The sequence below is a fragment of the Thermodesulfobacteriota bacterium genome (genome assembly GCA_035325995.1).
GTDB lineage: Bacteria > Desulfobacterota_D > UBA1144 > Nemesobacterales > UBA2774 > JADLGH01.
In genome coordinates, this window is record DAOKYU010000003.1 from 230686 (window position 1) to 286758 (window position 56073).

59 protein-coding genes and 1 tRNA gene (2 of these 60 cut by a window edge) are annotated in these 56073 nt (G+C 57.0%); 26 read left to right on the forward strand and 34 right to left on the reverse strand.

All coding sequences use genetic code 11. From position 1 onward, the window contains the following. The 4 genes in view from PKC29_05875 to PKC29_05890 are tightly spaced (at most 17 nt apart) and all read right to left on the reverse strand, a layout consistent with a single transcriptional unit that may run on beyond the window. Window positions 1-283, reverse strand: partial view of an ATP-binding cassette domain-containing protein gene (locus PKC29_05875; protein HML94939.1) — the 5' portion only. 575 nt of this gene lie to the left of the window's left edge; only the first 283 of its 858 coding nucleotides appear in the window; its start codon is at window positions 281-283; its stop codon lies off the left edge, out of view. Beyond that, window positions 268-1095: an energy-coupling factor transporter transmembrane component T gene (locus PKC29_05880; GenBank protein HML94940.1), complete on the reverse strand. Its 828-nt coding sequence runs from the start codon at window positions 1093-1095 to the stop codon at window positions 268-270. Before PKC29_05880 ends, PKC29_05875 begins: the two co-directional genes overlap by 16 nt. A 9-nt stretch (window positions 1096-1104) precedes the next feature. Beyond that, the gene (locus PKC29_05885; protein HML94941.1) at window positions 1105-1812 is read right to left on the reverse strand and encodes an energy-coupling factor ABC transporter permease; all 708 of its coding nucleotides are present in this window, start codon (window positions 1810-1812) and stop codon (window positions 1105-1107) included. A 17-nt stretch (window positions 1813-1829) separates the two neighbouring features. Then, window positions 1830-2258: a transcriptional repressor gene (locus PKC29_05890; protein HML94942.1), complete on the reverse strand. Its 429-nt coding sequence runs from the start codon at window positions 2256-2258 to the stop codon at window positions 1830-1832. 332 nt (window positions 2259-2590) lie between these two features. Here PKC29_05890 and PKC29_05895 point away from each other — a divergent pair, with 332 nt between their 5' ends. After that, the gene (locus tag PKC29_05895; GenBank protein HML94943.1) at window positions 2591-4165 is read left to right on the forward strand and encodes a DEAD/DEAH box helicase; all 1575 of its coding nucleotides are present in this window, start codon (window positions 2591-2593) and stop codon (window positions 4163-4165) included. A gap of 32 nt (window positions 4166-4197) precedes the next feature. Here PKC29_05895 and PKC29_05900 read toward each other — a convergent pair whose 3' ends face one another. Further along, entirely contained in the window at window positions 4198-4785 is a 588-nt protein-coding gene (locus PKC29_05900) for a DNA-3-methyladenine glycosylase I (protein HML94944.1), read from the reverse strand. 18 nt (window positions 4786-4803) lie between these two features. After that, window positions 4804-5163 carry an AraC family ligand binding domain-containing protein gene (locus tag PKC29_05905; GenBank protein ID HML94945.1) on the reverse strand — a complete coding sequence of 120 codons (360 nt, stop codon included), beginning with the start codon at window positions 5161-5163 and terminating at the stop codon, window positions 4804-4806. Between the two features lie 194 nt (window positions 5164-5357). Between PKC29_05905 and PKC29_05910 the strand changes: the two genes are divergently transcribed. Continuing rightward, window positions 5358-5867 carry a hypothetical protein gene (locus PKC29_05910; GenBank protein ID HML94946.1) on the forward strand — a complete coding sequence of 170 codons (510 nt, stop codon included), beginning with the start codon at window positions 5358-5360 and terminating at the stop codon, window positions 5865-5867. A 101-nt stretch (window positions 5868-5968) separates the two neighbouring features. After that, window positions 5969-6901 (forward strand): sulfotransferase, encoded by a 933-nt coding sequence (locus tag PKC29_05915; protein ID HML94947.1) that lies wholly within the window; start codon window positions 5969-5971, stop codon window positions 6899-6901. 163 nt (window positions 6902-7064) lie between these two features. On the opposite strand, the gene PKC29_05920 is transcribed toward PKC29_05915, so the two are convergent. The 4 genes from PKC29_05920 to PKC29_05935 form a co-directional block, all read right to left on the reverse strand. Beyond that, window positions 7065-8216 carry an acyl-CoA dehydrogenase gene (locus PKC29_05920; protein ID HML94948.1) on the reverse strand — a complete coding sequence of 384 codons (1152 nt, stop codon included), beginning with the start codon at window positions 8214-8216 and terminating at the stop codon, window positions 7065-7067. Between the two features lie 87 nt (window positions 8217-8303). Next, on the reverse strand, window positions 8304-8927 hold the full coding sequence (locus PKC29_05925; protein ID HML94949.1) for a TetR/AcrR family transcriptional regulator: 624 nt from the start codon (window positions 8925-8927) through the stop codon (window positions 8304-8306). A 172-nt stretch (window positions 8928-9099) separates the two neighbouring features. Continuing rightward, complete coding sequence (locus PKC29_05930; GenBank protein HML94950.1) at window positions 9100-10050, reverse strand: lipase family protein; 951 nt, start codon at window positions 10048-10050, stop codon at window positions 9100-9102. Between the two features lie 142 nt (window positions 10051-10192). Further along, entirely contained in the window at window positions 10193-10561 is a 369-nt protein-coding gene (locus tag PKC29_05935) for a helix-turn-helix domain-containing protein (protein ID HML94951.1), read from the reverse strand. Between the two features lie 63 nt (window positions 10562-10624). Here PKC29_05935 and PKC29_05940 point away from each other — a divergent pair, with 63 nt between their 5' ends. Then, window positions 10625-10954, forward strand: a complete 330-nt coding sequence (locus tag PKC29_05940) for a nuclear transport factor 2 family protein (protein ID HML94952.1) — start codon at window positions 10625-10627, stop codon at window positions 10952-10954. A gap of 13 nt (window positions 10955-10967) precedes the next feature. Here the strand turns inward: PKC29_05940 and PKC29_05945 are convergent, their stop codons facing one another. The 6 genes from PKC29_05945 to PKC29_05970 form a co-directional block, all read right to left on the reverse strand. After that, window positions 10968-11516 carry a zf-TFIIB domain-containing protein gene (locus PKC29_05945; GenBank protein ID HML94953.1) on the reverse strand — a complete coding sequence of 183 codons (549 nt, stop codon included), beginning with the start codon at window positions 11514-11516 and terminating at the stop codon, window positions 10968-10970. A 19-nt stretch (window positions 11517-11535) separates the two neighbouring features. After that, on the reverse strand, window positions 11536-11715 hold the full coding sequence (locus PKC29_05950) for a hypothetical protein (GenBank protein ID HML94954.1): 180 nt from the start codon (window positions 11713-11715) through the stop codon (window positions 11536-11538). A gap of 4 nt (window positions 11716-11719) precedes the next feature. Then, window positions 11720-11896 carry a hypothetical protein gene (locus PKC29_05955; GenBank protein HML94955.1) on the reverse strand — a complete coding sequence of 59 codons (177 nt, stop codon included), beginning with the start codon at window positions 11894-11896 and terminating at the stop codon, window positions 11720-11722. Between the two features lie 92 nt (window positions 11897-11988). Then, the gene (gene clpA, locus PKC29_05960; protein ID HML94956.1) at window positions 11989-14226 is read right to left on the reverse strand and encodes an ATP-dependent Clp protease ATP-binding subunit ClpA; all 2238 of its coding nucleotides are present in this window, start codon (window positions 14224-14226) and stop codon (window positions 11989-11991) included. Next, complete coding sequence (gene clpS / locus PKC29_05965) at window positions 14223-14564, reverse strand: ATP-dependent Clp protease adapter ClpS (GenBank protein HML94957.1); 342 nt, start codon at window positions 14562-14564, stop codon at window positions 14223-14225. Before clpS ends, clpA begins: the two co-directional genes overlap by 4 nt. Before the next feature lie 77 nt (window positions 14565-14641). Continuing rightward, window positions 14642-15796, reverse strand: coding sequence for a GNAT family N-acetyltransferase (locus tag PKC29_05970; GenBank protein HML94958.1), 1155 nt, complete (start codon window positions 15794-15796; stop codon window positions 14642-14644). Between the two features lie 184 nt (window positions 15797-15980). On the opposite strand from PKC29_05970, the gene PKC29_05975 reads away from it, so the two are divergent. The 6 genes from PKC29_05975 to PKC29_06000 all read left to right on the forward strand — a co-directional run bounded on the left by PKC29_05975 (window position 15981) and on the right by PKC29_06000 (window position 21871). Continuing rightward, window positions 15981-17195, forward strand: coding sequence for an OmpA family protein (locus PKC29_05975; protein ID HML94959.1), 1215 nt, complete (start codon window positions 15981-15983; stop codon window positions 17193-17195). Between the two features lie 19 nt (window positions 17196-17214). Then, on the forward strand, window positions 17215-17637 hold the full coding sequence (locus PKC29_05980; protein HML94960.1) for a VOC family protein: 423 nt from the start codon (window positions 17215-17217) through the stop codon (window positions 17635-17637). Window positions 17638-17727: 90 nt separating this feature from the next. Continuing rightward, complete coding sequence (locus PKC29_05985; protein ID HML94961.1) at window positions 17728-18951, forward strand: NAD(P)/FAD-dependent oxidoreductase; 1224 nt, start codon at window positions 17728-17730, stop codon at window positions 18949-18951. Window positions 18952-19174: 223 nt separating this feature from the next. Next, complete coding sequence (locus tag PKC29_05990) at window positions 19175-20608, forward strand: DegQ family serine endoprotease (GenBank protein ID HML94962.1); 1434 nt, start codon at window positions 19175-19177, stop codon at window positions 20606-20608. After that, complete coding sequence (locus PKC29_05995) at window positions 20595-21053, forward strand: RidA family protein (protein HML94963.1); 459 nt, start codon at window positions 20595-20597, stop codon at window positions 21051-21053. The genes PKC29_05990 and PKC29_05995 overlap by 14 nt, the downstream gene beginning before the upstream one ends. A 41-nt stretch (window positions 21054-21094) precedes the next feature. Continuing rightward, on the forward strand, window positions 21095-21871 hold the full coding sequence (locus PKC29_06000; protein ID HML94964.1) for a hypothetical protein: 777 nt from the start codon (window positions 21095-21097) through the stop codon (window positions 21869-21871). Between the two features lie 90 nt (window positions 21872-21961). Here PKC29_06000 and PKC29_06005 read toward each other — a convergent pair whose 3' ends face one another. Beyond that, window positions 21962-22777, reverse strand: a complete 816-nt coding sequence (locus PKC29_06005) for a sulfide-dependent adenosine diphosphate thiazole synthase (GenBank protein HML94965.1) — start codon at window positions 22775-22777, stop codon at window positions 21962-21964. A 221-nt stretch (window positions 22778-22998) separates the two neighbouring features. Here PKC29_06005 and PKC29_06010 point away from each other — a divergent pair, with 221 nt between their 5' ends. After that, window positions 22999-23751: a DUF4412 domain-containing protein gene (locus PKC29_06010; protein ID HML94966.1), complete on the forward strand. Its 753-nt coding sequence runs from the start codon at window positions 22999-23001 to the stop codon at window positions 23749-23751. A gap of 84 nt (window positions 23752-23835) precedes the next feature. Here PKC29_06010 and rplI read toward each other — a convergent pair whose 3' ends face one another. The 7 genes from rplI to PKC29_06045 form a co-directional block, all read right to left on the reverse strand. After that, window positions 23836-24282 (reverse strand): 50S ribosomal protein L9, encoded by a 447-nt coding sequence (rplI, locus tag PKC29_06015; GenBank protein ID HML94967.1) that lies wholly within the window; start codon window positions 24280-24282, stop codon window positions 23836-23838. Between the two features lie 64 nt (window positions 24283-24346). Next, complete coding sequence (gene rpsR / locus PKC29_06020) at window positions 24347-24583, reverse strand: 30S ribosomal protein S18 (GenBank protein ID HML94968.1); 237 nt, start codon at window positions 24581-24583, stop codon at window positions 24347-24349. Continuing rightward, window positions 24583-25116: a 30S ribosomal protein S6 gene (gene rpsF, locus PKC29_06025; protein HML94969.1), complete on the reverse strand. Its 534-nt coding sequence runs from the start codon at window positions 25114-25116 to the stop codon at window positions 24583-24585. The genes rpsR and rpsF overlap by 1 nt, the downstream gene beginning before the upstream one ends. 187 nt (window positions 25117-25303) lie before the next feature. After that, window positions 25304-27346, reverse strand: a complete 2043-nt coding sequence (locus PKC29_06030; GenBank protein HML94970.1) for a sodium-translocating pyrophosphatase — start codon at window positions 27344-27346, stop codon at window positions 25304-25306. A 45-nt stretch (window positions 27347-27391) separates the two neighbouring features. Beyond that, complete coding sequence (gene pth / locus PKC29_06035; GenBank protein ID HML94971.1) at window positions 27392-27967, reverse strand: aminoacyl-tRNA hydrolase; 576 nt, start codon at window positions 27965-27967, stop codon at window positions 27392-27394. After that, window positions 27968-28633 (reverse strand): 50S ribosomal protein L25, encoded by a 666-nt coding sequence (locus PKC29_06040; GenBank protein ID HML94972.1) that lies wholly within the window; start codon window positions 28631-28633, stop codon window positions 27968-27970. Window positions 28634-28655: 22 nt separating this feature from the next. Then, window positions 28656-29597 (reverse strand): ribose-phosphate pyrophosphokinase, encoded by a 942-nt coding sequence (locus PKC29_06045; protein ID HML94973.1) that lies wholly within the window; start codon window positions 29595-29597, stop codon window positions 28656-28658. Window positions 29598-29685: 88 nt separating this feature from the next. Here PKC29_06045 and PKC29_06050 point away from each other — a divergent pair, with 88 nt between their 5' ends. From PKC29_06050 to PKC29_06070, 5 genes are all read left to right on the forward strand, one after another. Next, window positions 29686-30120: a TIGR03668 family PPOX class F420-dependent oxidoreductase gene (locus PKC29_06050; GenBank protein ID HML94974.1), complete on the forward strand. Its 435-nt coding sequence runs from the start codon at window positions 29686-29688 to the stop codon at window positions 30118-30120. 150 nt (window positions 30121-30270) lie between these two features. Further along, window positions 30271-30355, forward strand: a tRNA-Leu gene (locus PKC29_06055). A gap of 97 nt (window positions 30356-30452) precedes the next feature. After that, window positions 30453-31181 carry an SPOR domain-containing protein gene (locus PKC29_06060; GenBank protein ID HML94975.1) on the forward strand — a complete coding sequence of 243 codons (729 nt, stop codon included), beginning with the start codon at window positions 30453-30455 and terminating at the stop codon, window positions 31179-31181. A gap of 203 nt (window positions 31182-31384) precedes the next feature. Then, window positions 31385-32578: a sigma-70 family RNA polymerase sigma factor gene (locus tag PKC29_06065; GenBank protein ID HML94976.1), complete on the forward strand. Its 1194-nt coding sequence runs from the start codon at window positions 31385-31387 to the stop codon at window positions 32576-32578. A 126-nt stretch (window positions 32579-32704) separates the two neighbouring features. Next, entirely contained in the window at window positions 32705-33574 is an 870-nt protein-coding gene (locus PKC29_06070) for a sulfotransferase (GenBank protein ID HML94977.1), read from the forward strand. A gap of 19 nt (window positions 33575-33593) precedes the next feature. Here PKC29_06070 and PKC29_06075 read toward each other — a convergent pair whose 3' ends face one another. Beyond that, window positions 33594-33923, reverse strand: coding sequence for an SCP2 sterol-binding domain-containing protein (locus PKC29_06075; protein ID HML94978.1), 330 nt, complete (start codon window positions 33921-33923; stop codon window positions 33594-33596). A gap of 677 nt (window positions 33924-34600) precedes the next feature. On the opposite strand from PKC29_06075, the gene mnmG reads away from it, so the two are divergent. After that, the gene (gene mnmG, locus PKC29_06080) at window positions 34601-36508 is read left to right on the forward strand and encodes a tRNA uridine-5-carboxymethylaminomethyl(34) synthesis enzyme MnmG (GenBank protein ID HML94979.1); all 1908 of its coding nucleotides are present in this window, start codon (window positions 34601-34603) and stop codon (window positions 36506-36508) included. Here the strand turns inward: mnmG and PKC29_06085 are convergent. Both PKC29_06085 and PKC29_06090 read right to left on the reverse strand, forming a co-directional pair. After that, the gene (locus tag PKC29_06085; protein HML94980.1) at window positions 36490-36651 is read right to left on the reverse strand and encodes a hypothetical protein; all 162 of its coding nucleotides are present in this window, start codon (window positions 36649-36651) and stop codon (window positions 36490-36492) included. The two genes, mnmG and PKC29_06085, sit on opposite strands and share 19 nt — an antisense overlap. A gap of 219 nt (window positions 36652-36870) precedes the next feature. Beyond that, entirely contained in the window at window positions 36871-38955 is a 2085-nt protein-coding gene (locus PKC29_06090) for a thioredoxin domain-containing protein (GenBank protein HML94981.1), read from the reverse strand. 244 nt (window positions 38956-39199) lie between these two features. Here PKC29_06090 and PKC29_06095 point away from each other — a divergent pair, with 244 nt between their 5' ends. Continuing rightward, the gene (locus PKC29_06095) at window positions 39200-40906 is read left to right on the forward strand and encodes a dynamin family protein (protein HML94982.1); all 1707 of its coding nucleotides are present in this window, start codon (window positions 39200-39202) and stop codon (window positions 40904-40906) included. A gap of 52 nt (window positions 40907-40958) precedes the next feature. Here the strand turns inward: PKC29_06095 and PKC29_06100 are convergent, their stop codons facing one another. Further along, a complete protein-coding gene (locus tag PKC29_06100; protein HML94983.1) occupies window positions 40959-41378 on the reverse strand; it encodes a PilZ domain-containing protein in 420 nt (139 codons plus the stop codon). Between the two features lie 239 nt (window positions 41379-41617). Here PKC29_06100 and typA point away from each other — a divergent pair, with 239 nt between their 5' ends. The 5 genes from typA (at window position 41618) to PKC29_06125 (ending at window position 46180) form a co-directional block, all read left to right on the forward strand. Further along, on the forward strand, window positions 41618-43447 hold the full coding sequence (gene typA / locus PKC29_06105) for a translational GTPase TypA (GenBank protein ID HML94984.1): 1830 nt from the start codon (window positions 41618-41620) through the stop codon (window positions 43445-43447). A gap of 9 nt (window positions 43448-43456) precedes the next feature. Continuing rightward, on the forward strand, window positions 43457-44056 hold the full coding sequence (locus tag PKC29_06110) for a DUF938 domain-containing protein (protein ID HML94985.1): 600 nt from the start codon (window positions 43457-43459) through the stop codon (window positions 44054-44056). A gap of 67 nt (window positions 44057-44123) precedes the next feature. Continuing rightward, window positions 44124-44636, forward strand: a complete 513-nt coding sequence (locus tag PKC29_06115) for a hypothetical protein (GenBank protein ID HML94986.1) — start codon at window positions 44124-44126, stop codon at window positions 44634-44636. A gap of 48 nt (window positions 44637-44684) precedes the next feature. After that, window positions 44685-45137: a copper chaperone PCu(A)C gene (locus PKC29_06120; protein ID HML94987.1), complete on the forward strand. Its 453-nt coding sequence runs from the start codon at window positions 44685-44687 to the stop codon at window positions 45135-45137. 107 nt (window positions 45138-45244) lie between these two features. Next, window positions 45245-46180, forward strand: a complete 936-nt coding sequence (locus tag PKC29_06125) for a DUF5996 family protein (GenBank protein ID HML94988.1) — start codon at window positions 45245-45247, stop codon at window positions 46178-46180. Here the strand turns inward: PKC29_06125 and PKC29_06130 are convergent. After that, window positions 46177-47415, reverse strand: coding sequence for an NnrS family protein (locus PKC29_06130; protein HML94989.1), 1239 nt, complete (start codon window positions 47413-47415; stop codon window positions 46177-46179). The genes PKC29_06125 and PKC29_06130 overlap by 4 nt on opposite strands. A gap of 228 nt (window positions 47416-47643) precedes the next feature. Here PKC29_06130 and PKC29_06135 point away from each other — a divergent pair, with 228 nt between their 5' ends. The 3 genes from PKC29_06135 to ligD all read left to right on the forward strand — a co-directional run bounded on the left by PKC29_06135 (window position 47644) and on the right by ligD (window position 51761). Then, on the forward strand, window positions 47644-48069 hold the full coding sequence (locus PKC29_06135; GenBank protein HML94990.1) for an OsmC family protein: 426 nt from the start codon (window positions 47644-47646) through the stop codon (window positions 48067-48069). A 239-nt stretch (window positions 48070-48308) separates the two neighbouring features. Continuing rightward, window positions 48309-49178, forward strand: coding sequence for a Ku protein (locus tag PKC29_06140; GenBank protein ID HML94991.1), 870 nt, complete (start codon window positions 48309-48311; stop codon window positions 49176-49178). A 6-nt stretch (window positions 49179-49184) separates the two neighbouring features. Then, the gene (gene ligD / locus PKC29_06145; GenBank protein HML94992.1) at window positions 49185-51761 is read left to right on the forward strand and encodes a DNA ligase D; all 2577 of its coding nucleotides are present in this window, start codon (window positions 49185-49187) and stop codon (window positions 51759-51761) included. 58 nt (window positions 51762-51819) lie between these two features. Here the strand turns inward: ligD and PKC29_06150 are convergent, their stop codons facing one another. From PKC29_06150 to PKC29_06170, 5 genes are all read right to left on the reverse strand, one after another. Further along, complete coding sequence (locus tag PKC29_06150; protein ID HML94993.1) at window positions 51820-52863, reverse strand: transporter; 1044 nt, start codon at window positions 52861-52863, stop codon at window positions 51820-51822. 848 nt (window positions 52864-53711) lie between these two features. Further along, window positions 53712-54086, reverse strand: a complete 375-nt coding sequence (locus PKC29_06155; protein ID HML94994.1) for a hypothetical protein — start codon at window positions 54084-54086, stop codon at window positions 53712-53714. Between the two features lie 156 nt (window positions 54087-54242). After that, window positions 54243-54683: a hypothetical protein gene (locus PKC29_06160; GenBank protein ID HML94995.1), complete on the reverse strand. Its 441-nt coding sequence runs from the start codon at window positions 54681-54683 to the stop codon at window positions 54243-54245. Window positions 54684-54732: 49 nt separating this feature from the next. Beyond that, a complete protein-coding gene (locus PKC29_06165; protein ID HML94996.1) occupies window positions 54733-55698 on the reverse strand; it encodes a polyphosphate kinase 2 family protein in 966 nt (321 codons plus the stop codon). Window positions 55699-55926: 228 nt separating this feature from the next. Continuing rightward, a protein-coding gene (locus PKC29_06170; protein HML94997.1) for a hypothetical protein crosses the window boundary here: on the reverse strand, window positions 55927-56073 show its 3' end. The gene runs 171 nt beyond the window's last position; only the last 147 of its 318 coding nucleotides appear in the window; its start codon lies beyond the right edge, outside the window; it ends in the stop codon at window positions 55927-55929.

The following is a 56073-nucleotide window of genomic DNA, read 5'->3' on the forward strand; positions in this document are numbered from 1 at the left end:
GCGCTATTATCTGAAGGTCCGGGTTCTGTAGCAGCGCCCCTATCCTCTCCCGCACCTTCTCGTAATCCTTCCCGGGGTCAACGCCCATGACGTCCATCTCGCCGCCTGAAGCCCTGAGGATTCCGAGCAAGAGCGAGAGCAGTGTGGACTTCCCGCTCCCGTTCGGGCCGAGCATGACGACGCGCTCACCCTTGCGGACCGAAAAGTCCTCCCCTTCGAACCTGAGCGAGGTGCCGTCCGGGTATCTGAAGCCGAGGTCTTTCACCCTTACGATTTCTTCCATGCTTCGGCCTCCCGTTTAGGATAAAGGCCCCACGCGGCCGACAGGGCCAGCGCGAGCACGGCGGCGTAGACGAAATATATCCCGAGCGCGTCGAGCCCCTGCCCGAAGCGTACGAGGAGCGCGAGCGCGAGTATCGCCGCGCCGGTCAAAACCGCCCCAGCGTCGCACGCCGGGCTTCCGGCTCTATCGTATCCGCCGGATAATTTGCCGTTGTATCCCCTCACCCTCATAATGCCGTAGAACTTCTCCGAAATGTCGAGCCCCCGCACCAGCAGGAGCCCTATTCCGGACGAAAAATTCACGACGTTGCGTACGATCTTCCCCCGCGAGATTCCGCCCCTTACCCTGAGCGCCTTCAAGAGGTTGTCCATGAGGTCCAAAAGGAGAAAGAGCGACCTGTAAGTAAGGAAAAGCCCCTCGGCTATGATCTTCGGCAAAAACGGCCTTAGCGACGCGAACACGTCCGGGTACGGCGTCGTGACTATGACGATCACCGACGCGAGGGCTGCGGTAAGCGCCTTCAGCATTATTACGCCGGCGCCGATCCAGTCCCCGTTCCATCCGGCAACCGCGAATATGAGCGCGAATATGGCGGGATAAGCCGCAATCGTTATGACCTTAAGCGCCGGAAGGCCGGTCCTGAAAACGAGGGCGGCGAGCAGGATATAAGCCCCGAGGAGGAAATAAAAATTCCCCGTCACGACGACCGAAGCTATGACGAGCCCGGCGAATACGAGCTTGGGCGGCGCGGACGCCCTGTGGAGGAAGCTCCCGCCGTGATTTGCGTAATAATCTATTGCCGAAACGTCCATGCGATTTCCCTACGTATCCCCCGAGGCCACGAGGTCTGGCCTCACCCTGTAAAGATACGACACGACGAGCCCCGCGACGGCGGCTTCGAGCGCCCATCCCAGCGGCGCCAGCAGAAAAATAGTCTTTACGAACCTTCCGAAGTCGAGGCTGCGGTGCGCCTCCGTATTCACGGCGGCGCCGCCCCCGTCGAGAACAGTTTCTTCGGTGTGAAACGCCGCCGCCGGATTTATGTGCGAAACGTAGACTATCCCCAGCATTATGGAGGTGCTCAGAAAGAGGCTCAAAACCGCCGCGACCGCCGACGACCATCCAGGGCCCCGCCCCGCCATGACCGTCCTTAAAAGCTGGAACAGGTAATAGCCGAGCACGGCCTCCGCGCCGATTACTATAGTATTAAGCCCGACGACCGTGATCCCCCCGTGCCCGAACATCGATATTATGAGGTCCACGATAAAAACGGATATGAAAGCGAGAGCCGGGCCGAGGAGTATGCCGGCGATTATGCTCAGGTTTATGTGATACGCGATGGGCACTATTTCGAGCGTCATGCCCGCTATCATCAGCGCCGATACTATGCCTATAAGGGGAAGCTTCCTCTTCACGTCCCCGGAATTCACCCTCCGGAGGCAAAGCGCGAGAAGGAGGGCCGTGACCACCCACCCCGCGGCCACTATCCACAAAGGGAGAACGCCGTCAGGTATGTGTATGTGAGACATGTGTCAAAATCCCCTTTTCATGCGCTGCATTCCCTGCACTTGCCGAATAATTGAAGGAAGTGGTTCTGTATCTGTATTCCCGTGTCCTTCGAGAGCTTCTCGGATATCTTGTCGAGCGGGCATTCGGCGAACTCTATGACCTTGTTGCACTCGGTGCAGACGATAGGGTGCCTGTGCCCCTCGGGCGCGACGGCGTAGCTGTGGCACCCGTCTTCCAGGTGCACCTTCACGACGAGGCCGAGGTCTATAAGCGTCTCGAGCGATCTGTACACGGTCGCGAGCCCCGTCCCCGGCAGTAGCACTTTCACCTTCGCGTGTATGCCGTTTATGGAAAGATAAGTCTCGCTCTCTTTCAGAACCTTGAATACCGAAAGCCTCTGCGGCGTACACTTCAGCTTCCGGGCGTGAAAAATATCCCTTATGCCGTCCTGACCCCTGGCAGTCATTTTGTTCTTCATGATATGTTTAGCGGCCCGCGCCCTTATTAATAAGTAGCCCGCCCCATGTCAAATGAGAAAGATTCTCAATTGTATTCGCCAAATCCACGGCTGTCAAATCTGCCCCGGAGCATGCGGCTTGCCCGGCAGTTTCTTCGAATCTCCATTATTAGAAAATTGCCTATTGGCGAAAAGCCCTTAATTCAAGTATAATTAAAGTAACTTTTGTAACTTGAGAGAGAAACACTTAGTCACATCCACACGATTCCGCATAAATTGTTGGTACCTGATTGAGTTTTACTGCTTGAGGGGAGAATTGTAAAATCACAGAGGAAGGTTATATGAAATCGTTCGATAATTTAGGTCTATCCGAGGGTATGTTAAGCGCCCTCAAGAAAAAGGGGTTCGAAGCCCCGACTCCAATCCAGGAACTGACAATACCCGAAATGCTGGGAAGCACGAAAGACCTCGTGGCGCAGGCGCAGACCGGCACGGGCAAGACGGCGGCGTTCGGCGTACCGCTCATCGAGCTTATCAAGGAAAACACGGGCCACGTTCAGGTGCTCATCCTTACACCCACGAGGGAGCTCGCGATACAGGTCGCCGAGGAGATAAACTCGCTCAAGGGAGACAGGGAGCTCTCGATCGTGCCCATATACGGCGGGCAGTCGATGAGCCTTCAATTGCGAAGCCTCCGGAACGGCATCGACATCGTAGTCGGAACCCCGGGCAGGGTGCTCGACCACATCTGGAGCGGCGAGCTCTCGCTCGGAAAGCTCTCCTATTTCGTCCTCGACGAGGCCGACGAGATGCTCAACATGGGGTTCATAGACGACGTTAAGGAAATACTCAGCCATACGCCCGAAGACAAGAGGACCATGCTTTTCTCGGCGACGATGCCCCGCGAGATCGTTGACATAGCCAAAAACCACATGCACGAATACAACGAGCTCAAGGTCGAGTCCGAGCAGCTCACGGTGAGCCTGACGGATCAGATCTACTTCGAGGTGAAGCATGCCGATAAATTCGAGGCCCTCTGCCGCCTTATAGACATGGAAGACGATTTTTACGGCCTGGTATTCTGCCGGACGAAGCACGACGCCGATAAAATCGCCAACAAGCTCAGCCGGCGCGGGTACGACGCGGGCGCCCTTCACGGCAACATGTCCCAGCTCCAGAGGGAGCGCATGCTCACGCTCTTCAGGAAAAAGCGCGTGAACATCCTCGTTGCGACGGACGTCGCGGCCAGGGGGCTCGACGTGCACGACCTCACGCACGTCATAAACTATGCGCTGCCCCAGGACCCCAAGGCCTACATCCACAGGATAGGGAGGACGGGAAGGGCCGGCAAGGAGGGGAACGCCGTCACGTTCGTAACGCCCGAAGAATACAGGAAGCTCAAATTCATAACCAAAGAGGCCAAGACGGACATCCGGAAGGCCAAGCTCCCTCTTAAATCCGACGCCGCTCTTCAGGAGCGTAAGCGCACGAAGAAAGAGGTAGACAAAATTGTAAACGCGCCGGCGCGTAACGGTGACTACCTCGAGCTATCGAAAGAGCTCCTCAAAAAGAAGAACGCCGAGGAAGTCGTGGCGTCCTTACTCCAGCACACTTTCGGCAGGGACGACAGGAAAAACGGCAGCGACACGGCCGAGATAGACGACAAGGGGACGACCCGCCTCTACGTCGCCCACGGAAAGCGCGACGGCCTTACAAAGAAGAAGCTCCTCGGCTACATAAAAGAGAAGAGCGGAATATCGCCGGACAACATAACGGACATCCAGATACTCCAGAAATTCTCGTTCCTGACGATGCCGTTCCACGAGGCCGAGGTTCTTCTGGCGCTCTTTAAGGACAAGAAAGAGGGCTCGGGGCCGTTTATCACGATGGCGAAAAAGGAAAAGGCGCGCGGCTGAGCGAGGCTGCGTCCTCTTACGGGGGCGGATGCCTATTTCTCCCGCCCCTCCGAAATGCGCCTTACCTCTTCATACCTGAAGCAATCGACGATGTGGTCGTTTACCATCCCCGCGGCCTGCATGAAGGCGTAGCATATAGTCGAGCCGACGAAGCTGAATCCCCTTTTTTTCATGTCTTTGCTCATCGCGTCTGACTCCTTCGACCTGGCGGGAATCTCGGCAAGGCTCTTCCTCGAATTGTCTATGGGCCTCCCCCCGACGAACCGCCATATGTACTTGTCGAACGTGCCGAATTCCCCGCTCACCTCTAAAAACGCCCTCGCGTTCTGAACGGTGGAATTCACCTTGAGCCTGTTCCTTATAATGCCGGGATTTTCGAGAAGCTCCGCTATCTTCCTTTCGTCGTATGCGGCCACCTTCTGCGCGTCGAAGTTGTCGAACGCCTCCCTGTAGGAGTCCCGCCTCTTGAGTATGGTTATCCAGCTCAATCCCGCCTGCGCCCCGTCGAGGACCACCATCTCGAATAGCGTCCTGTCGTCGTGAACCGGGACGCCCCATTCAGTGTCGTGGTAATCGACGTAAAGCGGGTCTTCCCCGTGCCATCCGCATCTTTTCTTCAAGCCTTCTCTCCCTCCAGGTTATTCGGGGTCTCTGTGTACGGTCTCGGGCGAAAACGCCGGGAGGCACACGGCAATGTATTTCGCCCCATTCGGCGTGCTGTACCTCACCCATTCCCCGGGATAAGCTATCACGGCCTGCCCCGCCCCGACCTCCATCGTCCCGCCTTCGTGCTCGACCCTGAGCGCGCCTTCGAGGACGACCGTAATCTCCTGGAATTCCGGCCTCTGTCCCGGCTCCTCCCATCCCGCGGGCGACGTCATCCTGGCGACGCTGGCCACATCGCCCCCGGAATTTACCCTCCCCGCGAATTCCTCTATTATCTTGGGCTTGTTGCCCGCCGCCTCGATTATGGACGGCCCTTCGATGAGTTTGGGCATAGGTTCTCCGTACGTATCAGTTGAATCCTGAAACTCAGTACTGAATATAAATAAGCCGCCTCTCGCTGGCAAGGACAAAACCGGGCGGCCCGAAAATTTCCGATTGTGTTCATGCGCGGGGAATTTTACACTTTAAATCTATAGGCACTCGAAATCCCGATACCGCGGATCGGTGTAAACGGAGGGGAAACTTCATGAGAAAAATAATAGTCTTAGCTTTCATTCTGGGGCTGGCGGTTTTTACAGCCGGGGCACATTCCCGTGCCAACGGCTCTCCCCAGTGGGTGACAGGGAAGGTCGTGTCCATAGTTAAGGGCACGGAAGGAAGCCTCCTCAGCATGGAGCTGCCCGGGGGCGAGCTGTTCAGCGTCCCTTCCGCGCCGGGGCTTCTCGAAGGAATTCAGGCCGGGGACGTCGTGACGGTGCAGGTTATCGAAGGACAGGCGACGCTCCTCCGAATCGCGGAGAAGGCGGCTCCCTCCACCCCTGCGCCCGAAAAAAAGGACGACGGCGTTCAGTGGGTCCCGGGCGAGGTCATCTCGATAGAGAGGGGCCCGACGGACAGCCTCCTCAGCGTAAAGATGTCGGGCGGCACCGTTTTCAACGTCGCGGCGTCGAACGATAAAATTACGGGGATAAAGGTAGGCGACCACGTGATCGCAAAGGTCTTTCAGGGCTGGGCCCAGTCGGTTACAAAAAAATAGGGTATCGGCTATCGCATTCCTCTCCCCGGTTTTAGATACTAAACCCGGCCTGTTGAAGCCGTGGGCGAAGTTGTGATAAAATCGATGATGCCGGAGAGGGGATGATCGTACAAACGGGTTCGGAAGAATCGAAACTGCCTGACTTCCTTATCGTCGGAGCCGCCAGGAGCGCTACGACGTCGCTCTTTTACTACCTTAAAAACTACGACGAAATATACATGCCGGCCCGGAAGGAGCCCTGGTTTTTCAGTTACGCCGGCAATCCGCCCGATTATTCGAGTCCCGGGGCTTACGATGTCGTTTCAAAGCTCGATGACTACGCGGCCCTGTTCAAGGCCGCCCGCCCCGACCAGATAATTGGCGAGGCCTCGCCTTCCTACCTCTTCACATACAGCGCGGTGATACGGAATATAAAGGACGTGTACGGCGGGCTTTACGACAAGCTCAGGATAATAATAATCCTCCGGAACCCGGCCGAAAGGGCCTATTCCCATTTTATGCTGCACAAGAGGGGATATAAGGAGCCCCTCGATTTCAGGAAGGCAATCGAGCCGGATACCATAACGGCGCGGCGGCGCGATAACTGGGATATATTCTACGACTACACGGGATGCGGATTATATTACGAGCAGGTAAAGGCCTACATGGAAGAGTTCCCCCACGTGAAGGTTCTCCTTTACGAAGACCTCGTGCAAGACCCACGGAAGACGCTCACGGATATCTGTGAATTCTTGTCGGTCGATTACAGGGAAGACGTGAAGCTCGAAAGACTCAACAAGTCGGGCGTTCCGAAATTCGAGCTGCTTAACGAAATTATCAACAAATCGTCGCTGCTCAAGGACTTTCTAATGGCCGTTATCCCGGTGAGCGTCAGGAAACGGATGAAACACAGGGCTTACATGGTTAATATGAAGCCCGTCGGAATGAGCGAGGAATACAGGGAATATCTCCGCCCGTTCTATGTAAAAGACGTCGAGAACCTCTCCGCGCTCCTTAAGAGAGACCTCTCCGTCTGGCTCGAGCCCGGGCGCTGACAATCCCCTCTGTAAGAGCGTAATTTAATTCTTCCGTTTATGTGAATCCATTTTTCACGCACGGTATCTAAATATATAGAAGGCGGTAGTCGAGTTAAAAAGCACATCCTATACCACCATCCTCCAGAGGGAAGAAGCCCTTTAAGTTTAAGGGCTTCTTTTTTTAAACGATTTCCCTCAGAACTTCCCTGGCTATGACGACCCTCTGTATCTCGGACGTCCCCTCGTATATCTCCGTGATCTTGGCGTCCCTGAAATGCCTCTCCACGGGGTAATCGACCGTGTACCCGTAACCGCCGTGTATCTGAATGGCCTTTGTCGTCACCCACATCGCGGTCTCGGCGGCATAGAGCTTGGCCATCGCGGATTCCTTGGAATAGTTCATATGCTTGTCCTTCATCACCGCCGCCTGAAGGGTAAGAAGACGCGACGCTTCCAGGCGCGTGGCCATGTCGGCCATCATGAACTGAAGCCCCTGGAACGACGATATGGTCCTGCCGAACGCCTGCCGCTCCTTCGAATATCTCACGGCCTCCTCCATCGCGGCCCGCGCTATGCCCACGGCCTGGGTAGCGACGCCTATCCTCCCGCCGTCGAGCGTGGCCATGGCGATCTTGAAGCCGTCCCCCTCCTGCCCGATCATCGCCGACCTGGGCACCTTGCAGTCCTCGAAGTATATCTGCGCCGTGCTCGTCGCCTTTATCCCGAGCTTGTGCTCCAGCTTCGCGACATTGATCCCGGGGGTATCCATGTCGATGATGAACGCCGAAATCCCGTGGTGCCCCTTTGACGGATCGGTAGCCGCTATCAGCACCATCACGTCGGCCTCGGCCCCGTTCGTAATCCACGCCTTTGCCCCGTTTATAACGTAAGAATCGTTCTTCCTTAATGCGATAGTCCTCATGCTCGCCGGGTCCGATCCCGCGTCCGGCTCGCTCAGTGAGAAGCATCCGAGCTTCTTCCCGCTCGCGAGGTCTGGAAGGTACTCCTGCTTCTGCTTCTCCGAGCCGAAGGCCAGTATCGGGCTGCAAACGAGGGAGTTGTTGACGGACATGATTATCCCCGTCGAGGCGCAGGCCGCGCATATCTCTTCCAATGAGATCACGTACGACACGCAGTCGAGCCCGCTGCCGCCGTACTCTTCGGGCACCATCATCCCCATGAACCCGAGCTCGCCCATCTTGTCCACGAGCCTTTTCGGGAACTTTCCCTCCCTGTCGTTTTCAGCGGCCTTCGGCCTGACTTCCCTGGCCGCGAAATCCCTGGCCGTCATTTTTATAAGGTCCTGCTCTTCCGTAAGCGTAATTATCGACATGCGTGACACCTCCGTTCTTGCTTGGCAACCGAGCGCTCGCTCGGTATTACATTCTAAAACCGATCGCACTTCATGTCAACAACTTTTTTAGCGGAGGGCTTTCATTATGAGATCTGTCTGCAGCTTGATGTACTGTTTGAGTGTGAAGCTCTTTCTGAGGGCCCAGCGTCTGAAAGCCCACATCTGCCCCTCTACCATGATATTATGCGCTAAAAGCCGGGCCGTTTCCTTGTTTATATGAAAGATCTTTTCCTTGATTCCCTGCAGGATTATGCCCTCGAAGATATCGACGAGGTCGTTCTCCGCGTGAAGGACGTATTTCCTCTCTTCCCTGTTGAGCGACTTCGTCTCCTGGTAAAGGAGGAGCGTGTAGTCCTCGATCTCGTCGATTATAGTGAAGTAGTCGCGTATCGCGTTTCTCAGGTTCTCGTCGGGGTCCTTCTTTCCCGTGAGCGTGCTCTGTAGCTTGCCGCTTACGCTCTTCGATATATGATCGCAGACTAAAAAGAGTATGTCCTCCTTCGTCCTTATGTAATCGTAGAGCGTGCCCATGCTCATGCCGAACTCGCGGGCGATCTCGCGGACAGTGGTCTTGTGGAAACCCTTACGGACGAAGAGCTCGACGGCGGCGTTAACGAGCTCCTGGCGCCTTACGTTTATAAGCTCCTTGTCCTTGATGTTGGACGCTATTAGGCTTTTGGGGTCGGGCATGCGGAATTATTCCCGGTCATCTCTCTGATTCATCATACGCGCCTGGCGGAATGAATCAATATAATAACACAAAGAGAAGGGTTGTATCATGTCGCCCGGACCCCGATTTTTCTACCCGTGGCGAACCCCCGGCAACGCCTTCCCGCACAAGCCGGTTTCCCGGCGGATTTTGTTACTGTCCGCCGCTGAACATGCATTCGTCTAGCCCCTCGCCGAGGGCTTCGCAGCTTTTCGGGTCCGAGGTCAAACCGCATACCGTCGAGTAATAATTACACGAGCTGTGATTTATCTCTATCTGGTGAAAATCGAACGGGTCCGGAATCGGTGCCCCGAACGTGATGGGATATTCGGTATCGACGTGCACGTATGAAAGCTCCGTCGGAGGCAGCGTCGGAACGATGTCGTTCGTGTTGTAGACCCGCCGGCTGTCTATCCCGTACCCTTCGTAAAGGCTCTTGAAGTCGGCGTCCCCGGCCCTCGGCCCGGCGAAGTTGTACATGACCGGGTTTTTAAAATCGGTGTTTTCTATGATGTCGGGAACCGCCAGGACTGCGAGCGCCGCGCCGAGGCTGTGGCCGGTTATGTAAACGTTATTGTAATTTCCCGACTCCGCGGCGCTGGCAACCGCGCTCGTAACGGCAAGCGTGTTATATATGTCCGTAAATCCTTCTTCCGTCTTCCCACCGTAAGTGTAGTTCACGAGCGGGAAATCGGCGTCGCTTATCCACTCGTCTACAGTCTTGGTCCCCCTGAACACGACGTAAATGTTGGAGCCGCTCGTGGCGACGAACGCTATCGGCACCTCCGTCGGCAAAGATTCCCCGAGGAAGCTTTCGGGAGTGAGTAGTATCTCTTTCAGCTCATACGGCGAAGGCAGTGTGAATTCCGTGCCGTTGTCGTTGTCTATAAGCATCTGGTACGACTGGAGGCAGAGGTACATGAGCTCCGCCGCGGTCTCGGCGTTGAATTCGCCGCCGCCGGGCTCCTCCGGCCCCGGCTCTTCAGGCCCCGGGACTTCCGGCCCTGTAAGCACGTTCTCCCCGTCGCACGAAACCGCGAATCCGCACGCAAAAATCAATAATAGAATCATGTACGGGATTTTCGATATTTCTTTCTTATTCATGTGTCGGACTCCTCCGGACATTACGGGATTAAAGCAGTATCGATTAATTATAACCGTGATTTTTTCAGTGGATGCAGGTCTTTTATGTAATGGATTCGATGCGCCGCGGTGCTCCCGATCGCCCTGGCCTGACGCCTGGCGGCTATTTCTTTTTTAAAGCGGCCCATTCGAGGAGCGCGTCGAGCGCGGGACACATGGCCTGTCCCCATTCTGTCAGCCGGTATTCGACCTTCGGCGGCACCTGGGGATAAACCGTCCGCGACACGATGCCGCCCCGCTCGAGCTCCCGTAGCTGCTGTATGAGCATTTTTTGAGAAACCGCGGGGATAGCGCGCTCGAGCTCCGAGAACCGGAGCACCCCCCTCGCGAACAGGTGGAATATGATCACCATCTTCCAGCGGCCTTCGAGAAGGCGGAGCGCCCCCTCTACGCCGCTCGCGGCCATGTCGGGAGTGACGTCTTCAAGTTTACCCGTGGGTGAGTACCCTACTTTTCTGTCGGTTCTTGCCATTTCGACAGTATAAGCCACCATCAAAATCACGGCAGTCCAAATCCATTTTTTATGGGGGTACCAATGACAGGTTTACCGACCAAGCTCGACGAATTTTTCGCGGCTCACAACGCTCACGATGCGGATGCAACCCTCTTATATTTTGCCCCGGGCGCTACGGTCGGGGACGAGGGAGAAAACATCGCAGGCCATGCTGCCATTCGATCGTGGCTGGAAAGGACCAGCGCCAAATACAGTGCGGCGGTGGAGCCGCTCGACTACCGGACGGAAAACGGCCGGACGGTGGTCGTTGCGCGGGTCTCGGGTAATTTCCCGGGAAGCCCCGTCAATCTCGCCTTCCGCTTCGCCCTCGACGACGGCGGCCTTATAAAGTCTTTGGAAATTGGCCCATGACGGGCAATGCGTATTATTTAAACGGATTCAGCGTATTGAGCTCGGTCAGGGTTTCGACGAGCTTCGGCTTTTCGACGAATAGCCTGTACTGCATCAGCTTCAGCACGGACGAAAAATCCTTCCACTCCGACATGAAGGATTCGTGCCCGGTTACTATCTCCTTGGCCTCCTCTACGCTCTCCTTAAAGTAATCCGAGAGGGTCTTCCGGGCTATCTCGTCTTCGAGGGATTCTATTATCTTCGGCAGCTCGTCCTTTTCGAGCCATATGCCCTGGCAGGTGCCGCAGTAATTTATCTCGACCCCCGTATCCCCGTATTCGAGGCTCGCGGTCGGGGTTCCGCACACGGGGCAATCGACGCCGGTCGAGCCCGATTTAAATTTTTCGGGGTGCTTCCATATCTCGAAATCGAGCCAATCGAGGTTAGGGTCCGTCTCTTCCTTCACCTCTTCGAGCTCCCCCCTTTCGAGCCAGACGCCCTTACACGACTCGCACTCGTCCACCTCTATAGAACCGAGCACCTTCGTCTTGAGCTCAATACCGCACTTCGGGCACTTCTTCATATCTCGTCTCTCCCCGGAATCAGAGTACTTCGACGTCCACCACGCGGCCGCCCATAAAGTAAAGGTACACGCAGTCGTACGTGATGCCATTCTTCGTCTGGCAGCTGTATATCCATTTCTCGTCGTATCGCGCCTTGACGGGCGTATCGTCCCTGCGCCACGGCTGGCCTATCTCGGCGACGACTTCTTCCTTCGTCATGCCCTTATAGTCCTTCGGCCTCCACCGCCTTCATGACCTCGTTCCCGCTCGATTTCGAGCCCTGGGCGACTACTACAGGCGCGTCTCCGGCAAAGGAGCCCGGTGAAAATATCGTTATCGTAATTCCGAGCGCCAGGGAAAGGAACAGTGACTTCCTGAGCAAATAATCTGGTCGCGGCATATAACGTGAACCTCCCCGTTGTCTTCAGGTTATCGGGATACTTCCGACCTTAATTATATTGCAGAAATCCCCGGTCTCCGAGGGGTTTTCTTTTATCCGAGCTCGAATCCGAGCCCGCCGTCCCTGACTACCACCTTCACGCTCCCGCCGGACGCAAGGTTCCCGAAGAGTATCTCCTGAGTCAGCTTCTCCGTGATCTCGCTGTCGATGAATCTCTGTATGGGCCTCGCCCCTAAGAGCTTGTCGTAGCCCTTCCCGGCTATGTACGACCTGGCCCCGGGCGTGAGCTCTACGGACACCTTCTTCACCCTTAGCCTGTCGGCGAGCTGTCCGAACATCTTGTCTACTATCTTCTCGACGACCTCCCTGCTGAGAGAGCTGAAATGAAGCACGGCGTTAAGCCTGTTCCTGAACTCGGGGCTGAAGTACTTCTCTATCGCCTGGACGCTCTTGTCCTCGAACTCGTCCTTCTCGAACCCGAGTGTCCTCTGGCCGCTCTCGCGGGAGCCCGTGTTCGTCGTCAGTATCAGCACTATCTGCCTGAAATCGACCTTCCTCCCGTTCGAGTCCGTAAGCGTCGCGTGGTCCATCACCTGGAGCAGCACGTTGTAGATATCCTCGTGCGCCTTCTCTATCTCGTCCAGCAGAAGCACCGCGTGCGGGTTCTTGTGAACGGCCTCCGTGAGCTGCCCGCCCTCGTCGTATCCGACGTATCCCGGGGGCGACCCTATGAGCCTCGACACCGTATGCTTCTCCATGTACTCGCTCATGTCGAACCTTATGAACCCGATGCCGAGCGCCTCGGCGAGCTGCTTTGCGAGCTCCGTCTTTCCGACGCCCGTTGGTCCCGCGAACATGAAGTTGCCGACGGGCTTGTCCGGCTCGCTAAGCCCCGAGCGCGACATCTGTATCGCCGTCACCAGCTTGTCTACGGCCTCGTCCTGCCCGAATATAACCTTCTTGAGGTCCGCGGCCAGCGTCATTAGCCTGTTCCTGTCGTCCACCTTGACTGTACGGCTCGGCACCTTCGCTATCTTCGATACGAGCGCCTCTATATCCTTCACCGTCACCTGCCTCACGCCCGTGTCGAAATTCCGGAGCTTCGCGGCCGCCCCGGCCTCGTCGATGAGGTCTATGGCCTTGTCCGGGAGCCTCCTGTCGTTCATGTACTTCGCCGAAAGCTCTACCGCCGCTTTTAAGGCCGGCGTCGAATACCTTACGCCGTGAAACTCCTCGTAGTGTCTCTTGAGCCCCTGGAGTATCTTCACGCATTCCTCTTCGCTCGGCTCGTAGACGTCCACCCTCTGGAACCTCCGGGCGAGCGCGTGGTCCTTCTCGAAGACGCTCCTGTACTCCTTGAGCGTCGTGGTCCCGATACACCTTATCTCACCGTTGGCGAGCGCGGGCTTCAGCATGTTGGACGCGTCGAGCGTCCCCCCCGAAACGGCCCCCGCCCCGATGACCGTGTGTATCTCGTCGATGAAAAGTATCTTTTTGTCGTCCCCTTTAACGTTGTCTATGATGGACTTGAGCCTCTCCTCGAAATCCCCCCTGTACCGCGTCCCCGCCGTGAGCGAGCCCATGTCGAGGGCGTAAATGGCGGTGTTCCTGAGCGCCTTCGGAACCTCGTTTTTCGCGATCCTGAGGGCGAGCCCTTCGGCTATGGCGGTCTTCCCGACGCCGGCGTCCCCGACGAATATCGGGTTATTCTTCCGCCTCCGCGCCAGTATGTGTATGGTGCGGTCTATCTCCGATTCGCGGCCGATGAGAGGGTCCAGCTTTCCGTCGCGCGCCTTCTTTACCAGATTTGTACAGAATTCCGAGAGAGGGTCCTTCGCCCCTCCCTGCGTCTGCGTATCGGTCTTGGCGATACTGGTGGATTTTTCCTGCTGCTCGTAACCCGACCTGCCGTGCGAGATGTATCTCACGAGGTCGTACCTGTTTACGCCCTGCTCGTTCAGAAGATACACGGCGTGAGACTCGTCCACCCTGAACATGGCGATGAGTATGTTCCCCCCGTCTATCTGCTGCTTGTCGGCCGACTCCGCGTGCATGGCCGCCAGCCTGAGAACGTAATGGCTCCCGGCCGAGTACTGGGGCTCCGGCAGGTATTCGGAATCTATCGGGGGCATGTTCTCGTCGATAAAATCCTCGAGGCTCGTTCTCAGCCGTTCGAGGTCGACGCCGCATCCCGTAAGAACCTCCGACGCGTCCGGGTCGTATGTCAGCTCCAGCAGTATGTGCTCGAGCGTTATGAACTCGTGCCGCCTGGCCTTCGCCTGCTCGTAAGACCTTTTAAGTGTTTCCTGCAGTTCCCTTGATAGTGTCATTGATATTCGCCTCCCCCCTCCACTTCCAGTATGCATTTGAGCGGGTGCTCGTACTCCTTCGCCAGCTTGTCCACCTGCGCTATCTTGGTCGTGGCTTCATCATAAGTATAAACGCCCACGGTGCTCCTGCCCGCGGTGTGCGCTTCGAGCATGATCCTGGTTGATTCCTCCTGCCCCTTGTAAAAAATCCTCATGAGCACCCACACTACGAACTCCCTCGGCGTGTAGTCGTCATTTAAGAGCACTATCCTGTACATGTCGGGCCGTTTGAGTCTGGTCCGCTTTTCTGTAAGGAGCTCCCCGTCGCGATCGCTCCGTTTAATATCTCTTTCCGTCATAACCAAAGTCTCGGCGGCGCCGGGGCTTCCTTCGCCGCGTACTATTTAAAGAATTTAATCGTCCGTCCCTCGTTTTTCTACTGCCCGTGCAAATATTTGAGAGGCGACTGCAAATTGTACTGCTCTATGAGGCGCTCCGTATACCCGCGCTCCCGGTCGAGGAACTTGCCGATTGCGCGCCCTGCGGCCTCGTTCAGAATCAGGTGCGAGCTGTACGTGGGAACCGCCCCGAATCCCCTGAGGAATTTATGCTCGCCCTGAGCCCCGGCCTCGAAAATATCGACTCCGTTATTTATAGAATAATCTATCAAGCTGTAGAAACAACACTCGAAATGGAGGTTATTGCAGGGCTCAAGCGCCCCCCAGTAGCGGCCGAATAGCCTGTTGTTCTTGACGATGTTGAAGCTCCCCCCGATCCATCTCTCTCCGTCGCGCGCCATGACCAGAACGAGCCTGTGCCTGTATTTCTTCCACATCAGATCGAAGAATTCCCTGTTGAGATAAGCGCTCCCCCACTTCCTCGAATGAGTGTCCATGTAAAAGTCCCATACGGCGTCGATGTGCTCTTCCTTTATGTCGTTTTTTTCGACGATCCTTATTTCGAGGCCCGTTCCTTCGAGCGATCTTCTTTCCTTCTTTATCTGCTTCCTCCTTCCCGAGCGAAGGTCCCCTAAAAAGTCCTCGAAGCTCCCGTAATTCCTGTTCTTCCAGTGATACTGATGCGTGATCCGCGTAAGGAACCCGAGCCTCTCCAGGAGCGAGCACTCCCTTTCCGTAAGGAAAAGCACGTGCGCGGACGAGCACTCCTCCCTCACCGCAAGCTCGGCAAGCCCCCTCGCCAGGATACCGGCGCACTCCTCGAACGGGTATTCCGGATGGACGGATATCCGCGTCCCTGTAGCCGGCGTGAAGGGCACCGCCGCGACGAGCTTCGGGTAGTATTTCAGCCGCGCGTTCTCGAACGCCCGCGCCCACTCCCAGTCGAATATGTACTCGCCGTAAGAATCGAGCTTTATATAAGCCGCCACCGCGCCGGCCATTGCGCCCCTGTCCCTCAGCACCAGGTATCTCGGTATCCACGCCGTGTGCGGCCCGACGCAGCCCGACTCCTCCATCGCCTCTAAAAACTCGTATTCGAGGAACGGGTTTTCCCTGTCTATGAGGGCGTTGTATCCCTCCCTGTCGAGGGCCCCGATGGAATCGTATACCGAAAGCGTGTAGTCTCTGCTCATACGCTCGTCCCCTGCGGCCGGGGATAATTTCCCGAATAAAGTTTAGTATAGCACCTCAGGCGGGCCGAGGCTCGTAAATAAGCCTCCCGGGGCCGTGCCGACTCCTGCCGAGCTTATTGACAAGGGAAGACCGAAGGTGGGATAATGGTAATCATCCGCGTTAAAATTCCTTCTGAGGCTGAAGATGTATAAACACTTTGCCGCGCCGCTCATACTGGCGCTTTTTCTGGCGCTCCCCGGCGTCTCCCTGCCCGGTTTGCCCGCCTCAGCGCCGGAAGCCTTCGCACAAACGGCGCCGGGCAAGGCCGACGTCTTCTTCAAGCTCAACGAATTCGCGTTCGGCCCCGGCGGAGAAGCCGCCTTAAAAGAAATAGCCGAAACCCTGAAGAATAATCCCGGGACCGTCCTCGTCATCGAAGGCTACTCCGACGTCACGGGCGACGACGAGTACAACCTCAACCTCTCCCGCAGGAGGGCCGAAGCCGTACGGCGGTTCTACGTGGCGGAGGGCGTCGACCCGGCGAGAATAACGGTCGGCGGGAAGGGCAAGACCGACAGGTTCGCGTCCGGCAGCGACGAGAGCTCCCTCAGGCTCAACAGAAGGGTTACGATAAGGCTCGAATCCGGTACGGCACCCGAATCCGCCCCCGCCCCGGAAGCTCCGGCCCGCGCGCCCGGGGCCGCCACCGCACCGGAATCCGAAACTTCCCCCAAAGAGATGATAGACGCCATAACCATCGAAGAGACGGAGCCCGCTCCCGGGCCGGCCCCGGTCCCCGCGCCGGAATCCGCCCCCGAAACACCTTCCGGGCCCGGCGTCGTAAGCCCTGCCGTTTCCGAGATGCTGGGGAAAAGCATGCGCCGTCTCACCGCCGGCAGGATAGTGTTCGACACGCCGGGGGAAATGAGCGTCGGCGAATCTTATACGATAGAGGCCGCGGTCACACATAGATTCCTTAAAGACCTTTCCCAAAGCCTCGCCGAGAGCGGCGCGGACGGCAGCCTCAGGCTCGGCGATAACGTTACCCTCCACCTGAAGGGGAGCGGTTTCGACATAACCCCCGTTTCCGATTCGTCGATAGGGGCGGAGCAGGAGTTTCCCATCGACGACACCGAAGACGCGAAGACGATAGCCGAGGACAGCACGGCGAGCTGGGAATGGAGCGTTAAACCCGAAAAGAGCGGGTTTCAAACGCTCCTTCTTTCCGTCGAGGTCGCGGTCGAGGACGAGCACTTAAGAGAAATCCTCGCCGAGTCCCCCGTTTTCGAAAAGGTGGTCCAGGTAAAGCCCAGCTTCTTTCACTCCATATCGAAAAGCTACCTCCTCATGGCCGTCATTATAGTCATTGCCGTCGCTGCCGTGGGCTGGGCGCTGATAAAAAAGCTCAGGCTCGGCTGACGCGCCGGGAGGCGTATATATGGAATGGCTCCGGAGCATATTTCGCGGCGAAGACAACATAAGCGGAATCGACCACGCGGCCATAGTCGTTACCGACATGGACAGGGCTGTCGGCTTTTATTCCGGCATACTCGGGCTCGAGATCATTCGGGACGGACGGCCCGAAGGCGGCGACAAGAAAACCTTTCTCGGTAACAAAAACGGCGTCTTTCTCGCCCTGACGGAGGATAAAAACCGCATCCCGGGCGGGCCGGTCAATCACATCGCCTTTAAGGTAAACGATATCGAGGCTGCGGCAAGAAGGTTAAAAGACGCCGGCATTTTATTCATAGAAGAGAAAACCGGCCCCGGCGGCGAGGCTATCGCATACCATTTTTTAGACCCCGACGGCCTTGAGCTAGAGATATGCGCTCCTGCACATAACCAGGTCCCCCAGTACTGAAACCCCCCGGAATTTCTTTTCCGAAAAGCTTTGCAGTATGTACTTAACCCATGTAAAATAATTATTAATCTCGTATCAAACTGCCGACAAATGTCGATTTTAAAGAGAAAGAAAAAGCTCGACGAAAACAAGGCCGAAGCCGAAGGCTATTCGCTGCCCGTAAGGTTCGGTCCGGAAATGCGCGTCCTCATCATCGGCGGCGGCATAGCGGGGCTCACCCTCGCGGGGCTCCTCCAGCAAAGGGGTTTCAAGCCGCGCGTGGTCGAGCGCATACCCGAATACGGCAAGGTCGGCTACATCATCGTCCTCTGGCCCTCCGGAGGCCGGGTTCTCAAGGGGCTCGGCTTTTACAGGGACCTTATCGAAACGGGGCTCCCCTTTTCCACTTACAACGTCTGGAACGAAAAGGGCGAGATGCTGAGATCCTACTCCGTCGACGAAGTATCCGAAAAATACGGGCCTATGATAAGCATATACAGGTCCGAGCTCATAAGCATCCTCAGAAAGAACATAAACCCCGAAAGCCTCACGATGGGCGTAACGGTCGAGAAGATTCACCAGACGCCCGACGAAGCCATAGTCACGTTCAGCGACGGGACCGAAGAGTCCTTCGACCTCGTCGTCGGCTGCGACGGCGTCCGCTCCAAAACGAGGGGCCTCGTGTTCGGCGACGTCCCCCTTTCCTACAGCGGCATGAGGGGCTGGAGCTTCTGGCTCAAATCCGGTATCTCCAAATCGGCCCAGATAGCCGAATACTGGGGCACGGGCAAGTTCCTCGGGATATGGCCGACCCGGAACAGGCTTTCCGTGTTCACCTGTATACGGAGCCCCAGGGGTACGCCCGAAACCGTCGAAAACCGCCTCGATCATATAAGGCAGCACTTCAGCGACTTCGGCGGCATAGTTCCCGAGGTCCTCGCCGGGCTCGAAGACCCGGGGGACATATTCCACGACGAGTACTGCGATCTCAGGATGGACGAATGGTACAAGGGCCGCGTCGTCCTCGTAGGCGATTCAGCCCACGCCGTCCTTCCCACGGCCGGCGGAGGCGTGTCGATGGCCATAGAATCGGCTGCGGTGCTCGCGGACGAGCTCTCGCGGGCCGACTCGAAATACATCTCACAGGCGCTCGAAGCCTACGTCGTAAGGCGGCGTCCCCGCGTCAACAAGGTGCAGGACCAGTCCCGCATGATGGGCAGGGTCGCCTTCGCCGACAGCCGCGCCGTATCCGTCCTGAGGAACCTCGTAATGCGTTTTTACTCCAGCCGGCTCCACCTCAAATACTGGGACGATCTCCTTAAAGAACCCATATAAACGACCGCCTTTTTCTTCCTTACTCTGTCCGTCGCTATCCGGAAACGCAGAAAATAATTCATCAGTTATAATTTCTAGTGGCGTTCAGGTTTCAATGAGTATACTTTTAATCCATACGCGCAGAGGGCACGAAGGCGCGTCTTCCTCGAACATTATGAGCGGCGCGGTGCGTGCTCCTGACTATTTTCAATCATCGAATATGAAAACCGGAGGTATTCAGGCCATGTCAAGGCTGGCAAAAATATTCGTTTTATCTCTCGTCGTTTCTTTAATCTCCCTGGGCCAGGTCATGCAGGCCGGCGCGCAGGAGGTAGGGGGATACAATTCGCTTTCACCGCTCGTCAAAAAGCTCAGCCCTTCCGTAGTCAACATCAGCACGACGAATGTCTCCAAGGGAAGGACCTTCTCCTACGAATCTCCTTTCAAGGACCGGGAGAACGATCCCTTCAACGAATTCTTCGATAAATTCTTCGGCCAGCAGCCTGAAAGAGAATTCAGGGGGAGGGGGCTCGGATCGGGATTCATATTCAGCGAGGACGGATACATCGTCACGAACAACCACGTCGTCGAAAAGGCGACCGACATAAAGGTGATACTCCAGAACGGCGATATATACAGCGCGGAGATCATAGGGACCGACCCGAAAACGGACCTCGCCCTCCTCAAGATAGAGCCCAAGGAAAAGCTCCCCGCGGTCAGGTTCGGCAACTCCGACAGCCTGGAAATAGGCGACTGGGTGCTCGCGATCGGTAACCCGTTCGGGCTCGGGCATACGGTCACCGCGGGAATAATAAGCGCCAAGGGCAGGTCTCTCGGCCTCGGCTCCTACGACGACTTCATACAGACCGACGCCGCCATTAACCCGGGCAACAGCGGCGGCCCTCTCTTTAACTTCGGCGGCGAGCTCGTGGGCGTGAACACCGCGATCATAGCGGGCGGCCAGGGCATAGGATTCGCCATACCCGTCAACATGGCCAAGGACGTCGTCGCCCAGCTCCGGAGCAACGGCAAGGTGGTCAGGGGCTGGATAGGTGTCTACGTTCAGGAAGTGACCCCCGATATCGCGGACAGCATGAAGCTAAAGGATCATAAAGGCGCCCTCGTTGCGGACGTAGCGCCGGACGGCCCCGCGGACAAGGCCGGGCTTAAAAGGGGCGACATCATAGTCGAGTTCGACGGCGCCAGCATCGAAAACATGCCCGAGCTGCCGAAGTCGGTCGCGGCCAATCCCCCGGGAACGAAATCCGAGATGAAGGTAATCAGAAACGGTCAGGTAAAGACCCTTAATGTCGAGCTCGGGCAGCTCCCCGAAGAAGTGGCCCAGGAGTCGAGAAGAGTAAAGGGCAAGGCTGTCGAGCAGGACCTCGGCCTCGTAGTCCAGGAGATAACCCCCGAGGTGCAGAGCACATTCGGCACCGGGAGGTCCGAGGGCGTCGTGATTACGAACGTCCAGCCCGGGAGCATAGCGGCCAATTCGGGTCTTGCGCCGGGCGACGTCATTTTAGAAATAAACAAGAAGCAAATCACGAACCTCGACAATTACGGCAAGTCCATGGATTCCGCGGCGCCCGGTCAGAACATCCTCTTCTTGGTTCAGAGGGGCTCGAACACCATATACGTCGCCTTAAAGCCGGGGGCGCATAATGACAAGGGCTGACAGGTTAAAGGAGCTCGGCATAGATATACCGGACATAGCGTCGCCGCTCGGCTCCTACAAGCCCGCGTCGGTAACGGGCAGCCTCCTCTTCGTGTCCGGCCAGCTCCCGCTCTCGGGCGGGAAGCCGCTTTTCGAGGGTAAAGTCGGGGCGGACGTCTCTCCGGAAGACGCCGCCCGCGCAGCGAGGCAGTCGGCGATAAACGTCCTCGCCGTGCTGAAAAAGGAGCTCGGCACGCTCGACAACGTAAAGAAAATTGTGAAGGTCACGGGCTACGTCGCGAGCGCGCCCGGCTTTACGGGGCAGGCAGGCGTTCTTAACGGTGCGTCCGACCTCTTCTTCGACGTGTTCGGCGAGGAAGGCCGCCACGCGCGCGCAGCCGTAGGGGTCTCCGAGCTTCCGTTAAACGCCCCGGTCGAGGTAGAAATCGTGGCCGAGATAATATAACGCCCGGACAGGCGATGCTTTCCGGTAAACTAATCCTTCCAATGTCCCGGCTCACAGTTTGCCTCTATACGGATCACCCGTCGGAAGCGCTCGACGCGGATGCCGTGGCCGCCTCGCTCGAGGAATACGGCGTCCGTACCGAAAACCGCGGAAACCTCCTCGAATACCTCCGGGCGGGGGACGAATCCCTCGACGAAATAGCCCATAGGCTCGCCTCCGCCAGGGTTTCGGGCATAGAATCCCCCCTCGACGAAGTCCATCCGGCGGGCTCCACGGAAGCCGCGTTCGAGGGGAGAATGCTCTTGGGCGAGGGGAAGGGCAGGGGCGTTCTTTACGACGGGCTCTGGGTCCAGAGGGCGCTCCGGAAGCTCGTTTTCGATTCACTGCCCGAAGAATCCGGCCCGGGATTCCTCCACCTTATATTCACAGGCCGCCTCTTGGGGACGTTCGAAGGAAGGCGCTACCACGCCCGCGTCGTCCTTCTCGGAAGCCCCGCTATAATCTCCACGTCCGGCCTTGTAGAGGCCCCCGCGCGGCCGCGCGAATACTACTTCATAAAGGGCGGGCTTATAACGAGCGGGCGAGACACCCGCGAGCTCGACGAGATGTACAGGGGGAGGTTCATCGACTACGACGACCCGAAGACGACCTCCGCAATCACTTCATACGCCCTTCAGGCACTTTTCTACGAGCTCTCCGGCGAGGCTTTCTGCGACGACCCTTCGTGCTGCCTCTTTAACTCGCACTGGCAGGAAGACGTGCTCAAGGTCCAGTACGAGGGAAAGCCCTGCGCCCGCTGCCTCGAAATTCTCGGATAAATCGACTGGAATAAAACGGGAAGGAAAAAGAAAGGGGAAAGGCCGGCGGCCTCCCCCCCTATGATTTTCTGTTTTATTAATGAATCGGGCTCAGGCCCTTGCCTGCTCCTGCTTTTCTAAAATGTCGATCGCGACCTTGGCGGCCTTTTTGCCCGAAAGGAGCATTCCGCCGAACGTCGGCCCCATCCTCGGAAGCCCGTATACGCTGTTTACGGACATGCCGCAGGCTATGAGCCCCGGGTGTACCTCGCCTGTGTACTCGACGAGCGCCTCTTCCGATTTTTCCACCCACATCGAGCCGTGTCCCGGGAGCTTCTTGTAAAGCCCCTGCTGCGAGAGCCTCGAAACGCAGTATGCGTCGTGCCCCGTGGCGTCGATTACGAGCTTCGACTCTATCGCGATCGGGTCGAGGCAGGTGATTTCCTTGGGCATGTTGGCGATAGGCGTCCAGTTTATGACTATGCCGGCCACCCTGCCGTTCTCCCTGTATACGAGGTCGTCGAACATGGTCATGTTCCTTATTCTCGCCCCCGCCTCGCAGGTCATCGCGATGAGCTTAGAGCACGCGTAAGGCCCGTCGGCTACGTAGAGCCCCTTTTCGACCTCTTCGTAAGGGACTTCTATCTCGTCGAGCACCTCGTTCCCGGGCTCCCTCACCGTGACTTTGTTCATGAGATAACCGCCTATCCAGAAACCGCCCCCGAGATAGTTCATCCTCTCCACGAGGAGGACCTTGTATTTCTGCTTGGCTATGTCCTTTGCAGCCACGAGACCGCTCGGCCCCGCCCCCACGACTATCACGTCGCTGGTAATATATTCGTTGAATTCATTGGCAAAGCCTTCTACTATGGCCTTTGTGACTTCCTTTTCCCCTACCGGTGCGAACTTCACCTTAAAATCGGACATGAAATTATCTACCTCCCTGAATATTGCGGTCTTTGGTTTAACCCGTTTACTCTATCACAGAATGGATTGGGGTCAATAGAAACTATTATACACGATATGGCCCCGTATATACCTACGCGGGCCCCTTCGGCCCGGCTTGTCTGTGGCGGCGCGGGCAATTATAGGTTATCTTACAATCTGCCCGTGGCGGCGACATTCAGAAACTTACGGAGGTAACATACATGCTTCGTCGTGCAAGCTTTTTCCTTTTTTTCCTGGCGGTGATGTGCGCCCTTGGCGCTCTCTCCGAAAGGGCCTACTCGGGGCTCGTCATGCAGCAGGTCGTCTACGAGGAAGGCTCCCCCTCGAAACAGCAGGTGACGCTCTACATACAGGACAACAAGCTGAAACAGGTCGAAAATGCCGGCCAGTTCTCCCCCGCGGTCATATTCGACCTCAACTCCGGAAACATTATATTCGTAAACGACGAGAAGAAGCTCTACATAACCCTCAACAGGGATGAATACCTGAAATACATCGAATCCTTCATGTCCGAAAACAAGAACGCGCCCCAGGAAAAAAGGGACGTCAAGCTGAAGAAGACGGACGAAACCGGGAGCTTCGCCGGCTACTCCTCGAAGAAGCTCGAGATATACGACAACGGCAAGCTGCAGACGGAATACTGGGTCAGCAAGGAGCCCGGGTTTTCCGAAGAAATAGACCTCGACAAGATGTCCAAGCTGATGAACGAGGTAAAGAAGATAAGCCAGAACATCGGCGGCTCAGCGTCCATTTCCGACAACGAATACAAGGTAATTCAGGAAATCTACGAGGAAGGCTATCCGATGAAAACAGTGTACTACGCCCCGGACGGCAAGGGCTCGGTCACGGAAGAGATAATCTCCGTTAAAAAAGAAGACATACCCGCCGCGGAGTTCCTTCCGCCGGCCGGCTACGAGAAGATCACCTACCAGGACATACTGAATCAGCAGTAACTTATTCGCAAGGCTGTATATAGAGAGGAGAGCGCATAAGCCCGTAGACCCGGGCTTATGCGTGTTATGTGTGCCGGGTTTATCTTAGCTTTCTTCCACCACTTCGACGGTGACTGTAGCCGTCACTTCGTGATAGATCTTTACAGGTACTTCGTGGGTGCCGAGCGCCTTTATCGGGTTTTCGAGCTCGATCTGCTTCCTCGATATCTCGAACCCCTTTTCCTTGAGCGCGTCGGATATGCCCTGTGACGTAACCGAGCCGAATATCTTCTCTTCCTCGCCGACCTTGACGGCTATGGTCAGCTTCGTCCCCTCGAGCCTGGCCGCGTGCGCCTCGGCGTCCGCCTTTGCCTTGTCCTCTTTCTTCCTGAGCGACGCGCTCTTCTGCTCCCACGCCTTTATGTTCCCGGGAGTGGCCTTTACGGCCAGCTTCTTCGGGATGAGGAAGTTGGCGGCAAGCCCGTTCTTCACGTCCAGCAGCTCACCCCTCTTGCCTATCGATTCAACATCGGAAATCAGTATGACTTTCATCTTTGCCTGAACCTCCAGAATTTTTATGCGTTAACGTCTGTGCGCGGAAATCCGCCATCGCCGCTCAGTGAAGCACGGTGTAGGGGAGAAGCGCCATGAATCGCGCCCTCTTTATTTCCGTTGCGAGCTGCCTCTGGCAGCGCGCACAGAGCCCGGAGTTTCTCTTGGGAACTATCTTCTTCCTGTCGGTTATGTACCTCGACAGTGTGTCGATGTTCTTGTAGTTCATCTCTAACGATTCGGTGCAGAACCTGCACACCTTCTTTCTTGCGAAATACTTTCTGTCTCTCGGTGATTCCATTAGTTGGCTCCTCCTTCCGTGGGTTCGGCCGTCGCCGGCTCGCTCTCTGCCTTGGTCTCCTGCTCGGGCTCAGGTGCAGCTTCAGGTGCAGCTTCGGGTGCGGCCTCGGGTGCGGCCTCGGGTGCGGCCTCAGGTGCGGCCTCAGGTGCGGCCTCGGCCGGCGCCGCCTCCGGCGTGCTGCTCTCTTCCGCCGCCTTATTCTCCTGTGCGGCCTTTTCCTTGTTGGCCGCCGCTTCCGTTATGGATACTGTCATGAACCTGAGGACGTCGGTGTTATAAAAACGGAGATGTCTTTCGAGCTCGGCTACGGCGCCGGGGAGCGATTTGAAGATAATTATGTAATACGTCCCCCGGTTATAGTCCTGTATCTCGTATGCGAGCTCCCTCTGCGCCCACTTGTCGAACCTTATTATCTCTCCCTCATGGGCCGCGAGGGCGTCGCGGAGCCTCTGCTCTATCTTGGCGAGGTCCTCTTCCTTGATGTCGGGCCTGATAATGTATAAAGTCTCGTAATACCTCGGCTTTACAGCCATAGCTTAAAACCTCCTGTCCTGGTCTTTGGGGCCCCGCCCGAAATCGGCGGAGCGACAGATAAAACCTAATCCGGACTATTCTACCCGGAAATATCGATTTGTGAATACTTGGAATACTTGTGGAAAGAAGCCGGTGGGTGGAAAAAGGAAGGGCGGGAGTCCTTCACGGCCTCCCGCCCGGTTTTTTTTATGATATTAACAGCGGCGCTATGACGACTGCAACGATCGACATGAGCTTGATCAGGATGTTCATCGCCGGTCCGGACGTATCCTTGAACGGGTCGCCGATGGTGTCGCCGACGACGGCCGCCTTGTGAGCGTCCGAGCCCTTGCCGCCGAGGTGTCCCTCTTCGATATATTTCTTGGCGTTGTCCCATGCTCCGCCCGCATTCGCCATCATGAGCGCCAGCATAACGCCCGTGACGATCGCCCCAGCGAGGAATCCGCCGAGGCCGCCCGCCCCGAGTATGAGCCCGATGACTATCGGCGCTACTACCGCTATTACGCCGGGAACTACCATTTCCCTTAAAGCGGCGTCGGTGCTGATGCCGACGCAGGACGAGTAGTCCGGTTTTCCGTCGCCGTCGAGGAGCCCCGTGATCTCCCTGAACTGCCGCCTTACCTCTTCGACCATCTTCTGCGCCGTTCTGCCGACGGCCCCCATCGTGAGCGCTCCGAGGAGGAACGGCACCGTGCCGCCTATCAGGAGGCCCGTAACGACGTGGCTGTTCGTGAGGTCGATGGATGTGAGCCCGACGGCCTTGGTGTACGCGGCGAAAAGAGCGAGAGCTGCGAGCGCGGCAGAGCCGATCGCGAAGCCCTTTCCGATGGCCGCCGTGGTGTTACCGAGCGAGTCCAGCTTGTCTGTTATCTTCCTCGTCTCGGGTCCGAGTCCCGACATTTCAGAGATGCCGCCCGCGTTATCGGCGACGGGCCCGTAGGCGTCGACCGACATCGTTATACCTATAGTCGCGAGCATGCTGACGGACGCGATACCTATGCCGTAAAGTCCTGCGAAGTAGTACGAAAGCCCTATCGCGACCGCGACCGTGATAACCGGAAGCGTCGTGCTTACCATACCGACCGAAAGGCCTTGTATGATGTTCGTCGCCACGCCCGTCTGGGAGGCTTCGGCTATTTTTCTCACCGGCGTGCTCGACGTGTAGTACTCCGTAAGGAGCCCTATCGCGATACCCGAAAGGAGCCCGAGCACCGATGCGAGCCATATCCAGAGTATATTCTGTACTCCATCGACGAGCCCTACCGCAAGCAGAACCACCAGCGAAGCCGCGAGGTATATGCCGCCGGCGTAGAAGGTCGCCCTCCTGAGAACTAGCTGCGGCTCGAGATCCTTCATCCACTCGACGCTCTTCGAGCCGACGACGGATGCGAGGCTCCCTATGGCGATTAATACTATCGGGATGGCTATGAGGGCGATTTGGTTTTGTCCGCTCGAAGCCGCGATGACTATAGTCGCGACCACGGCACCCACGTAAGACTCGAAAAGGTCGGCGCCCATACCCGCCACGTCCCCCACGTTGTCGCCGACGTTGTCGGCGATCGTCGCCGGGTTCCTCGGGTCGTCTTCCGGTATCCCCGCCTCGACCTTGCCCACGAGGTCTGCCCCGACGTCCGCCCCTTTCGTGTAGATGCCGCCGCCTATCCTGGCGAAGAGTGCGACCGAGCTTGCGCCCATGGCGAATCCGCCCAGAACGTCGCCGAACTTTATCGCAAAAGCCGCGAGTCCCTGTGCGTCAGCCGGATTTTCGGGAAGACCAATGCCCAGTAAAAACGCGACGGAAAGTCCGAGGAGACCGATGCCGGCGACCGAAAGTCCCATTACGTTCCCGCCCTTGAAGGCGACGCTGAGCGCCTTGCCCTGTCCTTCGCTGGATGCCGCTTGCGCGGTCCTCACATTAGCCTTGGTAGCGGCCTTCATGCCGAAGAACCCGGCCGTCATCGAAGAAAATGCGCCGACAATATATGCTACCGCGGCGCCCCAGCCTATGAATAAACCGAGAAGTACGAATACGACTACTACGAATATGCCGATGATTCTGTACTCTCTCTTGAGAAAAACCATCGCCCCTTCGTGAATCGCAGAGGCGATTTCCTTCATTTTGTCGCTTCCTTCGGGGAGCGTGGTTATCTCCCTGTAAACCATAAACGCGTAGACCAGGACGGCTAAGCCGAGTATGGTGCCGAAATATGCCGCTATAACTTCTCCCATCGATTACACCTCCTTTATCGAGTAGCAGGATTTACTTCTGAACGATTAGTTTTCGGCGGACCTGACGTTGAACTTGTTCATGGTCCGTTCAAGTCCGTGCTCAATTAATTCAAGTACCGCGTCGGCAGCCCTTTCGACCGAAGTCTTCACCGTATCGCTCTCGCCGCTGCCGAATCCCGAAAGCACGTGTGAAGCCCCCCTCGATTTTTCCCCCGGCTTGCCTATCCCCATCCTTACCCTTATGAATTCGGTGCTTCCGAGCCTGTCAATTATCGACCTTATGCCGTTATGCCCCGCGCTTCCCCCTCCCGCCTTAACCCTCACGGTGCCTGACGGGAGGTCCATTTCGTCGTGAATTACAATAATGTCCGGTGGAGATATGTTATAGAAAACCGCAGCCTCCGACACCGCCTCGCCGCTCCTGTTCATATAGGTCTCCGGCTTGAGGAGTATCAGCTTTTCCCCTGATAAAAAACCTTCACCGTAACTGCCCCTGAACTTCTTTTTCGTAAGGTCGATGCCCGCCCTGCGGGCGATTTCATCGATTGCAAGGAAACCGAGGTTATGCTTCGTGGAAGCGTATTCTTTCCCCGGGTTGCCGAGGCCCGCAACCAATTTCATTTATTCCGACTGACCTTCGCCCTCTTCCGCGCTCTCTTCCTCGCCTTCCTCTTCTGCTGCAGCAGCCTCCGCTGCGACCTCTTCTTCCGTCCTGGTGTCGAGCTTCGGAGCTAAGACCGTGACTATCGCCTCGGAATCATCTTTGAGTAGGGTGATTGCATCGGAAGTCTTCAGGATTTCGACATGTATGGAATGCCCGACCTCGAGATCGGTCACATCCACTTCAAACGAGTTCGGTATGTCCTTCGGCAGACACTCGACCGGTATTTCCCTTAAAATTTCTTCGAGTATTCCCCCTTCCTTGACGCCTTTGGCCTTTCCTGAAATCTTCACCGGCACGTTCACGGTTATCTTCTTGTTTACGTCCAGGGCATGAAAGTCGAAGTGAAGCGGCTTGTTCGTAAGGAAGTCGTACTGCGCGGCATTCAGAATGGACAGCCTGGATACGCTCTTTTCGCCGTCCTTGTAATTGATGTCGAGAAGCGTATTCTCGCCCGCTTCGGTCGAAAGAGCCTGCTTCAGCGCCGCGGGGTTCACCGTAATCGATACGGGCTCGATTCCCTTCCCGTAAAGCACTCCGGGCACATTGCCGTCGTTCCTGGTTTTTCTTGCACCGCTTTTGCCGGTTTTTTCTCTCAGCGTTACCTCTAATGTACTCTGTGCCATGTCTTAGCACCCCTCCGGTTCTTTAGTTGAAAAGACTGCTTATAGATTCCCCGGTGGCTATCCTCTTTATAGCCTCTCCGAGGAGATTTGCAATGCTTATTACCCTGATTTTATCACAATCGGCAGCGTGCTGCGTCTGTGGAATAGTATCTGTAAGTATGATTTCTTCGAGCGAGGATTCGGTTATTCGCTGTATCGCGTTGCCCGAAAGGACCCCGTGCGTGCTGCAGAGCGAAACCCGCTTCGCTCCCTCCCTCAAAATGGCCTTTCCCGCCTGAATCGCCGTCCCCGCGGTGTCCACGAGGTCGTCCACGAGTATGGCTGTCTTCCCCTCGACGTCTCCGATCACGTTCATGATTTCGGCGACGTTCGGGTTGGGCCGCCTCTTGTCGGTCATGGCCAGTGCGGCATCGAGCATCTTCGCATAGGACCTCGCCCTTTCCATGCCCCCTGCGTCGGGTGAAACGATGACAATGTCCTCGCCGGCGTATTTCTCTTTTATATGTTGTATGAATATGGGGGCCGCGAATATGTGATCGACCGGGATATTGAAGAAGCCCTGTATCTGCCCGGCGTGAACGTCCACCGTCACGACCCTGCTGATGCCGGCCGTCGTGACGAGGTCAGCGACTAATTTAGCCGATATCGGGGCCCTCGGCTGGACTTTCCTGTCCTGCCGCGCGTAGCCGTAATACGGGATAACGGCCGTTATCGCCCTTGCCGAGGCCCTCTTGAGAGCGTCCGTTATTATAAGGAGCTCCATTATGTGCTCGTTTACGGGCGGGCACGTCGATTGTATGACGAATACGTGGGAACCCCTCACGCTTTCCGATATCTCGGCGAATATCTCGCCGTCGCTGAAGCGCCTCAGCTCCGCCTGTCCGAGCGGCACGTTCAGGTATTCGCAGACAGCCTTAGCCAGGGGTACGTTAGAAGTCCCGCAGAAAATCTTTGCATTGTCCATTTGAGCTCACATGAAGCCTAAAAGAGCATATTCTTCCGACCAAAAAACAAGGTATTATAAAATAGAACCCGGAGAATTCAAGTTTAAGTTGCATGTAACGCCCTCGGCTTCGGAAATCGAAATACTGCTTTCAGCAAGGGTCGCGAGGATGGCGACCGCGACCCCTGGCGGGGAGCCTCTGGTCGTTCCGGTCTGTTTCGTGTATACCGAGCCTTTTATATACACCCCCCTCGACAAAAAGCCCAAGAAGACGGAATGGAAAAGACTCAGGCGGGTAAAAAACATCTCCGCCAACCCATCCGTATCGCTCGTTATAGACGAATACTCCGAAGACTGGCGGAATCTCTACTACCTTATAATAAACGGCCGCGCCGGGATTATATCCGGGGGGAGCGAATACGAGGCGTCCCTCCGCGCCCTTTCCTCGAAATACCCTCAATATAAAGAAATGGGTCTCGAAGACGCCGGGCTCCCGGTAATCCGCATAACCCCGGTCCGCATAATTTCCTGGGGAAGCCCCTGATGCCCGCACGGACTCCTTAATAATACTAGAACCCCCGCTTCCACACGAAACTTCCCGTTTTCCGCACATTTTCCCCGCAGGCTATGGAAGGCTTGGGAGATGTGTGATAACATTAAGCCGTCTGGGGTTTTAATAAATAACAGCTTTAAAGCCGAAGTGGCGGAACTTGGTAGACGCGCTGGATTCAGGATCCAGTGGGTGAAAGCTCGTGGGGGTTCAAATCCCCCCTTCGGCAGAGCGTAGCGGAAAAGCCGATGGGAGAGATCAGGCCAAAACTTATCCTTGCCGATTCGGGCAGGAGAAGACGGGGTTCGGGCGGCGGATCTTTGCTAATGCTGCTCATCGTGTTCGCCGCCGGGGTATACGTCGGCACGAAGCTCGACGATTTCGGGCTTTTGGGGGAAAAGGAAGCTGCCGCGCCGGTTGCGCCCGTTACCGAAACCCGGGAAACGATATCGCGGAGCGCGGCCGAGCCCGGTGACACGTCACCCGGCTTTGCCGGGAGGGTCGCCGCTTCGTCAGGCGACGAAGGGAAGAGCCCCTACGAGGCCGTAACGATAGTCGAAGGCGGCCGGATCACTGTCGCGGGCCAAGGAGAGGCTCCCGATACGGCGGAAGTCGGCCTCACTTCCATAAGCCCCGAAAGGCTTTCCCCGACGGCGGAAGAGGCCACTGTCCTCTCGCCGGAAACCGGGACGCCCGAAGGGGGTACGGCTCCGCAGGAGGCCGAAAAGAAGCCTTCCGCCGGTGAAAGCTATACGCTCCAGGTCGCGGCCTTCGCCACCCCCGACGAAGCCCGAAAGGTTGTTAACGAATACAGGGGGAAGGGATATAACGCGTACACGGTCGAGATAGAAAATTCCCGGGGCGAGAAGTGGACCCTGGTTAAAATCGGCAAATATGGAAGCATCGAGCAGGCGTGGAGCCAGGCCACCGTATTCAAAAAGAGGGAAGGCGCCGAAGCCTTCGTAGAAACCCTCGGGCAGAAGACGGCCGTCAACGAATCCTGGCAAAAATCGCCCGGTTCCAACAAGGAATCCAATATGCAAAATGCAAACTAAAATCACCGGCTTTTGCCCGTAATAACTGCAGAAAGCGCGCTTTATGCACCCTAAATTATTGTAAAATTTCAAACCGTCAGATTTTTTTGCGTTTGCGAAGAAAATACTTGACAAGCACATATGCTAAACTTATAGTAATAGAGTTGGGCTCCGGGTTGCGTTTATACGACTCAAACTAAAAACCACGACAGAAGGTGTGTGAGATGAAATCGGCTAAATTCAGAGAGGTAGACCATGTTGCGTCCGAAATGGATAACATGAGCGACTTCAACGAGCAGGAAGAAGAATCATATTCATCACTGGGATTCGGTGATAACGACCTTATAGAAAGCGAAGAATCCGACTTCAGCTTCGAGGTGGAGGACAGCTCCGCCGAAGACGACCAGGAAGAGGAATGGACGCCCGACGAGCAGTTCAGGCTTCTTTACGTCTACTTCAAGGATATGGCCGTAGAGTCCCTCCTCACCGCCAAGGAAGAAATAGAAGTCTCCGCACAGATTAAAAAGTGCGAAGCCAAGGCAAAAGAGCTCACCCTCAACATCGAAAAGCTTGCCAAGAAAAGAAGCACTCTTTCGGTCAAAAAACCCGCGAGGGGGGCGGTCGACGAAAATGACCTCACGAAGCGCATCGAGAGCCTCATGGCTTTCGTAAAGGTCTTCTCCGAGCGCGCCTGCGAGCTCAAGGAAAGGTTCGTCAAGGCCAACCTCAGGCTCGTCGTCAGCATCTCCAAGAGGTACATGGGAAGGGGCCTTCCCCTCACCGACCTCATCCAGGAGGGCAACGTCGGCCTCATGCGCGCGGTGGAAAGGTTCGACCACACCAAGGGATACAAGTTCTCCACCTACGCCTCGTGGTGGATACACCAGGCGATCTCGAGGGCCCTTCTCGATCAGACCAGGACCATAAGGGTCCCCGTCTACGTTCTGGAGCAGGCCAGCAAGGTCTACAGGATAAGCTCCATGCTCCACAAGGAAATGGGCAGGAAGCCCCTTCCCGAAGAGGTAGCCGAGGTAGCGGGCATATCGGTCGAGGGCGTAAAGAGGATCCTCGAATCCACGAACGACGCCGCAAGGCTCGATACCCCCATACTCGACGGCGAGAAGACGACACTCCTCGATTTCATATCGGACGACAAATCGCCCGCCCCCGATTCCATAATGGCGAGCACCGCGCTCACCCACGAAATAAGGGACGCGCTCAACATCCTGACGCCCCGGGAAGAGGAGATAATCAGGCTCAGGTTCGGCATCGATCAGGACTGTACGTACACCCTCGACGAGATAGGCAGGAGGTTCGATCTCACGAGGGAGCGCATAAGGCAGATCGAAAAGAGGGCGCTCGAAAAGCTGGCCACGTCCGAGATGGGCGAGATACTGAGAAGCTTCCTCGCGCGCTGAAGTCTCTCCGGCTTTCGCCGGATCATCACACGGCAGACGCTCTGTATATGGAGCCCCGCGGACACATAGTGCGCCGCCCCGGGACGATTGTGTTTGCGCGCCGTTTAGTGTAATTTCCCTATTGAAATGAAACCCCTCCCCCCCGTCATAGTAATCGGGATGAGCCGTTCCGGAACGACCATGCTCACGAAGATGCTGGACGACCTCGGTCTCTATGCGGGCAAGAAACTCACGGACAACCACGAAGCGGTTTTCTTCAGGCAGCTAAACGACTGGCTCCTCACTCAGTGCAGCGGCGGCCTCGAAAACCCGGGCGTTATCAGGTATCTCCTCGAAGACCCAGAGGCCAGGGCCCTCTACGGCGGGTTCGTCGAATTCACAATGAAGACCCCGAAGGCGATTTCATTCCTCGGGCTTGGCGATTACTTCAAATACCGCACCCCGGCCGCGCTCGACGTGCCCTGGGGGTGGAAAGACCCACGTAACACCTATACCCTGCCATTGTGGCTCGACCTCTTCCCCGACGCAAGAATAATCCACATATACAGGCATCCCCTCGACATCGTAAACAGCCTCAGGACGAGGCGAAGAAAGGGTCTCTCGCGGCTCAGGGAAAAGGGCGGCTTGCCCGGAACGCTTTACAAATATTTCCTGGTGCGCCGCCACATAGGCACGGGGAAGGTTTTCACCGACCTCCGCGGGGCCTCGCTCGAAGAGGGGCTCCTCATGTGGGAGGAGTACATGGCCGAAGCCCGCAGGCACGTCTCCAGCCTGGGGGAGAGGGCTGTCGAGGTCAGGTACGAAGACTTCCTGGAGAACCCGGCCCCTGTCCTTAAATCGCTGTCCGATTTCTGCGGGCTCTGCCCCGCTCCCCTGTCGATAGAAAAAACGGCAGCGGGCGTAAACGAAACGCGCCGGCTCGCGTTCCTGAAGGACCCCGAGCTCAAGGAATATTCGGAACGGGTGTCCGACAGGCTGAAGGCCTACGGCTATTAGACGTCTATAGCGGCCCGGCCTATCTGCTCTTCTTCAGCAGCTCGCCGAACCTCATTGCCAGGAGCATGTCGCCCGAAATTTTCACCTTCCCCGTAAGGAGCGCGTTCTCCGGCGAGAGCTTCCCGTCGAAGAGGTTTACGAAGTGCTCGTCCTTCGTCTCTATCGTGCACTCCGCCTCGCCTCCCTCTTCCCTCACCCCTATCGACTCCGGCCTGAAATCTATGAGCCACGTTCCCCCGTCCCCGCCGCCGAGAACGATCTTATAGAGAGCCCCGACGTCCCTGTACTCGTCCGCCCTCTCCTTTAATTTCCTGTCCACCTTTTCGAATATCTCTCTCGTTCTCGACAAGGCCGTTCAGACTCCTTTTTATAGAATGGACTAGCATTCTACCACATGCGCACCGTGTGCGCTGACAAACGACGTAGCAAGGAAAGCGCTCATATAATCCTCCGCGCGTACTTGCGTCAATCCCCGGCCTTGCTTCGTCATAAAGCACACTACGTGCACGCCACGCGTGCAGGAACTCGACATAGCGGCGTCTTCGCTTTTATTCACCTTCGCGCGGCCATTACCCTGTGGTCTCCGAACACGCTACGTCTAAAAAGACACTACGTGCACGCCACGCGTGCAGGAACTCGACATAGCAGCGTCGTTAGCTTTATTTCTCTCCGCGCGTCCGTTGATTCATTCTCTTCCTTCCCCCTTCAAGGGGGGGGAGGTCGGGATGGAGGTTCCCTGAAGAGCTGTCATTCTGCCTGCTCGGTATCTTGTCCGGCATAACTTTCTCGTCGGTCGGAGCCTTTTTATCGGTCGGAGTTTTAGCGAAGTCCGAAGCGGAGTCCCGAAGCGAAGCCGGGAGCTCGATTCAGAATCTCCTCTGTTACTCTACTCATCCCGTCATTGCGAGGGAGCGCTTTATGCGACCGCGGCAATCCCGTCTTTCTCTCTCACCTTCTTCCCCCCGATTGACGCCCGCCCGCTCACTATTTACACTTCTTCTTTTTCTTGGGAGCCGGGAATTGAGCATCGAATATCCGCGTAATTACGACGTCATTGTCATCGGCGCAGGTCACGCCGGCTGCGAGGCTGCGCTCGCGTGCGCCCGTATGGGCCGCAGGACGCTCGTCCTCACGGCCAATATAGACACTATAGGCCTCATGTCGTGCAACCCCTCCGTCGGCGGGGTGGGCAAGGGGCACCTCGTAAAGGAGATCGATGCCCTCGGCGGCGAGATGGCGCTTGCCGCCGACCATTCGGCGATCCAGTTCCGAAGGCTCAACACCCGTAAGGGGGCCGCCGTTCAGGCTACCCGCATACAGGCCGACAGGCAGCTCTACAGGGCGTACATGAAATCAACCCTCGAAGCGCAGAGGAACCTCGACATAAAGCAGCGCATGGCCGAGGGCCTTTTGGTGAAGGGCGGCGCGGTATGCGGCGTGAAGACGACACTCGGCGAGCATTTCTATTCCGGCGCCGTAGTTGTTACCCCCGGCACGTTCCCGAACGGACTCATACACATCGGGCAGACGAAAATCTCCTCGGGCAGGGCCGGCGAGGCCGCGGCGGTCGGCATATCCGACTCCTTCGGCAGCCTCGGATTCAAAATGGGCCGTCTCAAAACCGGCACCCCGCCGAGGTTCGACGGCAGGACGATAGACTGGAGCGCCCTCGAGCCCCAGCCCGGCGACGAGAACCCGAAGCCCTTTTCCTTCTGGACGGGCTCTATCGAGCGCGGGCAGCTCCCCTGCTACATCACGTACACAAACGAAAAAACGCACAGGGTCATAACCGACAACCTCCACAAATCCCCTCTCTACTCGGGCGAGATAAAAGGGGTCGGTCCCCGCTATTGCCCTTCTATCGAAGACAAGGTCGTCAAGTTCCGCGACAAGGAAAGGCACCAGATATTCCTCGAGCCCGAGGGACTAACGACGTACGAAATATATCCCAACGGCATATCGACGAGCCTCCCGCTCGAAGTCCAGTACGAGCTGGTAAGGACTATAGACGGGCTTTCCGGCGTCGAGATAATGAGGCCGGGCTACGCGGTAGAATACGACTACGTCGATCCGACGCAGCTTAAGCCCACGCTCGAAACGAAGCTGGTAGACAACCTCTACTTCGCGGGTCAGATAAACGGTACGACAGGCTACGAAGAGGCCGCGAGCCAGGGGCTCATGGCGGGAATCAACGCCGCTCTACGCGTGAAGGGCGAACCGCCGTTCGTCCTCGACCGCTCCGAGGCCTACCTCGGCATCCTCATCGACGACCTCGTCACGAAGGGCGTCGACGAGCCCTACAGGATGTTCACGTCGAGGGCCGAATACAGGCTCCTACTCCGGGAAGACAACGCCGACATGAGGCTTTCCGAAAAGGGATACGCCATCGGCCTTCTCTCCGGAGAGCGCTACGAAAAAGTGAGGGCCAAAAAGACAGCGGCAGAAGAAGAGCTCCTGAGGCTCGAAAGCGTAAAGATAACGCCCGACGCGCGCGCGAACGAAATACTCCTTTCGCTCGGCTCCTCCACCATAAAAAAGCCGCAGTCCTTAAAGGAGATACTCCGCCGCCCCGAGATTTCCTACTCGGTCCTCTCCCTCCTTCCCGGAGGCGAATCCGCCCCCCGGCTTTCGGAAGACGTCCTCACGCAGATCGAGATGGAAGTCAAATACGAGGGCTATATCAAACGCCAGATCGAGCAGATCGAAAAGTTCAGGAAGGTCGAAAACCTCGGCATACCCGAAGACTTCTCGTACGACGACATCCCGGGGCTCTCGAAAGAAATAGTGCAGAAACTCTCCCGGGTTCGTCCCGGCTCACTCGGTCAGGCGAGCAGGATTTCGGGCATAACGCCCGCCGCGATTTCTGTTCTTATGGTTTATTTAAAACGGGGTGATATGGAAAGAGAAACGCCCGATCAGTCGTTTTCTTCCTGATCTTCGTCTTCCTCGGATTCGGCCAGCTCCTGCTCCAATAGCTCCATCATGTCCTCGTAATCTCCGCCGATGTAGCCCGAGTTTTCCGGGTCTTCGAGCATATCGACGAGGTCCTTTATCTTCTTCTTCCCTCTCTTGTTCATACGACTTTCCTCCACGCCGTCGTCTCCCGCCCGGCAATCTAAATTAATACTATAACACAGACTTTTTTCTCCACTTCAATACCTTCGGGGAAACTTTAAGGTTGATGAAGTATAAGGTCCGGACGACGAAAAGCAACATACATTTTTTCGGCGAAACCGCCGCCTGCGATTTGGAAAATGCAGCCGTTTTTATCTCTCGAATCCTCGCTCGCGAATTATCTATTTCGACAGAAGCCCGCGGATTTTCTCAGGCTCGGTTACGGGCAGCTCGCATTCGTAATTCATGCACACGTACGCCGCCGCCTTCCCGTCTATCATGTCCTGCTCTTTCGTAAACGGCGCAATGTCCCGGATGCCCGGGCCGGGCTCCCTCAAGAGCACAACCTTGTTCGGCGCGTAAAGTCCGCGGAGCGCCTCCAGCATCCTCTCCGTGTCCTCTCTTCCGCGCTCGCCCGAGATCACGACCTCGTACGAAGGCCCTACGCCGAAATCGAGACCCGACAAAAGCTGCGTGTATGCGCTCGGGGCCTGCTCCACCGCTGCCGAAAACGCCTTTCCGAGATTCCCCGCCGTCTCTTCGTAGGAAGAGTCCCCGGTTATCCTCCCTATCCTGAGGAGATTTAAAAGCGCGGCGGAGTTCGCCGACGGCACCGCGCCGTCGTAAACCTCCTTGTGCCTTATTATCATCTCCTCGGCGTCGTTCGCGGTGAAATAATATCCTCCCCTTTCCGTATCGAGATAGTGCTCGTTCATATCCTCCTGGAGTGCTATGGCCGTTCTTAGATATTCCGCGTCGAACGCGGCCTCGTAAAGCTCCAACAGCCCCCATATCAAGAATGCGTAGTCGTCGGCGTGCGCCGCTATGCCGGCCTCGTCCGTCCTGTAGCGGTGAAGCAGTCTCCCGTCTTCGCCGCGCATGGCGGTCAGTATGAAATCCGCCGCCTTTTTCGCGGCGTCTGCATACGGGGGCTCCCCGAACGCCGAAGCCGCCTTCGACAGCGCCGCGATCATGAGCCCGTTCCAGTCCGTCAGGATCTTGTCGTCCTTGTACGGGTGTATGCGCCTCTCGCGGGCCTCGAACAGTTTCTGCCGTGCACTCTCGACCCTCTCCAAAACCGCGCCCGCGTCCTCTCCGAACGACGTCGCCAGCTCTTCGAGCGGGGCCCTCAAATACAATATGTTCCCGCCCGAGCTCTCGCCCGACGCCTCCTCGCTGTAGTTCCCTCCGGGGCGTGCGTTGTACAGCCGTGCGATGAGCCCGCCGTCCTCTTTCCCGAGGACGGCTTCCAGCTCCTCCGTCGTCCATACGTAAAACTTCCCCTCGACCCCTTCGCTGTCCGCGTCCTCCGCCGAATAAAATCCGCCCTCGGACGAAGTCATGTCCCTGAGGACATAAGTGATTATTTCCTCCGCTGTTTTCTTGTAGCCTTCCTTCCCCGTCGCCTGGTACGCCTCGGTATACGCCATGACCAGTAGCGCCTGGTCGTAGAGCATCTTCTCGAAGTGCGGCAGGAGCCACTCGGCGTCCGTCGAATACCTGTGAAACCCGAACCCGACGTGGTCGTATATACCGCCGAGCCGCATTTCGGCGAGCGTCTTCTCCACCATCCGGAGCGCCTCTTCGTCCCCCGTCCGTTTCCAGTACCTCAAAAGGAACACGAGGTTGTGCGGCGTCGGGAACTTCGGCGCCGTGCCGAACCCGCCGTTTATCTCGTCGAATCTCCCGAGGAGCTGATTATAGCCCGTCTTGAGCGCGCTCATCCCCGGGGCTCCCCCGGCAGCGGCCGGCGCGTCGGCCGCCTTTCTCATGGCCGCCGTTATGCTCTCCGCCGACCTTACCACCTCGTCCCTCTGCGTGTCCCATATCTCTTTTATCTTCGGCACGAGGTCCACCATGCCCGCCCTTCCGAACCGGGCCTCCCTCGGGATATACGTGGCCGCGAAAAAGGGCTTCCTGTCGGGCGTCATCACGATATTCAAGGGCCATCCGCACCCGCCCTTCGAAAGGATCTGGCACACCGTCATGTATATGGCGTCTATGTCGGGCCTCTCCTCGCGATCGACCTTTATGGACACGAACGCCTCGTTCATCAGCCGCGCGACCTCCGGGTCCTCGAACGACTCGTGCTCCATCACGTGGCACCAGTGGCACGTCGAATACCCGATAGAAAGCAGTATCGGTTTGTCTTCCCTGGCCGCCTTCTCGAACGCCTCATCTCCCCACGGATACCAGTCCACGGGGTTTCCGGCATGCTGCAGCAGGTAGGGACTCTTTTCGTTTGCAAGTCTGTTGAGCTCTGTCATATGGGTGGGTTATATGCGAACGGCGGCCTGGATCACGGCCGCGGCGCCGGGGATATTCGGGAAGGCCGCTGTTTCGGGCCCCCGGCCGGCTGCCGGCCGCTCGTATATTCGGTTTATAGTTGAGTTTACATACCGGCACCCCGTTTACCAAACGATTATTCCGGCCGGGCAGCCGCTTCCGGGCGCCGTGCCCTGCGGATACTCACCCGGCCTTTTCTTGGTTATAATTGAGGTACTTTTCGACATGCAGATACTCGACGACAAATACTCGAAAATAATCCTCGAAGAGAAGCTCCTTCTCAAATCCCTCCTCGGTGAGATAAGCGAAGTCTCGGGCAAAGAGCTCACCGAAAGGCTCCGGTCCGTGGAAGAAAGCCTCGACAACCTCTTTTCCCTCGTTTTCATCGGCGAATTCAGCACGGGTAAATCCTCGGTAATAAATTCCCTCCTCGGCGAGGACGTGCTTCCCGAGGGCATAACGCCGACGACGGACGAAATCACCATAATACGGCACGACGACACTGGCGGCGTCAGCATCGAAAACGGTATGCGCTACATCTCCGTTCCCCAGGACAGGCTGAAGGGCATCTTCATAGTCGATACCCCCGGGACGAACGTCACGATAGAGCAGCACGAAAAGATCACGCGCGAGTTCATCCCGAAAGCGGACATAGTCTTTTTCGTCATCGGGGCCGAGCGCGCCGTAACGGGCAGCGAGGCGAAGCTGATCCAGTTCGTAAAGGACGAATGGCTCAAGAACATAGTCTTTCTCCTTAATAAAATAGACATAGCCAGGGACGACGACGAGCTGGAGAAGCTTCTCCGGCACACTTCACGCGAGCTCGAAAGGGCCTTCGGCATAAAGCCCCACATAATCCCCGTCTCCGCCCGCCTCGCGGGGGAGGCAAGGCTCTCGGGCGACGCCGCGCTCGCCGAAAAGAGCGGCTTCGGGCAGCTCGAAGAATACATCTTCCGCACACTCAGCGAAGAAGAACGCGTCAAGATGAAGATACGGAGCACGACGAACATCGCTCTCAGCCTCGCTGCAGAGGCCGAAAGGGCCCTCGACGAGGACATGAAAAAAATGGCCGACGACGTCGAGAAGCTCGGCGATTTCGAAAGGAAGCTCGAATCGCTCGAATCCGAGATGCTTCAAAACTCCGCGCAGTTCACCGAGAGGATAAGGAGCAGGCTCCTCGAATTCAAAACGCGCGGCATAGAATTCATAGACGAATTCATGAGGTTCGGTAACATCCCCAAGCTCATAAGCAAGCAGAAGATAGCGAAGGAGTTCGAATACAAGGTCTCGCGCCAGACGGTGAACGAGCTCGAAAAGGACCTCGACGCGATGGTCGTCTGGACCGAAAAATCCGCGAGGGGCCTTCTCGATTCGACCGTCGATTTTTACAACAGGTCCATAAGGCCCGACTCATCCTCCGGCACGACGGGCTTCATGTACGACAGGACGCGTCTTCTCGACACAGTCCGCTCCGAGCTCGAAACCAAGAGAAGGGCGATAGATCCCGGGGCGCTCGGCGGGAATCTCGTCGATTCCGCGCGCGCCGCCGTCGCCTCCGTCCTCGGGGTCCAGGTGGGCGGGCTAGCCCTCGGCGCTGCCGTCGTCACGGCGTTCTCCTCGCTCCTCGTCGACATAACCGGCATCCTCGCCACCATAGCCGTCGTGGCCACGGCGTTCATGATACTCCCCAAAAAACGCCGGGACGCCATGAAGGAATTCAGCCAGAAGGTAGACGCACTCATAGAAGAAATGATATCCTCGATCCGCTCCCAGCTCGAAAGGGATTTCGACGGCATACGGCTTCAGGCAATGGATTCCCTGATGCCGCTCAAGAATTTCTACAAGATGGAAAGAGAGAAGCTCACGGCCTCGCGGTCGCGCATACAAGAGCTGAAACTAAAGCTCGAAGAGATTAACAAGAGCGTGAATTAAAGCGGGGGATCCGGGCGGACGCCCGAAAGAAAGCCCCGTTACTTCCCTGTATCTAGAGGCCCGCACCCCGGGTCTTGAAAAGTAGGGCGTATATCTTTTTTAATTCATCGGTATGGCTCGTGATTTCTATCCCCATGAACCATTTCTCCGAGTGCGTGTGGTAGAGCCACCTTATCGTTCCTTCGAATTTGACGGTATCTTCGCCCGTGAACAATGCGGCGCGGATCCTGAAATTAGGGGGGAATCCCTTGCTTCCTTCGAGCCCTACGCCATGCTCCGACAGGTTGAACGTAAACCCGGTGAACTTCAGGTTGTCCCCCTCGTCCGTAGCGCGGCCGCCGAGGAGCCCGTACTTCAGTTTCTTGTAATAGGGAACCCTGGTCGAGCGCCTGAGTACCCTTATCGTATCCCCCTTTCCCTCGGCTATCTCCCCGAGATTGAGCTCATTTTTCGTATATCCCCCATTCTTCATAATTAACAAAATATACTAAAAAAACTGTTCTTACAATCGGACTTTAGTCCGTATATCTTTTAAGACTTTTGGCTAAATATAAAGTCTCCGAAATAAAAGTATTCCGAACCCCCATGACCGCCCGCCGGGCCCCGCGGCGCGAATCTGCGTGGCCCTTCTGTTGCCCGTTGACCGGTAGTGTATATTTAATGTCTGCCGGGGAACAAGTCGTCCGGTTTATCCGATTTCAAAGGAGTTATATGAGAAGAGACGACATACGTAACATTGCGATTATCGCTCACGTCGATCACGGGAAGACCACACTCGTCGACGCCATGCTGAGGCAAGGGGGGGTGTTCCGCGAGCACCAGGTGGTCGAGGAAAGGGTCATGGACTCGATGGACCTCGAAAGGGAGCGCGGGATCACGATAATGGCGAAGAATACAGCGGTCCATTATAAAGGCATCAAGATCAACATCGTGGATACCCCGGGGCACGCCGATTTCGGCGGAGAGGTCGAGCGGAGCCTCAACATGGTGGACGGTGCGGTGCTCCTGGTGGATGCGAGCGAGGGCCCCCTTCCGCAGACGCGCTTCGTCGTAAAGAAGGCGCTCCAGAAAGAGCTCCCGATAATCCTCGTCATAAACAAGATAGACAGGAGCGACGCGCGTCCCGAAGAGGTCATAAACGAAGTCTACGACCTCTTCATAGAGCTCGACGCCAACGAGGAGCAGATAGAATTCCCCATCGTATACACGAACGGCAAGGCCGGCAAGGCCCAGATGAGCCTCGCCGAATCCTCGAACAACCTCGTCCCGCTTTTCGAGACGATAATATCCTCTATACCGGGGCCCGAAGTCGGCGACGGCGGCGTAACCCAGTTCCTCATCACCAACCTCGACTACGACAACTACGTCGGCAGGATAGCCATAGGCCGCCTCACGAACGGCGTCCTCGAAGCCAACCGCTCCTACGCCCTCTGCGGCGAGGCCGGCGCGAATACGCCCGTAAAGATCTCGGTGCTATACACGTTCGACGGCCTCCGGAAAACCCAGGTCGATAAACTCGAGGCCGGCGACATCGCCGCCATAGCCGGCGAAGACAAGGTCAAGATAGGAGACACCGTCTCAGACCTCGAAAACCCCGTCCCGCTCGAACGCATAAAGGTAGACGAGCCCACGATCTCGATGATCTTCTACGTCAACAACGGCCCCTTCGCCGGAAAGGAGGGGAAGTTCCTCACCTCCCGCCACATACGCGACAGGCTCCTCCGTGAAAAGCTCGGCAACGTCGCCATAGACGTAAAGGAGACGGACAGGGCCGACGCCTACGAAGTCTCCGGCCGCGGCGAGCTCCAGATGGTTGTCCTCATCGAAATGATGCGCCGCGAGGGCTACGAGTTCATGGTGTCAAAACCGAGGGTCCTCACACGCCAGGAAAACGGCAAGGTCACCGAGCCCGTAGAGCGCATATTCGTCGACGTCCCCGAGGCCTACGTCGGCGCCGTCACGGAGGCCATATCGTCCAGGAAAGGCCGCATGGAAAACCTCCGCAACAACGGCAACGGCAGGGTGGATATAGAGTTCCTCATCCCCTCCCGCGCCCTCATCGGGTTCAGGAGCCAGTTCCAGATAATTACCAAGGGCTCGGGCGTCATAAACACCCTCTTCGAGGGCTACGAGCCCTGGTACGGGCCGATACCCCAGCGGTCTACGGGCGCGCTCGTTTCCGACAGGTCGGGGAAGGTCACGGCCTACGCCTGCCTATCCATGGCCGACAGGGGCGAGCTCTTCGTAGACGTAGGGACGGATGTCTTCGAGGGCATGATAGTCGGCGAAAGGAACCGGAGCGGCGACCTCAACGTCAACATTACCAAAGAAAAGAAGCTCACCAACATGCGGAGCTCGACGGCCGAAACCACGGTCGTGCTCAGGCCCCCGAGGCCCCTCTCGCTCGACCAGGCGATAGAGTTCATGGCCGAGGACGAGCTCGTCGAGATAACCCCTTCGAGCCAGAGGCTCCGTAAATTCGAGCTCAGCTCCACAAAGCGCGAGATAGAAATAAAACGCGAAAAGAAACTTAACCAGTAAGGGAGGGATATTGTGGAAAAGCCGTACAGCCAGTCGAGCGAAAACAATAAAGAGCCGATACTCGCCGTCCTTAAAGAGGCGTTCAAGGACGCGTCTTTCGTCCTCGAAATCGGCAGCGGCACAGGTCAGCACGCCGCCTTCTTCGCGGCGAACCTCCCGCACCTCGTCTGGCAGCCCACGGACCTCCCCGAAAATCTCCCCGGCATCAAGTTATGGGTGGACGAGGCCGGGCTACCGAACCTTAAAGACCCCATAGTCCTTAACGTCGCCGACGCGCTCTGGCCGGTCGAAAAGGCCGACGGCGTCTTCTCGGCGAACACACTCCACATCATGAGCGAGTCCCGCGTCGGATGTCTTTTCGACGGCATAGAGGTCGTCATGAGAGGGGGCGGCACGCTCTGCATATACGGCCCCTTCAACTACGGCGGGGACTATACGAGCGAGAGCAACGCAAAATTCGACGAGTGGCTCAAGGGCAGGGATCCCGAAAGCGGAATAAAGGACTTCGAATGGGTTAACGCCCTCGCCGAGCGCGCGGGATTCACGCTCGTAAAGGACCACGAGATGCCCGTCAACAACAGGCTCCTCGAATGGCGCAAAACACCGTGAGCGGGCTGTTGAATGTCCTGCATGCGCGTATCATAATCATATAAATTCGGTCGCCACGACAATAGCGATGAGAGACACGATAGCCTTTGTCATTGGAAACTACTTCTTAACGACATTCGTCCTCGGCCTCCTTTTGGGATGGATATCGCTCTCGCGGAGGCCCCGCCCCCGCACTCCGAACGTCAAGGTCGAATCGTTCCTCTCGTGGTATATGCTCCTTGCCATAGGGGTAAGCAACCTTATAAATTTCGTCTTTCACGTTTTCTTCGGAGAGATGACTGCGCGGTTCATCGGCTGGGCGGACAGCCCCTTTCAAAGGGAAGTCGGCTTCGCGAGCCTCGGCATGGGCATCGCGGGGATGCTCGCTTTCCGCGCCGGCCTGCCGTTTCGTTTCGCGGCCCTCATCCCCCCGGCGGTATTTATGCTGGGCGCGGCCGGCGGACACGTATACGAGATGATAGCGGCGGATAATTACTCCTTCGGCAACGTCGGCCTCGTTCTCCCGTCCGACATAATCATCCCCATAGCCGGCTTCATCCTCATCCGGCTATCGTATAAACACCCGATGCCTTCCCGATAGTTGTGCTAATATTTATATATCCTCGCCCCGGTACGAAAAGGAGATTAGATGAGAAAGTATATTTTTGCCCTGGCCCTTCTCTTTATCCTGACCCCCCTCTCTTACGCTCAAAACAAGGTCTACGTGTCGGATATGCGTATAGGTGAGGCCCCTTCCGGGTCGAGCTCCATCCCCGTTTATCTCAATATAGGCAATCCCGGCGAGAGCGATGCGAAGCTCGTCAAGGTATCGAGCGTGATGGCGGATAAGGTAGCGCTCTACGCTCCGAAAGCCGGCGGCGGCAAAGGTGAGGTTGTAGAAGCGGATTCCCTTACCGTTCCGGCCGGCGGGAGCCTCGTGCTCAAACCCGGCGGACCATACATATTGCTCGAAGGTCTCAAAGCCTCCATTGCCGATATCGACGGTATAGAGCTCTTCCTCAAGTTCGAAAACGCAAGGAACGCTATCGTCACGGTTCCGACGAGAGACCTCGGTAAAGAGAAAACCCCCTTCGACAATTAGCCGCGCCCCGCGGCAGGCAACGAGAGCCGTTCTTTCCCGGCCCCGCCGCCGTTCGGATATGTGCTATAATTTGGAATAGCTAAACGCAGTTTCGGAGGAGATAGCCCATGACGCCGGTATATCCTGGTAATATCGACCCCTGGCCCGCCCTTCCGCTGGGCGAATGGAAGGACACCGCCGCCACTCTCCACATGTGGACCCAGATCGTCGGCAAGATCAGGCTCGAGCAAACGCCGTGGGTCAATCATTCCTGGCACGTCACCCTCTACGTCACGTCCCGCGGCCTCACGACCTCTCCCGTTCCCTACGGCCTCAAAACCTTCCAGATAGATTTCGACTTCATCGACCACAAGCTCGTCATCGAAACCAGCGACGGCAACGTCCGCCTACTCGACCTCCGCCCCCGTACGGTGGCCGATTTCTACGGCCAGGTGATGTCCTCGCTGAAGAGCGTCGGCATCGACGTCGCCATACACACGACGCCCAACGAAATCCCGGACCCCATACCTTTCGAAGAGGATCACCAGCACGGCTCCTACGACGCCGACTACGCCAACCGCTTCTGGCGCGTGCTGGTTCAATCAGACCGCATATTCAAGGAATTCAGGGCGCATTTCATAGGGAAATGCAGCCCGGTCCACTTCTTCTGGGGGAGCTTCGACCTCGCCGTCACGCGCTTTTCCGGGCGCACCGCCCCGCCGCATCCGGGCGGCGTTCCGAATATGCCCGACGTCGTCGCGCGCGAGGCCTACTCGCACGAAGTTTCGAGCTGCGGCTTCTGGCCCGGCGGCGGAGCGATCGATTATCCCACTTACTACGCCTACGCCTATCCGACCCCCGAGGGCTTTAAGGACTATAAAATAAAGCCGAAGGGGGCGTTTTACAGTAACGACCTCGGCGAATTCCTGCTGCCCTACGACGAGGTCAGGACGTCCGACGACCCTGACGCAGCGCTTCTCGACTTTCTCCAGAGCACCTACGCTGCCGCCGCCGACCTCGCCAAGTGGGACCGTGCGGCGCTCGAGCGCTACAAGCTTCCCTAGGTCCTGGCTATTTCCTGGCGCATCCTGCTGTGCGCGTGGGATACGCCCGCCCCGTTATCGAGCGGAGGATTCCACAGCATCGGTACGAACACCACCGCGAATATCGAAAACGCCAGTATCCACAGCACCTGCGCGGCGGCTATCCATATTATGTAATGACCCATGTCGGCGATCGGGAAGAACACCCTCACTACAGCCCCCAGAAGCAGTATGGAGAATATCCAGAATACTATCCCCGGCGGCTCGAATACGTTCCTTCCCGTGTGCCCGAGAGTCGCCCGGGACATGAAGCCTATCGTCATCATCCCGATGCCGCCGTAAACGAAGCTGTGGAGGGCCGGCATCTGAGGAATCGCGACGTAAAGCGAAAGAAACTTGAGCCCGAACCCGACGGCTATCCACGAGTACGCCACGAAAAGAACCCACAGCATCGGCTTTCCCCAGATGCCGTTCGAATACCAACCGTAGAGCCTTATTGAATAGATGACGGCGAGCACCCCTGCGGTCATCGACGCGAGCCTCGCGTTCACGAAAAAGACCTCGACGAAATAAAACAGGAGGAAAAAGACGACGCTCAGTATGTCGATGCTCCTCCGGTTCTTGGGCTCGAACGTAAACTGAAGGCCGTTCCGTATGAATATCGGGATCATCCTCCTCCCCATGAGGACTATGATCGATATAACGATGTAAAGCGCCGAATATATTCCCCACCGCTGACCGTTCGGCAGCACCCCGGCCACACCGAGATAAAAGAGCACGTTGCTCGCGGCTATGATAGCCAGGTGCGCCGCGAGCGCGGATTTTTCCCGGTTCTGCGTTTTGATTACGGGGTAGAGCACCCTGAACGTGAGCACTATCAGGAACAGGCAGTCGAATACTGCGCCTATCTTATACGAAATATCCGTCACGAGAGTAAGCGACAAAAATACCCTCGCCAGTATCCAGAGGCTTAAAAGAAGTACGAGCGCCGATTTCTTGTTTATCACGAGCCCCGACCAGTATCTCTCGATGGTCAGGAGGAACCCGGCAATGACGGCGGCCGAGTAGCCGAACAGCATCTCGTGAGCGTGCCACATGAGCGGCGACATGCTGACGAAGTTCAGCTTGAGCCTGAACGTATAATACGCGGTCCAGAGGACCAGATAATATATGGCGGCAATGGTCGCCAGCATGAAAAATGTTCTCATCGCCGGCTCGAAAATCGTATCCCCGTTTTCCCTGCCTATCTTCTTCAACGCACGCCTCCTTGATGAGTGAGTACTCACTCATTATAATACTCCGTTCCGGCGGGTTTGTAAAGCGGCCCATGCATGCAAACGGCCTCTGTCGGCGGCATGCTCCGTGTCCCCCCCGCGGGATCGAGAGTCGCCCGGATTTTCCGGGCTTTAATCCGCGCGCTTGGTATAATAGAGGATATAAACCTGATAAAGCCCGGTGAACGCTCCGGGCGGGAGGAGATGATCATGAAAAGAAGCGCATCCGCCGAATGGAAAGGAGACTTAAAAGGCGGCGAGGGAACGATATCGACAGAAAGCGGCGTCCTGTCCGATACGCAGTATTCGTTCAAGACGCGTTTTGAAGACGGAAATGGCACGAATCCTGAGGAGCTCATAGCGGCCGCCCACGCGGGCTGCTTCTCCATGGCGCTCTCGCTGGAGCTCGCCAATTTCAACCTCACCGCCGACAGCATTAAAACGACGGCCGAGGTGACGCTCGAAAAAACCGACCAAGGTTTCGCCATCACGAAGGTGCACCTCGACCTCAGGGCGAAAATACCCGGCGCCGACGGCGATACGTTCCGGAAGGCCGCCGATAACGCGAAGAAGGGCTGCCCGGTCTCAAAGCTCCTTAACGCGGACATCACCCTCGACGCCGCCCTCGAAAGCTGACGGCGAGCACGGCGTCCGGCGGGCTCTATAGTCGTTTTCGGTTCTATCGAATGGACGCAGCCCGTCTCCGCGTCCCCATCTATCCTTCTTTTCCCTATAGCGTGTTCGAGCGCCCGGCCTCTAATTTCGCCTATGTTCCGGCGGCATATGCAGTAGAATTAGTAAAAAGGGCCGGGGCATACCTGAACAGCTTTCCCCGGCCGGCTGAAGGCTCTTAAGCCTTTCGGGGGGAATACAAAATGGCGCGTCCCATATGGAAAGGGCACATCTCGTTCGGTCTTGTAAGCATTCCCATAACCCTTTATTCCGCCGAAAAGAGGTTCGATCTCCACTTCAAGCTCCTCGACAGCCGCGACAAGGCCAAGATACGCTATTCGCGCATTAACGAGGTCACGGGCGAAGAGGTCCCCTGGGACCAGATAGTAAAAGGCTACGAATACGACGACGACAAATACGTCCTCATCGACGAGGAGGAATTCAAGAAAGTCGCGGTCGAGGCCACCCGCACTATAGAGATAGAAGATTTCGTCGCGCAGGATTCGATAGACTACGTCTATTTCGACAAGCCTTATTTCGTCGTTCCCGACAAGAAGAACCGGAAGGGCTACGTCCTCCTCCGCGAGGTCCTCGGTAACAGCGGCAAGGTCGGCATTGCCAGGGTGGTGATACACACGCGGGAATACCTCTCGGCCCTCTTCGTAATGGGCGACGTCCTGGTCCTCGAGCTTCTCCGCTTCGAGCAGGAGCTCCGAAAGCCCGAAGAATTCGAGCTCCCCGAGGGGAGCCTCTCGGACTTCAAAGTCACGAAGAAGGAGGTCGAGCTCGCCGAAAAGCTCGTCGAGGCCATGACCGTAAAATGGCAGCCCGAAAAATATCAGGACGAATACCGCGCCGAGCTCATGGAATGGATTCAAAAGAAGGCGAAGTCTGGCGGAGTCGAAGTCCCGCCGGAAAACGAGGAGCCCGAAGAGGAGGGCGCCAGGGTCATAGACATGATGGAGCTCCTTAAGAAAAGCGTGGAGGGCAAGGGCGGCGGTGGCAAGTCCCGTGCGAAAACCACGGCCTCCAGGAAGAAAAAGACTTCCGGCGCCGGAAAGAAAACCGGGTGACGCACCATGGGCGGCGGACTCAGCGAATATAAAAAGAAGCGGCGCTTCGAGCTCACCCCCGAGCCCGAAGGCGGGAAGAAAAAGTCCCGTTCCGGAAATCTCTACGTAATCCAGAAGCACGCCGCCAGCCGGCTTCACTACGACTTTCGCCTTGAGCTGGACGGCGTCCTCAAGAGCTGGGCGGTGCCCAGGGGACCGAGCCTCGACACGTCGGACAAGCGGCTCGCCGTCGAGGTCGAGGACCATCCTGTAAGCTACGGCTCCTTCGAGGGTACAATCCCCGAGGGGAACTACGGCGCGGGCACGGTGATGCTGTGGGACCGCGGCACGTGGGAGCCTTTAAAGGACCCCCGAAAGGGCCTCCGCGACGGCAGGCTCGAATTCCGCCTTCACGGTGAGAAGCTCGGGGGCGAATGGGCCCTCGTCAGAATGGCCGGGCGCGCGGACGAAGACAGGAACAACTGGCTCCTCATTAAAATGAAGGACGACCATTCGGAGAGAGGCGGGAAAAGCGTCATCGACGAATATCCGCTGAGCGCCGCGAGCGGGCGCACAATGAAAGAGATTGCGGCTGCCGGGGGAAAGGTCTGGCAGAGCGATAGGTCCAAACGCGCCCGGGCGTCACGGAAAAAAGTAAAGCCTGCCGGACATGGCCCGGGCAGCGATTTGCCCGACCCTGCCGCGCTCTCAGGAGCACGGAAGTCAAAGCCCCCGGAGGAGATTAGCCCCGAGCTCGCAACCCTCGTTGCCGGCCCCCCTTCCGGGGACGACTGGCTCCACGAGGTCAAGTTCGACGGATACCGTCTTATCGCGATACTCGCCGGCGGCAAGGTCAGGATACTGACCCGTAACGGCAAGGACTGGACGGCTAAATTCGGCGGCATCGCCGGCGCCCTCGAGGCCCTCCCCGTAAAGGAGGCGGTTTTGGACGGCGAGGCAGTAGTTCTCGACAAGGACGGCATCTCCGACTTTCAGGCGCTCCAGAACGCGCTCAAGGGCTCCCGGAAAAACGCTCTCCACTTTTTCGTCTTCGACATCCTCTACTGTAACGGTTTCAGCCTGACCCGCGTCCCTCTCATCGATCGTAAAACCTTTCTCCAAAGGATTCTGGGCTTTCTCGAATCCGATATGATCCGCTACAGCGACCACATCCTCGGCAAGGGGGCCGCGGTATTCGAAGACGCTTGCAAAATGTCTCTCGAGGGCATCGTCTCGAAGCGCGCCGCCTCGACTTACACGCAGCGCCGCACGCGCGACTGGCTCAAGGTCAAATGCCACAAGCGCCAGGAGTTCGTAATCGGCGGCTATAAGCTCAGCACGAAAGCCTCACGCGCTGGATTCCGGTCGCTCCTCCTCGGCTATTACGACGACGGCGATCTCGTCTACTCGGGCGGCGTCGGAACCGGATTCGATTCGAAGTCGCTAAAAAGCATAAGAAAGGATCTCGACGCCATACAGCAAAAGGATTCGCCGTTCGTTAATCCGCCCGCCGGGGCCGACGCCCGCGGCGTGCGCTGGGTCCGCCCCGAGCTCGTCGCCGAGGTCGAGTTCACCGAATGGACCGACGAGAATCTCCTTCGCCATCCGTCGTTCAAGGGCCTTCGCGAAGACAAACCCGCAAGGGAAATAATAATACGTGAGCAAAGCTCGGGGGAGGAATCCATGGTGAAAGATAGCACCGATAAAAAAAACGCGGCCGCCGATACGGTCGCAGGCATCCGCCTGACTCATCCGGACAGGGTTCTCTACCCTGACCAGGGCCTCACGAAGGCCGAGCTCGCAGAGTTCTATGCCGACATCGCCGACTGGATACTGCCCCACGTCGTAAACCGCCCCCTCACTATAGTCCGCTGCCCGGGCGGTAGCCAGGGCCAGTGCTTCTATCAGAAAAACGTCGGCGAGGGCCTTCCCGAGGCGATCCATGGCGTCTTCATAGAGGGCAAGGAAGCCGACAGGACCTATATCGCCATAAAGGATTTAAAAGGACTCATTTCCCTCGTGCAGATAGGGGTCCTCGAAATCCATCCCTGGGGGAGCCGCACCGACAACCTCGAAAAGCCCGACCGCATGGTGTTCGACCTCGACCCCGGCGAGGGGGTCTCCTATGCGGACGTCGTCGGGGCGGCGTTTAAGATAAGGGACATTCTCGACGGGCTCGGGCTCCGGAGCTTCGTCAAAACCTCCGGAGGGAAGGGGCTTCACGTCGTCGTGCCGCTCCAGCGCCGCTCGGGCTGGGACGAAATGAAATCGTTCTCGAAGGCCATCGCGGATAAGATGGTAGAGCTCGAACCCGCAAAGTATATCGCCACGATGAGCAAGGCGAAGCGAAAGGGGAAGATATTCATCGACTACCTTCGCAACAACCGCGACGCCACCGCCGTCGCCGCATATTCCACGCGCGCGCGGAAAGGCGCTCCCGTCTCCACCCCTATAACGTGGGACGAGCTCTCCCCCGAGCTCACGCCGAATAAGTACAACGTCTTCAACCTGCGGCAGAGGCTTTCCTGCCTGAAAGAGGACCCCTGGAAAGACTTCTTCACCACCCGCCAGTCCATAACTGCCGGGATGAAAAAGAAGGTATGAATCCGGCCGGTAAATTCGATAATCCCGAATCGTACCGGCCGGTGCTTCTTCGTTGCCGTCAGAACATCCAGCCGTATTGCCACCCGAGCCAGAGCACCCAGTCGGTTTCGAGCTGCGGCCCGTCCAGGTCCTGATAGATCGGGAACCCGAGCTCCACGGCCAGCCTCTGTCCTTTTATCAGCTTCGGGCCCTCTGGTACGTAAAAATTCATCCCGAAGAGGAGGTCGAGCCGGTTGCCGCCCTGGTTGTCCGGATCGGCGCCGGGCATCATGGCGGGATCCAGAGCCGGGTCGGCCCCGTGTATATTCCCCCACGACTGCCAGTCCATCCTGGCCGAGATGCTCACCCAATCAAACCAGTCGTAAGCCCCCCAGGTCGTCGCGTCGAGCCTGCTGCCGAGCCTGTAGCCCCTGTCGTTCTCCCCGAGTCTTATAACCCCGCTGACCTGCGCGCCCCATGAAACGTTACCGTGCTGCCCGAGGTACGTAATCCCCGGCAGGAGGTCGAACGTCCCCGAGCCCAGTTGCATGGGGTAGGCGAGCAGGTGAGAGCCCATGGGCGTATCGTCTTTCTCGTCGATCGAGCCCGTCGGGAAGCTCATCCCCGCGCTCAGGTGTATTCGCTGGTCGTAATTGTCGAAAACCTTCACGAGCCCCGTCAGCTTGATGTCGCCGAAGCCCTCGGATTCGGTTTTAAAGCGCTCCCCCATCCTCGTCAGGTGGTTCATGGACTTTTTTATGTACGGCACCATGCCCATGATGGAGAGATAATCAGTGGCCGCATACATCAACCCGAACATGTGCATTTGCGTGTCCATTTCTATGGGCGCTACCATGTAGTCTTCGAGGACTTGCCGGCTGCTCACATTATTTGTCCCCGTTCTTATGCCGTCCATATTCATGTACATGTACCGGTAAGAAAGCATGAATCTCCCCGTGTGGTGCGTGTGGTCTCCCATTACGCCTACCGGTGCATGCCCGTCCGGCCTTGCGCTGCTCCACTTCTGCCCGTATGCGTCGATCGAAAACGCCGCCAGCATCAGGATCGGCAAAACCACGTATTTAAAAGGCATAATCCCCTTGTCGAGATAACTCTTTCGCATTTTATAATGACCTCCAATATCGAATCTTTGCGTAAGCTCGCACAGACGGACCGGGGGGATTATCTTCGGCGCCGGGGGCGCCGGCACGCAGACGGGCGTACCGGCGCACCATTCCGCTTCCGAAGCCGGACTGACTGTGCCCCTGTGTCGGGAAAGAGGGTTTCCCCTTTTTCCCCTGCCTGGATACTCGCCGCACTTCTCGCGTGCAGCGCGGTCAGATCGCGGGAGGGGAGCGGATGGGGAGACTGGAATAGAACTCTTCCGAATGACGGAATTCGACTGCCGCCGGCAGATAGACCGTAAAGTACTCTCTAACGATAGAGCAGGCCGAGGGCGGAATGAACAGGCTCGTTCTTTGATTGCAGCAGCTTAAACAAAAGCAGTGCTTCTCGCTGCCTTCTTTGCCGCTGTTTCCGGTAATAAAACCGATGATGGCGGATAAATTATCCGGGCCCCGGTGCGAGGGGCAGTCCATAACGGAATAAGAGAGGGACTCTGCCTTGGGCGGCGCATACTTCTGCGAGGTGTAAAGCGCCAGATTCAACGACAGTGCGAGGAACAGGACGGAGCATGCTATAAGATGTGCTTTCCGCCGCATGGCAGAGTATAAATCTAGGTTTTAGACCGCCGTTGTCAAGTCCGGTATGTTCGGAGCGGTCTATCGAAATTAATGGCAGCTACAACTATCGCTGCTGCGCCCGGGCCCCGGGTCAGGGGCCGGACGCATCGTAGTAGACTAAAATCCGGGGCACCGGAGCGCTTTACTCTGAGGTCGCCGACGCCGGGATGAAATTGTCCCGGCCCCCGGGTTCGCCGGGAGGGCCGGAACTTAAGAAGTGCTTCGATTATTACCAGAGTCCCTGTATGGCTACTCCATTGTGCGCGGTGACTACCTTACACTTGCCTCCCCACTCGACGAACGCGCCTATGTCGCTCCACTCCACGGGAGCCCTCTTCCAGTGATCGTCGAGCCCGGCCTGATTCTCGTAAAGCTCGTCGAGGACGAACATCGTATTGCCCGTCGGCTTCGAGGCCGGATCAAACGGATTCTCGAGCTCGGGCCCTTTTATCACGTTATAGCGCAGCATGGCGAGCTCGCCCGTCTTGTGATGCGTTTCCTCCATCCATTTCGCGTGGCTTGCGAATATCCTCTCTCCCTCTGCAGCGAGCTCCGGCGGGCAAATGAACACTATTGTGATTTGTACTTTGCCTATCGTAGACATATACACAACCTCCTTTGTGGGATTATTTGCTTATCTGGCTGTATTCGCGGCGGGAAATGTAATCCGGCTCCCCTGCCGGCATGAACGTTTGTATATACATTACCGGTGAGACGCTTGTCAAGCCGGCGGACGGCGTATCGGCCTGATGATAAACCCTCAGAGCGTTGTATGGTGCTCTTTCCAATGCTCCTTTGGCGAGCCTATGTCCTTGAGCTTGTCTTGCAGGTTCTGAAATGTATCTATCTGGGCCTTGCCTATCGGCGCGTCGAATTGATCGCTGTGAAGGATTCTGATACTGATTACGTAATTGTTTCTGTTTGTTCTCAGGTCGCCGGGAAGGAAGAAGACGACATTATAGTGCCTCCTGATGTCGAACCGTACTCCTTCCGGAGGCTCCGAGGTAAGCCATTTGGCCAGCCGGTTCAGGCAATCGAACGCGGCCGCCTTTGCCGATTCGCCCTTCGGAGGACGCCCCTCTGCCTCGGTTCCCACGAGGGCTACTGTCATTCCAACCCTTACGAGGCCCTCTTCTCCGACGGGCATATCTATGGGCATCGTCGTCCAGAAGATCTTGTGATCCTGGACTATGGATTTCATTTCCTGAGCCTTATTCCCGGCATTGTCGGACATAGCTAGCCTCTCTCTGTCAGGTTTTATTCTTTGATTTCTTCCCGTTTTCCTTCTCGTTCAAAAGCGTCTTTCTGGCTTCTTCCAGCTCGTCGAGCTTTTGCTTGTCCACTTTCGGATAATGGAGGTCCAAAGAGTCCAGGGCGTCTATAATGGCCGCAGCGACGACGAGACGCGTGAACCATTTGTTGTCCGCGGGGACGACGTACCACGGGGCCTCTTTCGTAGCGGTGTTCCGGATCATGTCCTCGTATGCTTCCATGTAATCGTCCCAGTATGCGCGCTCCTTTATATCGCTCGCGGAAAACTTCCAGTTCTTTTCGGGGTTTTCTATTCGCTCGATGAAACGCTTTTCCTGCTCTTCCTTCGACACGTGCAGGAAGAACTTTCTCACGACTATCCCGTTCCGCGTCAGGTAGCTCTCGAAGTTGCGTATGTCTTCGAAGCGTTCTTTCCAGATATTCTTTGTGACCAGCTTTTGCGGGAGCTTCTGCTTTGCCAGAAACTCCTGGTGCACACGCACGACCAGCGTCTCCTCGTAATACGAACGGTTGAATATGCCCATGTTGCCGCGGTTCGGCAGACATCTCATCGACCGCCAGAGATAATCGTGGTCGAGCTCTTCCGCCGAGGGCGCCTTGAACGAATGCACCTGGCAGCCCTGAGGGTTCACGCCCGACATTATATGCTTGATCGTGCCGTCCTTCCCCGCCGCGTCCATGGCCTGGAGGATTATAAGCACCGACCAGCGGTCCTGGGCGTAGAGCATTTCCTGGAGCTCGGCCAGTAGCTCCACCCCCATGGCGAGCACCTCTTTCGCCCGCGGCTTGTCCTCCGACTGTAAATGAAGAGTATCGCCCGGGTCTATGTCCTTCAGCCTGAAGCCCTTGCCCTTCGTAATACGGAACGGCTCCGAGAACGGCCGCGCCCTTTTAATGAGATGCTCGATTTTAATTTTGCCGCTGCCTTCAGCCGATAAGATCATACGGGGCCTCGCTTGCACTTACATATTGCCCCTCCGCCTCCATGACGCTCCAGTTATGCGGGCCGGGCTCCGGATATTCTAAAACAGTCGGGAATTAAAAACAAAGGGGGGGGTGATTATTTAAAAGAGAGCCGGGGGAAGTTTCCGGGCGGCCCCGACCCCGGGATGCAATCATGGCTGCGGCGCGTAGGGCGAGCCCCGGGCCCGCGCCGAAAATGGGCTTATTCGCTAAAACTTCGTCTTGAAATAGAGGAACGGCGGCAATACTATGCTCACCGTCTTCTTATCCGCGCTGGACATGACGAGCGGGAGGTCTTCTACATTCAATGTATCCGATTCGTAAGTCCGCCCTGTATTCACTCCGTGGGCGAATTC

Bases quoted from the DNA above. Each gene is read 5' to 3' on its own strand.
- PKC29_05880 (HML94940.1), bottom strand. From the start codon at position 1,095: ATGGACGTTTCGGCAATAGATTATTACGCAAATCACGGCGGGAGCTTC.
- PKC29_05885 (HML94941.1), bottom strand. From the start codon at position 1,812: ATGTCTCACATACACATACCTGACGGCGTTCTCCCTTTGTGGATAGTG.
- PKC29_05890 (HML94942.1), bottom strand. From the start codon at position 2,258: ATGACTGCCAGGGGTCAGGACGGCATAAGGGATATTTTTCACGCCCGG.
- PKC29_05895 (HML94943.1), top strand. From the start codon at position 2,591: ATGAAATCGTTCGATAATTTAGGTCTATCCGAGGGTATGTTAAGCGCC.
- PKC29_05905 (HML94945.1), bottom strand. From the start codon at position 5,163: ATGCCCAAACTCATCGAAGGGCCGTCCATAATCGAGGCGGCGGGCAAC.
- PKC29_05910 (HML94946.1), top strand. From the start codon at position 5,358: ATGAGAAAAATAATAGTCTTAGCTTTCATTCTGGGGCTGGCGGTTTTT.
- PKC29_05915 (HML94947.1), top strand. From the start codon at position 5,969: ATGATCGTACAAACGGGTTCGGAAGAATCGAAACTGCCTGACTTCCTT.
- PKC29_05920 (HML94948.1), bottom strand. From the start codon at position 8,216: ATGTCGATAATTACGCTTACGGAAGAGCAGGACCTTATAAAAATGACG.
- PKC29_05925 (HML94949.1), bottom strand. From the start codon at position 8,927: ATGCCCGACCCCAAAAGCCTAATAGCGTCCAACATCAAGGACAAGGAG.
- PKC29_05930 (HML94950.1), bottom strand. From the start codon at position 10,050: ATGAATAAGAAAGAAATATCGAAAATCCCGTACATGATTCTATTATTG.
- PKC29_05935 (HML94951.1), bottom strand. From the start codon at position 10,561: ATGGCAAGAACCGACAGAAAAGTAGGGTACTCACCCACGGGTAAACTT.
- PKC29_05940 (HML94952.1), top strand. From the start codon at position 10,625: ATGACAGGTTTACCGACCAAGCTCGACGAATTTTTCGCGGCTCACAAC.
- PKC29_05945 (HML94953.1), bottom strand. From the start codon at position 11,516: ATGAAGAAGTGCCCGAAGTGCGGTATTGAGCTCAAGACGAAGGTGCTC.
- PKC29_05950 (HML94954.1), bottom strand. From the start codon at position 11,715: ATGACGAAGGAAGAAGTCGTCGCCGAGATAGGCCAGCCGTGGCGCAGG.
- PKC29_05955 (HML94955.1), bottom strand. From the start codon at position 11,896: ATGCCGCGACCAGATTATTTGCTCAGGAAGTCACTGTTCCTTTCCCTG.
- clpA (HML94956.1), bottom strand. From the start codon at position 14,226: ATGACACTATCAAGGGAACTGCAGGAAACACTTAAAAGGTCTTACGAG.
- clpS (HML94957.1), bottom strand. From the start codon at position 14,564: ATGACGGAAAGAGATATTAAACGGAGCGATCGCGACGGGGAGCTCCTT.
- PKC29_05970 (HML94958.1), bottom strand. From the start codon at position 15,796: ATGAGCAGAGACTACACGCTTTCGGTATACGATTCCATCGGGGCCCTC.
- PKC29_05975 (HML94959.1), top strand. From the start codon at position 15,981: ATGTATAAACACTTTGCCGCGCCGCTCATACTGGCGCTTTTTCTGGCG.
- PKC29_05980 (HML94960.1), top strand. From the start codon at position 17,215: ATGGAATGGCTCCGGAGCATATTTCGCGGCGAAGACAACATAAGCGGA.
- PKC29_05985 (HML94961.1), top strand. From the start codon at position 17,728: ATGTCGATTTTAAAGAGAAAGAAAAAGCTCGACGAAAACAAGGCCGAA.
- PKC29_05990 (HML94962.1), top strand. From the start codon at position 19,175: ATGTCAAGGCTGGCAAAAATATTCGTTTTATCTCTCGTCGTTTCTTTA.
- PKC29_05995 (HML94963.1), top strand. From the start codon at position 20,595: ATGACAAGGGCTGACAGGTTAAAGGAGCTCGGCATAGATATACCGGAC.
- PKC29_06000 (HML94964.1), top strand. From the start codon at position 21,095: ATGTCCCGGCTCACAGTTTGCCTCTATACGGATCACCCGTCGGAAGCG.
- PKC29_06005 (HML94965.1), bottom strand. From the start codon at position 22,777: ATGTCCGATTTTAAGGTGAAGTTCGCACCGGTAGGGGAAAAGGAAGTC.
- PKC29_06010 (HML94966.1), top strand. From the start codon at position 22,999: ATGCTTCGTCGTGCAAGCTTTTTCCTTTTTTTCCTGGCGGTGATGTGC.
- rplI (HML94967.1), bottom strand. From the start codon at position 24,282: ATGAAAGTCATACTGATTTCCGATGTTGAATCGATAGGCAAGAGGGGT.
- rpsR (HML94968.1), bottom strand. From the start codon at position 24,583: ATGGAATCACCGAGAGACAGAAAGTATTTCGCAAGAAAGAAGGTGTGC.
- rpsF (HML94969.1), bottom strand. From the start codon at position 25,116: ATGGCTGTAAAGCCGAGGTATTACGAGACTTTATACATTATCAGGCCC.
- PKC29_06030 (HML94970.1), bottom strand. From the start codon at position 27,346: ATGGGAGAAGTTATAGCGGCATATTTCGGCACCATACTCGGCTTAGCC.
- pth (HML94971.1), bottom strand. From the start codon at position 27,967: ATGAAATTGGTTGCGGGCCTCGGCAACCCGGGGAAAGAATACGCTTCC.
- PKC29_06040 (HML94972.1), bottom strand. From the start codon at position 28,633: ATGGCACAGAGTACATTAGAGGTAACGCTGAGAGAAAAAACCGGCAAA.
- PKC29_06045 (HML94973.1), bottom strand. From the start codon at position 29,597: ATGGACAATGCAAAGATTTTCTGCGGGACTTCTAACGTACCCCTGGCT.
- PKC29_06060 (HML94975.1), top strand. From the start codon at position 30,453: ATGCTGCTCATCGTGTTCGCCGCCGGGGTATACGTCGGCACGAAGCTC.
- PKC29_06065 (HML94976.1), top strand. From the start codon at position 31,385: ATGAAATCGGCTAAATTCAGAGAGGTAGACCATGTTGCGTCCGAAATG.
- PKC29_06070 (HML94977.1), top strand. From the start codon at position 32,705: ATGAAACCCCTCCCCCCCGTCATAGTAATCGGGATGAGCCGTTCCGGA.
- PKC29_06085 (HML94980.1), bottom strand. From the start codon at position 36,651: ATGAACAAGAGAGGGAAGAAGAAGATAAAGGACCTCGTCGATATGCTC.
- PKC29_06090 (HML94981.1), bottom strand. From the start codon at position 38,955: ATGACAGAGCTCAACAGACTTGCAAACGAAAAGAGTCCCTACCTGCTG.
- PKC29_06095 (HML94982.1), top strand. From the start codon at position 39,200: ATGCAGATACTCGACGACAAATACTCGAAAATAATCCTCGAAGAGAAG.
- PKC29_06100 (HML94983.1), bottom strand. From the start codon at position 41,378: ATGAAGAATGGGGGATATACGAAAAATGAGCTCAATCTCGGGGAGATA.
- typA (HML94984.1), top strand. From the start codon at position 41,618: ATGAGAAGAGACGACATACGTAACATTGCGATTATCGCTCACGTCGAT.
- PKC29_06115 (HML94986.1), top strand. From the start codon at position 44,124: ATGAGAGACACGATAGCCTTTGTCATTGGAAACTACTTCTTAACGACA.
- PKC29_06120 (HML94987.1), top strand. From the start codon at position 44,685: ATGAGAAAGTATATTTTTGCCCTGGCCCTTCTCTTTATCCTGACCCCC.
- PKC29_06125 (HML94988.1), top strand. From the start codon at position 45,245: ATGACGCCGGTATATCCTGGTAATATCGACCCCTGGCCCGCCCTTCCG.
- PKC29_06135 (HML94990.1), top strand. From the start codon at position 47,644: ATGAAAAGAAGCGCATCCGCCGAATGGAAAGGAGACTTAAAAGGCGGC.
- PKC29_06140 (HML94991.1), top strand. From the start codon at position 48,309: ATGGCGCGTCCCATATGGAAAGGGCACATCTCGTTCGGTCTTGTAAGC.
- ligD (HML94992.1), top strand. From the start codon at position 49,185: ATGGGCGGCGGACTCAGCGAATATAAAAAGAAGCGGCGCTTCGAGCTC.
- PKC29_06150 (HML94993.1), bottom strand. From the start codon at position 52,863: ATGCGAAAGAGTTATCTCGACAAGGGGATTATGCCTTTTAAATACGTG.
- PKC29_06155 (HML94994.1), bottom strand. From the start codon at position 54,086: ATGTCTACGATAGGCAAAGTACAAATCACAATAGTGTTCATTTGCCCG.
- PKC29_06160 (HML94995.1), bottom strand. From the start codon at position 54,683: ATGAAATCCATAGTCCAGGATCACAAGATCTTCTGGACGACGATGCCC.
- PKC29_06165 (HML94996.1), bottom strand. From the start codon at position 55,698: ATGATCTTATCGGCTGAAGGCAGCGGCAAAATTAAAATCGAGCATCTC.